Below are 54542 nucleotides of genomic sequence, written 5' to 3' on the forward strand. Positions count from 1 at the left end.
CAATCGTGCCGATGTTGACGTGCGGTTTTGTACGCTCAAACTTTTCCTTTGCCATTCCTCAGGCGCCCTTTTGCGATTTGGGGGACCCTTGGTCCCGTGGTTACATCTGCGCGCGCGAGATATTTGGTTCAAAGGGGAAAATCAAGCACATCCTGCGTTAAAACCCGTTTAGGATGCCGGATTTTGCGCGACCACGTCGGATTCCAGCGGCTGGATCAGGTCGGGGCGCCTGTCGAACCATCCGTTGTCCTTGTGTTCCTCGGCTAGCCACTCTTCGACCCGGTCAGCAACTTTGAGGGCGAGGCCGCTCATTTGTTCCTCTTTAGTACGCTCGTGACCCGACCCTTTCAGGGCGCTACCACCGGTCGTATCCTCAAGCACCTGGAATTGTTTGCCCTTGGCTAGGAATTCTTTTTCCTTCACGTCGTAGACATTGACCAGAACGATGGCCGTGCTTTTGGGATTGTAGATCACCGGGATGCCCGGAGGGGCCAGCATATAGCCTTCGAGGCTAATGCCGATGTCGTATTCCTGCGCGCCTTCATAGCGACCCAACCGGATATCGACCGCATTCTGGATAGCGGACGTCCATTCGTCTGGAGTGGCGTCCCGCGACACCGGCCCCTGAACCGCCTTGTCGGCAAAGGCATAGTTGACGCGCATTTTAAACTCACCGAGCGACTCAGGTTCTTCGTAAACCTGCGTCTGGGTGCAAGCGCCCATTAGGGCTAGTCCGGTGATCAAGGTCAAAATGCGCAACATGGTCTCTTCTCGATAGGCCTGTTTTTCTTTGATCTAGCGCACCGATGCCACTTGTGCCAAGCCGCATCGGCAGAATTCCACTCTTGAGGGCACGCGATCACGAAAATTTATAGTCGCGCGGGAAGCCGTAGGGCGGTTTTTTCCCAACGCTGGCGCGTTTGGCCAGCCACTGGGACATATCAGCCTCGTGCCGCGTTTTGTCGCCACCCATGGACCATTTCAGGCCCTCTTCCCAGTTGAACGTTGTGATGTCGGACAGGCCGCCGTCCAGTTCCAGTGTCCCCTGGCGCCCGCGCGCCATGTTGTACTTTTGCAAACGCACGCCCTTTCCGCGTGTCATCTCAGGCAAGTCTTCCGTCGGGAAGACAAGGAACTTGCCGTTTTGTGACACCACGGCCACGTGGTCACCCGAAACCGGCTTACAGATCATCGCCGTCTCGTCGCCCTTGACGTTCAGCACCTGTTTGCCATTGCGAGTCTGTGCCAGCACCTCATCCTCGGGCACCATGAAGCCGTTGCCCGCATCCGAGGCTACTAGCAGCTTGCGCCCCGGTTTGTGGATCAGGATGTCGATGATCTGCGCCTCATTCGGCAAGTCGACCATCAGACGCAGCGGTTCGCCCATGCCCCGCCCGCCGGGCAGGTTGGCGGCGCTGACGGTATAGAAACGCCCGTTCGAGGCAAACACCAACAGTCGATCCGTGGTTTCTGCGTGGAAAATGAAACGCGGGCCGTCACCGTCCTTGAACTTGAGCTCACGCTTCAGGTCGATATGACCAGTCATAGCGCGTATCCAGCCCATCTGAGAGCAAACAACCGTGATCGGTTCCTTGTCGATCATCGCTTCAAGCGGAACTTCTTCGACCTGACCTGCCTCGGCAAACTGGGTCCGGCGTGCGCCGCCTTCGTAGTCTTTGCCGAAGGTCTTCTTGGTCTCTTTCAACTGCTCGGCGATCTTGGCCCATTGCAGAGCGGGATCGGCCAGCAGGTCTTCGAGGTTGGCACGTTCTTCCATCAACGCATCGCGTTCACGGACCAGTTCCATCTCTTCGAGACGACGCAAGCTGCGCAAACGCATGTTGAGGATGGCGTCGACCTGCACCTCAGACAGCTCACCCTCACCCGGCTTGGGCGAGACATAGTCGGATTCGTCCGTGGCGCGAACGTGGTCGATGCCCCAATCCTCACGCATCAGCGCGGCTTTGGGATCGTCGTCATAGCGGATGATGTCGATCACGCGGTCGAGGTTCAGGAAGGCAACGATAAAGCCCTCCAAGACCTCCAACCGGTGGTCGATCTTCGCCATGCGGTGGCGCGAGCGGCGCAGCAGCACCTCTTGCCGGTGATCGAGGAAGGCGCGCAGCACCTCCTTCATCGAGCAGACCTTGGGCGTCACACCGTCGATCAGTACGTTCATGTTCAGACTGAACCGTATCTCGAGATCCGAGTTACGGTAGAGCATCCCCATCAGCACCTCGGGATCCACGTTCTTGGAGCGCGGCTCAAGGATCAGGCGGATGTCATCAGCGGATTCGTCGCGCACATCCGCGAGGATCGGGATTTTCTTGGTCTGGATCAGTTCCGCGATCTTTTCGATCAGCTTGGATTTCTGAACCTGATAGGGGATCTCGGTGACCACGATCTGCCACTGGCCGCGGCCCAGATCCTCGACCTCAAACTTACAACGCAAGCGGAACGAGCCGCGCCCGGTGCGATAGGCCTGAGCGATATTCTCGGGCGGTTCAACGATCACGCCACCGGTCGGGAAATCCGGACCGGGGACATAATTCAAAAGCGTGTCGTCGCGCGCATCCGGTGTCTTGATCAGATGCAAACAGGCGTCGCAGAGTTCCGAGATGTTATGCGGCGGGATGTTTGTCGCCATGCCCACCGCAATACCACTGGCGCCGTTGGCCAGCAGGTTCGGGAACTGCGCGGGCAGCACCACAGGCTCGGTCAGCGTGCCGTCGTAGTTATCCCGGAAATCTACGGCGTCTTCGTTCAGCCCCTCAAGCAGCGCCTCGGCCACGATGGTCATCCGCGCCTCGGTGTATCGCGAGGCCGCCGGGTTATCGCCGTCGATATTGCCGAAGTTCCCTTGCCCGTCGACCAGCGGATAGCGGACGTTGAAGTCCTGCGCCAGACGCGCCATCGCGTCGTAAATCGCTGCGTCACCATGCGGGTGATAGTTACCCATCACGTCGCCAGAGATCTTCGCAGATTTCCTGAAACCTCCGGTTGCACTGAGTCGCAGCTCTCTCATCGCATAGAGGATTCGCCGGTGAACCGGTTTCAGACCATCCCTCGCATCCGGCAAAGCCCGGTGCATGATGGTCGACAGCGCATAGGTCAGATAGCGCTCACCAATCGCTCGGCGCAGCGGTTCGGCTACCTCGCCCCCATTTTCGGAGGCCTCCATATTGGGGTCGTCGATCGTATCGTTCATATATGATGTGATACGCCGCAAGAGCGCCTTGGTAAAGCAAGCAGCGCATATTTTGCTGGGGACAAGTGGCGCTTTTTGCAACAGGGGGAGGCAACCTCCCGATTTCCCCCATTTTTCGACTCAGGGTAGAAAGTATGTTACCCTGAACGAATTAGACTGCTGACTATTTGTTGTTTCTTACGATTACCGGGGGATGCGCCATGACGCGCCTAATTGTTATGACTTTCGCTGCACTTGGTTGGTGCTTTTATGTAATCAGCGGCGGGCCGGATTTCGAACCGCGCGGCCTGCGTGCCGAGCAGCCTGTTCGCATTGCTTCTTTACCAACTCCATCTGTCGCCCCTGCCCGAGCCGAAGAGCTTGTGACCAATGTCGCAGCCCGCATTCCGACCGTGCGCATTCAGCCGGAATCAGCAGTGGAAGAGGTGGTCGAGTTTGTAGCGGATGACGCCACCCTCGAATCTTTCTCGACTCTGTCAGTGTTCGAGGATCAAAGCGCCAACATCACGTTGGCCTCGCTTGAGGACGGCGTAGTCGGTCTGACCCAGATCACCGAAGACGTGCAAGACGATGCATCAGAAACTTCCGTCCTGCCCGAGCCCGAAAAGGACATTCGCGAAATCTCGGGCACTCGCGTGAACATGCGCGATGGGCCAGGTACGATCTACCCGATCATCGGTAAGGCCACCATTGGCCAGAAGGTCGAGGTACTGAGCGAGTCCGGTACGGGTTGGCTGCGTCTGCGCGTGTTGCCACAGCAACAGGTTGGATGGATTTCTGCCTCGCTGGTACGAAAAACCCAGAACTGACGCCCTCTCGTCATTGTCCTGCCCCGAACCTCGCAATAGCTATTGTTCAGGTTCTGTGTCAGGAAAATCATGAAAAAGACCATTCTCATCACCGGCTGCTCCTCGGGCATTGGTTTGGATGCGGCCCATGGGATGCGCGCGCGCGGGTGGCGGGTGTTTGCCTCGTGTCGCCAACAGCGGGATTGCGACCGGCTGCGGGCGCAGGGGTTCGAAAGCCCGCGCATCGATTACACTGATGCAGATAGCATTGCATCGGGTCTGTCCGAGGTGCTTGAGGCCACGGGCGGAACGCTGGACGCACTGTTCAACAACGGCGCGCATGGCCTGCCCGGCTTGGTCGAGGATCTGCCAACAGACGGTCTGCGCGCGATTTTCGAGGCCAACTTCTTTGGCTGGCACGAACTGACCCGGCAGGTGATTCCAGTCATGCGAGCGCAGGGGCATGGACGAATCGTTCAGAACTCCTCGGTTTTGGGTTTGGTTGCCATTCCGTGGCGCGGCGCGTACGTGGCGACAAAATACGCTATCGAAGGGTTAACAGACACACTGCGCTTGGAACTGGCCGACACCGACATCAAGGTCATCCTTATCGAACCCGGCCCGATCACCTCGAAAATCCGGGAAAACTCGATCCCGTTTTTCGAGCGCTTCATCAACTGGGAAAACTCGGCCCTCCGGGAACGGTACGAGGCATCCCTGTTGAAAAGACTGTACGAATCGTCGGGGCCCGACCGATTCGAGTTGCCCGCCTCGGCGGTGACCGACAAGCTTGCCCATGCGGTCGGATCGAAACGCCCCCGGGCGCGGTACTATGTGACAACGCCCACCTATATCGCCGGATACCTGCGGCGTCTCCTACCAACCCGCACCATCGACCGCATCCTCTCGGACGTCTGAGGCGAAATTAACCGTTCGCTTTTCGGCCTTGTGGGTCTAGATGATAGACCAATGAAACAAGAAACGCGGACGGTGCACCCATGGACCTTTTGATGGTCATTTTGCTGTTGGCAATGGCGGCGGTGGTCGTTGTGCTGGCGATTGGCATCTCGAACTTCGGCAAAAGCGGCAAAAGTGCCGCAATGAAAAGCAACAGAATGATGCAGTTGCGCATCCTGTTTCAGTTCATTGCCGTGGTGCTGATCGTGCTCTACGTCTGGCTGCGTGGACAAGGAGCACAGTAAATGGTCGTTCTGAACAAGATTTACACCCGCACAGGCGATGACGGGAAGACAGCGCTTGGCAATGGTGAACGGGTTGCCAAATACTCGGGCCGCGTGGCCGCCTATGGCACAGTGGACGAGCTGAACGCCTTTGTCGGCGTGGCCCGCACCGAGGCCGAGGGCGAAGTTGACGCCGCCCTGTCGCGCATTCAGAACGACCTGTTCGATCTGGGTGCCGACTTCTGCCGCCCCGAGATGGAAAAGGACGCCGAGGCAGACTATCCGCCTCTGCGCGTAGTTGCCTCTCAGATCGACCGGCTTGAGGCTGAAATCGACGCCATGAACGAATCACTGGAACCGCTGCGCAGCTTCATCCTGCCCGGTGGGTCGAAGCTGGCAGCGCAACTGCACGTGTGCCGGACTGTCTCGCGTCGGGCTGAGCGGCTGGCGGTGGAACTGACCAACATGGAACCGGTAAACGAAGCTGCGGTGAAATACCTCAACCGCCTTAGCGACTGGTTCTTTGTGGCCGCGCGCTGCGCCAACGAAAACGGCACGCAGGACGTGCTCTGGATCCCCGGCGCGAACCGTTAAGTTTCGGGCCGCAACGTCAAAAAACACGAAACGCGACGTCCCAAGCCCATGACGTGACGATTTTGCTCTGTTGCGCGGCGAATTCAGACGTTATTCAAACGTCCGAGAGCATTGGTGGAGTCGCAACGCGGCTTACCGTTTTTTGTGAGGAGCAAGCGCAAAATGAAGGTACTCGTGCCTGTCAAACGCGTGATTGACTATAACGTTAAAGTTCGCGTGAAAGCGGACGGTAGCGGTGTTGATCTCGCCAATGTCAAAATGTCGATGAACCCGTTCGACGAGATTGCGGTGGAAGAAGCGATCCGCCTGAAAGAAGCAGGCAAGGCTGACGAAGTTGTTGCCGTTTCGATCGGCGTCAAGCAGGCGCAGGAAACGCTGCGGACTGCGCTGGCCATGGGCGCCGACCGCGCAATTCTGGTTGTTGCTGCGGATGACGTGCACACTGATATCGAACCTCTGGCCGTTGCCAAGATCCTGGCCAAAGTGGTCGAGGAAGAGCAGCCGGGCATCGTTCTGGCGGGCAAGCAGGCGATCGACAACGACATGAACGCCACCGGTCAGATGCTGTCGGCCCTGCTGGGCTGGAGCCAAGGCACCTTCGCGTCCGAGCTGGACATCGAAGGCGACAGTGCCAAGATCACCCGTGAGGTCGACGGCGGCCTGCAGACCATCAGCGTCAAGATGCCGACCATCGTGACCGTTGACCTGCGCCTGAACGAGCCGCGCTATGCGTCGCTGCCGAACATTATGAAGGCGAAGAAAAAGCCGCTGGATGAGAAGACCGCCGCCGATTACGGCGTCGACGTCACTCCGCGTCTGGAGATTGTCAAAACCGAAGAGCCGCCGGCACGTGCCGCTGGTATCGTCGTGGGCTCGGTCGACGAGCTGGTCGAGAAACTCAAAGAAGCGGGGGCTGTGTAATGGCTGTTCTTCTTCTCGCTGAAGTCAACAATGGTGAGCTGTCGCTGGACGCCACCGCCAAGGCTGTCAACGCCGCAAAAGCTCTGGGTGATGTGACCGTTCTGGCCGCAGGTGGCTCCGCCGCTGCTGCCGGTGAGGCCGCTGCCAAGATCGACGGCGTATCCAAGGTTCTGGTTGCAGAAGACGCCTCGCTGGGTCACCGCCTAGCGGAATCGACCGCAGCCCTGATCGTGTCGCTGGCCGATGGCTTTGAGCATATCGTTGCCCCTGCGACCACCGACGCCAAGAACGTGATGCCGCGCGTTGCCGCGCTGCTGGACGTGATGGTGATCTCGGATGCGTCCGGCGTGGTTGACGGCTCGACCTTCGAGCGTCCGATCTATGCGGGCAACGCGATCCAGACCGTAAAGTCGAACGACGCCAAGAAGGTTGTCACCCTGCGGACCGCCAGCTTTGACGCGGCGGGCGAAGGCGGCTCGGCCCCGGTTGAAACCGTTTCGGTTCCGGGCTCCGAAGGTCTGTCGTCGTGGGTCGAGGACAAGGTTGCCGAAAGCGACCGTCCGGAACTGACCTCGGCTGGCGTTGTTGTCTCGGGCGGCCGTGGTGTCGGCTCGGAAGAGGACTTCAAACTGATCGAAACTCTGGCAGACAAGCTGGGCGCCGCTGTTGGCGCGTCGCGTGCTGCGGTTGACTCGGGCTATGCGCCGAACGACTGGCAGGTGGGTCAGACCGGTAAGGTAGTTGCGCCTGACCTGTATGTCGCTGTCGGCATCTCGGGCGCGATTCAGCATCTGGCCGGCATGAAGGACTCGAAGGTCATCGTCGCGATCAACAAAGACGAAGAAGCGCCGATCTTCCAGGTCGCCGACTTCGGTCTGGTTGCCGACCTGTTCCAGGCCGTGCCGGAACTCACCGAGAAACTCGGCTGAGCCTAGTCGCTTACTTGAAGAACCTTATAAGGCCCGCCAACTGGTGGGCCTTTTTCACTTCAGGTTCCGTATGGGACCAACCAGCGCAGCGGCAATGGCCTTATGCGCAGCCGGACCGATAATATGCTCGGCCATCGGCTGTTGCAGGGTACCGAACAGCATATCCTCAAGCTCATCAGATTGACCGGACACATTGGCCGCAACCTCGACAAAATCGGCGGTGTACGGCCGGACGGCCTCTATCATTTCGGCCGTAACTGTGACCGGCACCCTCTGACTGTCGTTGTCCTGCATGACGCAAAGGCCCAGAAGAACGACCGGTGTCTCAAGCCTGCCCAGCAGATCGCTGACTTTTCGAACCCAGTTACGGCGCAACTCTTCGGCCACAACCTCGAAACGCGCGTCCGGATAACCCTGCAGAAGGTGCATCAGGTGGCAAACGAAATGGACATCAGCAAAATCCACCTCGGGGTACAGATCGATTAGATCCGGCGTTGGGGCCAGAACCCGGTCATTACGCCGGGGGTGGACGCGATAGAAGTGATTCGACTGGCTCAGGACACCCGGGGCCTGCAGAATACACAGCTCTGCCCCGTTCAGCAGTGAGAGCAGCCCCGCGTCGCCGCAGAGCGCGTCCAGCCCGCAGAACAGACTGCCCAGATTCAGACACCGCCGGTCCAGCCGGTCTTCGAGAATCGCCGCAAAGGGGCGTTCGACAAACCGGCCATAGGTTTCATCCCCGCCGGCGCAGACCATGTAAGCCGTGTCCAACGACCGTTCCGGCCCGCGAAACCAAAGACGCGATACTCCGTATTGGCATCCGTCATGCCCGGCCCCCGCCGAGCCTGTTTGATGATAGCTCATAACACTCACCCATTTTTCACCCGATTGCCATCTTGCAGCCCCATGTCTTTAGAAAGTGCTAATGTGCGCATTTGAAGCAAATTGGATGGGTTCGATCCCCTTGCCGCCCCTACCAATCTGCCGGTACTGTCCTCTCAATCCCGAGATACAGAGGCCTCAGAACATGGATGTAAAATCAGTCGGAGTAATCGGCGCGGGCCAGATGGGTAATGGTATCGCCCATGTTCTGGCGCTGGCGGACTATGATGTTCTGCTCACCGATGTGAACCAGGACGCGCTGGATGCCGCCGTGGCCACGATCGAAGGCAATTTGGCGCGTCAGGCCTCGCGCGGGAAAATCACGGATGACGCAATGCAGGCCGCGATGGGGCGGATCAAGACGACGCTGCAGCTTCCGGAATTGGGTCAGACGGATCTGGTGATCGAAGCCGCCACCGAGCGTGAGACGATCAAACAGGCTATTTTCGAGGACCTGCAGCCGCATCTGAAGCCGCATACGATTCTAACCTCGAACACATCGTCCATCTCGATTACACGTCTGGCCAGCCGTACGGACCGGCCGGAAAAATTCATGGGGTTCCACTTCATGAATCCGGTGCCGGTGATGCAACTGGTTGAGCTGATCCGCGGCATTGCCACGGATGAAGAGACATTTGGAACCTGCAAGGCTGTGGTGGACCGTCTGGGCAAGACCTCTGCCAGCGCCGAGGATTTCCCTGCCTTTATCGTGAACCGCATCCTGATGCCGATGATCAACGAGGCGGTCTATACTCTGTATGAAGGTGTTGGAAACGTGCAGTCCATCGACCAGTCGATGAAGCTGGGCGCAAACCACCCGATGGGGCCGCTGGAACTGGCGGATTTCATCGGGTTGGACACCTGTCTGGCGATCATGAACGTGTTGCATGACGGGTTGGCCGACACCAAGTATCGCCCTTGCCCGTTGCTAACCAAATACGTCGAAGCCGGGTGGCTGGGCCGCAAAACCGAACGCGGGTTCTATGATTACAGGGGCGAGGTTCCGGTTCCAACGCGCTGAGGCAGAGGGGGCCAGCCCCCTCGCCCGGACGCCATCCGGGCTCAACCCCAAGAATATTTTTAGCCAGATGAAGGCGCGGATCAGCGTTTGAGCGACTGCCCCAATGACATCGTGTGCTTTCTGAGCCATGCCATGAACCCGCGCGGGTCGCGTTCCAACAGCTGCATATCCTCGTCCGAAATCGGCTCACCGATCACCGGGGATTGCGGTTTGTTGCAGGAGCGCACGATTTCATGCAGCAAAAGCCCCTGCCGCAGGATCGGAGACAGTTTGTTGGCGATCTGATAGGCACGCGAGTTACTGCCGGGGAAGAAGATCGGCACCACTCGGGCTCCGGACCGGCGGATCATCTTGGCGGTGAACACGTTCCATTCGCGTTCCTGCGCCGGGCCGAACCAGTCGTCCGAAGACATCACTACACCCGATGGGAAAAGGGCCACAACGCCGCCCTCTTTCAGGTGATCCATCGCCTTGCCGCGCATTTCCAGCATCTTGGACTGCGCCTCGGGGTCATGCGGGAACGGCACCGGGATCATGAAAGAGGTGGCCGCTTCGTCCAACCCCGTCAAAACCGAGCGGGTCAGGATGCGATAATCGCTGCGCACCTGACCGATCAACTCGGCCAAAATCATGCCGTCGACCATCCCGTGGGGATGGTTGGCGACCACGACCACGGGGCCTTCTTTCGGGATGTGTGCAAACTGGTCTTGCGGCGTCGTCAGGTTAATCCCCATGACCTTTAGCGCGCCGCCCCAGAACCGCTGGCCGCGATAGTATTCGTTTTGTTTCTCGAACTTGTTGACCATGCGCAGGATGGTCAGCTTGCCGGTGCACCATTCGATGGCACGAATAATGGTCGAGGTCCAGGCATCGTCGAACGAGTTGGCGTAGGTCAGGGTTCTACGATCGTAGATTTCGCCCTGGTCCGCTGTCCCATCCACCATCGGGCCTGTCTTGGTCTCGTGCGTCGTTTCCGCCAATTCCTGGTCTTCCCGTTTTTCGTATCGCGGCTGGTCTGGTCAGAACCCTTCCCCGAACTTGTCGTTCACCAGGGTTTCCAATGCATCAGCCAACGCCTCAGCATCCGGTCCGGACGTCTCGACGTCAATAGTCGTTCCGCGCGAGGCTGCCAACATCAAAAGGCCCATAATACTGTCGCCCGATGCAGAAAAGCCGTCCTTGGAAACCTCGGCTTGCGCGTCAAAGCCCTCGACCACCTCAACCAGCTTGGCCGAGGCACGGGCGTGCAAACCTTTTTCGTTAATGATTTTCAAGCTTCGATTGGTCATTCTTAATCAATCCGGTCTTCTTGTAATGTCACATTTTGCGCATTGATATATTTGCGTCCAGCCTCCATCGCCTGCCGCACGGCATCGGCGATAGGCAGGTGGCGGGTTTTAGCCAGTTTAATCAACATAGGCAGATTTGCACCGTAAAGGATACGTCGATCCTGCGGCGCGCAGGCCCGCAGGCTCAGATTCGATGGGCTGCCTCCGAACAGGTCGGTCACGACAACCACGCCATCCCCGGCATCAACACTGTCGGCGGCAGCGCAAATCTCGGCCTGCTTGGCCTCGCGGTCGTGATCGGGCTCGATCGAAATCGCGGCCAGGCCGGGTTGCTTTCCGACCACATGCTGCATGGCGGCCAGATATTCCTGAGCCAGCCCACCATGTGCTACGAGTACAATCCCGATCAATCCGGCCTCACATTCAATGATCGTCGTTCCATTTCGCGGTGCCTAATTGCCACTTGCTGCCCCTCTTCTGCAAGGGCCTTTGCGACCGCTTCGGCGATAGCGACCGATCTGTGTTGCCCTCCGGTACATCCAAAGGCCACGGACAGGTGCGCTTTGCCTTCGGCCCGGAAGGTCGGCAGCAATAGTTTCAGCAGGTCTACTACCCGGTCGAAAAACGGCGCGTAGTTTGTATCCGACTGAACATAGTGCGCCACGTCAGGGTTTCGACCGTCTTCTGCCCGCAACTCAGGTCGCCAGTAGGGATTGGCCAGAAACCGGCAGTCGAAAACCATGTCCAGCCCGCGCGGCAGACCGCGTTTATAGGAAAATGACTCGATGGATACCGCCAGGTGCCGTCCGTCCTTCGGAGCGAACCAGCGCTCGACCTCTTCGCGCAGTTGGTGGACGTTCAAGGGGCTGGTGTCGATCAGGATGTCGGCGATTTCGCGGATCGGGGCCAACAGCTCTTTTTCCTGTCGCACACCTGTTTCCGGGCTGGCATCGGTCGCAACCGGGTGTCGACGACGCGTTTCCGAAAACCGCCGCAGCAATACTTCGTCGCTGCAATCCAGGTAAAGAGTCGTTAGATCGACTTGCTCCATCCGGCGCAGCCTGACGGCCAGTTCGATAAAGCCGGTGGTCGAGAAGTCTCGGTTACGGGCGTCGATGCCCAGCGCCATCGGGCGATCACTTTGCGGGCCTTCAAGCAAGCGCATCAAAAGACCCATCGGCAGATTGTCGATCGCCTCAAAGCCCAAATCCTCAAGGACACGGATCGCCGTCGAGCGGCCCGCGCCCGAAGGGCCAGTCACAAGGACGATGCGGCGTTGCGTTGTCATGTGTTGGGCCATTCCGGGTCCACGCGCCCTATTTTCAACAATTGCACTAGTGCTGCAGCCAAATTGGGTGTGTCCGCCGCGCGAAGCAAGGGAACAGTTTGCCTCAGAACCACAGCTGTGATCGGCTCGGGCAGTCGCTCCGGTTCGCTCTGGTCAAGATCCACCACGTAGCAAACTGGCGTCGCCCCCACAGTCTGCGCGCGAAGCAAACCGATGCCGCGCGCCTCGATCAAACCGCGAAGGTTCGGGGCAGCAGCAGCCATAGCCCTTTCGCCGACCATTCGCAGAGCTACCCGGTCATCACCAACCAACTCCGCTCCCAGCGCTAGCATCTGCAACGCCAGCGCCGACTTCCCTGCCCCTGAACGCCCCAAGATCAACGCGCCACGTCCTTCGACGGCAACACATGTCGCGTGCAGAATGGCGGCGTCCTGTTTCTGAATGTCCAAGAGGGTCCGGCCGCTCATGTGCTTATACAGGTAGCCCCACGACGAAACGCGCACCTTGCGGGTCCGACGTGATATCCGCCTCGGTCGGGCGGATATTCTCGGCCCAGATCACACCGCCATGCGCCTCGACGATCTGCTTCGAAATCGCCAGGCCGAGACCCGAGTTATTTCCGAAGTGTTCGGCTGGGCGTTGCGAGTAAAACCGTTTGAAGATTTTAGTCAGTGCCTGCTCTGGAATCCCCGGGCCGGTGTCCTCAACGACGATCAAGACACGGTTTTCGCGCCGCCGTACCCAGAGCCGGATGGCATCGCTTTCCTCGCAGAAAGAGATCGCGTTGGTGATCAGGTTGACGAAAACCTGTGCCAGACGCGCCTCCAGCCCGTTGATTGTGATCGGTTGATCGGGCAGGTCAGTAATATAATCGATGCCTTTTGAACGCGCATCTTCACCCAGAAACTGGCTGATGTTGTCCAACAGTTTGAGCAGATCGAAAGGCTGCTCCTCTTCCTTGACCAGTTCCGCATCAAGACGGGACGCGTTGGAAATATCGCTGACCAAACGGTCCAGCCGACGCACATCATGTTCGATGACGCCCAACAGCTTTTCTCGCTGATCGTCGCGCTTGACCATTCGCAGAGTACCCACCGCCGATTGCAGACTGGCCAAGGGGTTTTTAATCTCATGCGCCACATCCGCAGCAAACTGTTCGTTGGCGTCTATGCGGCTGTACAGAGCTGTCACCATGCCCCGCAACGCACGGCTGAGGCCTCCGATCTCGTCCGGGCGCGCACTAAGGTCAGGAATGCGAATGCGACCCGGATTGACCCCTGCGCCGCGATCCTTGCCCATTTCAGCGGCTGCAGCCAGGTCGGCCAAGGGGTTGGCGATGGTCGAGGCCAGAACAAGGCTAAGCCCGATGGACACCAGCAGGGCCACGACAAACATCTGAAGAATGCGTTCCTGCTCACGCCGGGCCAGGGCGTCGATCTCTCCGGCTGGGCCAGCCATGGCCACTGCACCAACTGTCTCTCCAGCCAGCAAGATTGGGACCGCGCTAACGATAACGGTCAGCCCCTGATCATCCTGCACCGCCTGCACCTGCATTTGGCCCTGAAGTGCATAGGGAATGATCTCCTGCACTCTTTGCGCAAGGGTCGGCGCATCATTAAGTTCGCGCCCGGCAAAGACCCGGGACAACCCGGTCCAGACCGCGTTGAGCGCGTCACTTATAAGCGTACTGCCAGTCTCAACTTCAGCCTCAGATTCAAGGAGAACTGACATCTCGGACGATGACGGTGCGCCCCGCGTCCAACCGATCAGGGTTCCACCGCCGTCGTAAACAAAAACCTCACCCCCGTCAGGAAGGCTGAGGCCTGCAAGCGTATCCTTCACGTCCAACGCAGCAGTGTCCTGAGAGCCCGCAGCCTGTTTTTGACGCAGCTGGGCCTCGAACACGTTGCTGACCAGTTGGGCGTCACCGATCAAGTTCCGCGCGGTCTGCTGAACCTGCTCTTCCCTGGAATCGTCAAGATACAGCAACCCAGTGACAAGGATGGTTAACGCGATCAGGTTGAAGGTAATGATCCTGCGCGCCAGTGGCGAGCCACGCAGTGAAAACAGGTTGCGGTGGCGGCGCGAGGCCCGCAACTCGGCAGAATCCGAGTCTTGCGGGATGACCCAATCATCCCCCAAGACGACATCGCCGTCCCGCAACTCGATCACTTGTTCCGTATCGCGCACCAGAACCGGTTACCCTTTTTCAGCGGTCACGCTTATTCTTCGTTATACCTGTATCCGATGCCGTACAACGTCTCGATTGCCGAAAACTCGGAATCTGCCGCGCGCATCTTTTTACGCAGGCGCTTGATGTGGCTATCGATGGTTCGGTCATCCACATAGACCTGATCGTCATAGGCGACGTCCATCAACTGGTCGCGGCTTTTGACGAAACCCGGTCGCTGCGCCAGAGCTTGAAGTAGCAAAAACTCTGTCACTGTCAACGAGACGTCGGCGCCCTTCCAACTAACGGCATGGCGCAAAGGATCCATCCGCAGGTCGCCCCGCTCCATCACCTTGGTGTCGCCCGTATTGGCATTTGTGATATCGCCCGAGGTCGCCTCTTGCCGACGCAGCAGCGCACGGATGCGTTCAACCAGCAATCGCTGAGAGAAGGGCTTTTTTACATAGTCATCCGCGCCCATGCGCAGACCCAACACCTCATCGATCTCATCATCTTTTGAGGTTAGGAAAATCACCGGCATTTGAGTTTTCTGCCGCAAACGCTGCAGTAAATCCATGCCATCCATGCGTGGCATCTTGATATCCAGCACGGCCATATCGGGCAGTTTTTTATTGAATGCATCCAGGGCAGCCTGCCCGTCGTTGTAAGTTTCAACCTCGAAACCTTCGGCTTCGAGCGTCATGGATACGGACGTCAAAATGTTTCTGTCGTCATCCACAAGTGCAATCTTTGACATCGGGTTCACCCCTATTCCTGCTCACCTACGCAATAATACGCTTTTTTGTAAGACATTGTTGGCGGTTTTGATGCGCCGAATCAATCCGTAACTGCGAATCGTGCCATTGTTGCGGCAGGGATGCGGCAAAATTGCCTTGCTGCCCGCAAATTGTTGCCCGTATTTCCAACAGGAAATCCTTGGTGGCGCTAAACTTGTACTTGGTTGCGCTAACTGCGTTAAACCGTCCTGTTCATGCCCTAAATGACCGTGATAAGACGCGCCCAGCCGCCGGACTTTCCCGGCACACTGCCCCAAGAGCGCACGTGGCCCAACCGCCGCCGCGCCGCCACAGGAGAAGATACACATGACATCTGGACGGGTTAACCCGCAATTCCGCCTCGAAGATCAGGGCATCGAGGGTCTGGGAAATGTCTATTACAACTTCATGGAACCAGCGCTGATCGAAGAGGCGCTGAAGCGCGGCGAAGGCACACTTGGCAATGGCGGGGCCTTTCTGGTCACCACCGGCAAGTTCACCGGTCGCTCGCCCAAGGACAAGCACGTCGTCAAAACCGACAGCGTCGCCGACACCATCTGGTGGGAAAACAACGCCGCGATGAGCCCCGAGGGCTTTGACGCGCTGTACGAAGACATGCTGGCCCATATGAAAGGCCGCGACTATTTCGTACAGGACCTCGTCGGCGGCGCGGACCCGGCCTATTCGATCAACGTGCGCATGGTCACCGAGCTGGCCTGGCACAACCTGTTCATCCGCCACCTGCTGCGCCGTCCGGATCGCGAGGACCTGAACGAGTTCATCGCGGACTTCACCATCATCAATTGCCCCAGCTTCAAAGCCGACCCGGCCAAGCACAACTGCCGCAGTGAAACCGTGATCGCGCTGAACTTTGACCGCAAGATGATCCTGATCGGTGGCACCGAATACGCGGGCGAGAACAAGAAATCCGTGTTCACACTGCTGAACTACATGCTGCCGGAAAAGGGCGTGATGCCGATGCACTGCTCGGCCAACCACGCCGTTGGCAACCCGGTCGATACCGCCGTATTCTTTGGCCTGTCGGGCACCGGCAAGACCACCCTTTCAGCCGATCCGTCGCGCATCCTGATCGGTGATGACGAACATGGCTGGTCGGATCGCGGCACCTTCAACTTCGAAGGCGGCTGCTACGCCAAGACGATCAACCTGAACGCCGAAGCCGAGCCGGAGATCTATGCGACGACCAGCAAGTTCGGCACAGTGATCGAGAACATGGTCTTCGATCCCGAAACCAAGGAACTGGATTTCGACGACGACTCGCTGACGGCGAACATGCGCTGCGCCTACCCGCTCGAGTATATCTCGAACGCCTCCAGCAGCGCTTTGGGCGGTCACCCCAAGAACATCATCATGCTGACCTGCGACGCGTTCGGTGTTCTGCCTCCGATCGCGCGGCTGACCCCGGCGCAGGCGATGTACCACTTCCTGTCCGGCTTCACCTCGAAAGTGGCCGGGACCGAGCGTGGCATCACCGAGCCGCAGCCGACCTTCTCGACCTGCTTCGGCGCGCCGTTCATGCCGCGTCGCCCCGAGGCGTATGGCAACCTGCTGCGGGACAAGATCGCCCAGCACGGCGCAACCTGCTGGCTGGTAAACACCGGTTGGACCGGCGGCGCCTATGGCGTTGGCTCGCGGATGCCGATCAAGGCCACCCGTGCCTTGCTGACCGCAGCGCTGGACGGTTCGCTACGTGACGCCGAGTTCCGCAAGGACGCCAATTTCGGCTTTGACGTGCCGGTTTCAGTGCCCGGCGTGGCCGAGGTTCTGCTGGACCCGCGCCGCACCTGGGACGATCAGGTCGCCTTCGACAAACAGGCCGAAAAGCTGGTGCAGATGTTCGCCGAGAACTTCGAACAGTACCTGCCCTTCATCGACGAAGACATCAAAGCCGTCGCTATCGGCTAAGCGGAAAAAAAGGGGGCGGTTTCGCCCCCTTTTCTTTTCGGGTGCCTCACCGCGATAGGATCACCTCAAGGTTGTATTGCGCACAGCTCGGTTACAAATGCGTTGCCCGAGGCCGATTCATGGGGTATTTGATGACGTCATTATGACAAAAAGTCCGGCGCAATTCTGCACCGGACTGAACTTGAAAAGACCTTGGGGCAGCTCGAGCAGACGATCACATCAGCAGAATGAGCAACCTAATCAAATATGTACTGTATTACAAAGGGAACAAGTGTCAAGATGAGACATACTGAAATCACTCCACTCAGTATGTCGATTTCCGTCGCGGACATGCGGCTGACGGCACTGAAAGCGATGGGTAGACTATGACCGAAATCTCGAAACTGACCGAATTGCGCAAGCTGATGCAAAGCATGGAGCGGACACTGGGGCTTGAACAACTATCTCCGGTTGAACGCGATATTTACTATGCGGCCGAAGAGCTGTCCAAATCCGACGAAGAAGTGCGCACTTTTGGCTTGATCGAGCACACACTTGTTCAAAGCGTTTCGCGCCCGACCTTTTTCCGTGCGCTGAAATCGCTGGTGCAGAAAGGTTACCTGTCGCAAAGCGGCAGCGCCAACCGGGGCCGGTATATCGTTCATGCCCCCAAGTGACGCCTTGAATCTGCGCACAGGTAGCTGATGATCGACGTGCACAGGTGGGCGACTGAGACATTCTGGGCCTCATTGGCATACGTTGTGGCATCGTACCTTACATTTCAGGTGTTGATGCCGCTTCAGAATGTGTTCTTTCCGGAATATCCAAGCAAGGCCAGCTTGCTGTTCCTGCCGCATGGGGTGCGGGTTCTGTCGGCGTGGCTCTTGGGCTGGCGGGCGATTTTCGCGTTGCTACCGGGGGTCTTTATTGTGTTTGCCGTCCTCGGTGGCAGTGATGTGTTCCTGCCAAGCCGGTTACTAGCGATCTTCATTGCCGTCACCACAGTGCCGGCCGTTTTCTACATTTGCAAATGGATCGGTTGGGACCTGTTCCCCCGACCAGATCGCAAACCCTGCTGGTCTTGTGTCATGGGGGTCGGGATCATCACGTCTTTCCTTGTCTCAGGCCTGACCAATCTGGCATTCGGAAGCGCGCGTGTGGAATACGTCGCCTTTCTGATCGGCGACATCTCAGGACTCTTTTTCCTGATGCTGGGGCTTTATTACACCTTTCGGCTTGCCGACAGGCGCAGTTAACCGAGCAGCCCACGCCGCAACAGGTTCACGCCCGCAACCAGCAGCACCAGCAGTGTAACCTTGCGAAACACCGCCTGATCGATACGCGACTGCAACCCCAGCCCGATCCGCATCCCCACCAGCGCCGGCAGGACCAGGATAGCGGAAAACGGCACCGTCTCGGCCCGTAGGATGCCCGATCCCAGATGCGCCAGCATCAACGCCACCGCCCCCAAACCGTAAATCACACCTTGCACACGCATCTGCACTGCTTTGGGCGTGTTCAGCGCAGTCAGGTAGGCAACAGTCGGCGGTCCCCAGATACCCGACATCCCGCCGACAAACCCGGCAACCGCGCCGATCCCGACCTCGATCCGTGCAGACGGTTTACCAAGCGACGGTTGCACCCCCAGCACCTGTATAAGCGCGAAAAACGTGACCGGAATGCCGATCATAAGCAAAAAGGTTCGGGCAGGCACGGAGCTAACCAGCTGAGCACCCAGCAGCAGGAACACAAGCCCCACCACCAGAAAGATCCGGAACTGCTTGATCGCCGAGATCGCGGCAGGCACCCCTTCACGCAGGGCCTGAAAGCCATTGGTCGCCAGCGTCGGTAGGATGAGCCCCGCAATCGCCAGATTGGGCGGCAGGAACATGCTGAGCCCGGACACCAGAACCATCGGCATGGCAAACCCAACCATGCCTTTGACCCACCCCGCCACAAAGGCAACGACGAGGGCTAGTAACAGGTCTTGCGGAGTAAACAGAGAAAACAGCGTCATACGCCCCTGATATCACTCTTGACCGGCGCTGCACTGCAAAATCGTCAAAGCAATTTTCGAACTTTTTAGCCGCAGTTCACGTATTTTTGTTGCGCTGCACGTGCAGCATGATATGACCGGACGACACCAGAGAAGGACCTGATTCATGGCCCATGACGGACAGGATATGACCCAGATGACAACATCCGCTGTTTTGCCCGAGCTTCTGACGCTGACCCGTGCCGCGCTGCCTGCGGTCGAAACCGTGTTTGAACGCGCCCGCGAAGCGGTTCGTGAGATGGTCACCGCAGATGGCCGGGTCTCTGGCGCGCTGATCGAAGCGAACCAGACCGCCGCGCATGGCCTGGCTTGGCTGGCGACATACAATCAGTCTCTGCAACAGATGCAACGCTGGGCCGACGCGCTGGAGGCAGATGGCAAGTTCGGCGAAATGGAACAATTGCTGCACCAGATCGCCTTTGGTGAATACCTGCATCAGGTCGCGGGTGGCATCCCGATGAACCAGGGCGAGGTCGTGCGCCTGCAGGACATGGGCCTTGGCTGGGAAGCGCTATCAGGATTCCAATCAACCGAAATTCAAACCCTGATGGCGCAGGCGAACTCTCAGGCAGCCCGTACGCGTCTGGTGGCCCTGATGGAGGATCAGGCCGGTGCGACCATGTTCGGCGCCTCGGGGCTGGATGAAGAGCTGGAAATGATCCGCGACCAGTTCCGCCGCTATGCGCAAGAAAAGGTCGAACCGAACGCGCATGACTGGCACCTCAAAGACGAACTGATCCCGATCGAGATCATCGAGGAACTGGCCGAGATGGGCGTATTCGGCCTGACCATCCCTGAGGAATTCGGCGGCTTTGGCCTGTCCAAAGCCTCAATGTGTGTGGTGTCCGAAGAGTTGTCGCGCGGCTATATCGGTGTCGGCTCGTTGGGCACCCGCTCCGAGATCGCGGCCGAGCTGATCATCGCAGGCGGCACCGACGAGCAGAAAGCCAACTGGCTGCCGAAACTGGCCAGCGCTGAAATTCTGCCGACCGCCGTGTTCACCGAACCGAACACCGGATCGGACCTTGGCAGCCTGCGCACCCGTGCGGTCAAGAACAAAGACGGCGAATACGAAGTCACCGGCAACAAGACATGGATCACCCACGCGGCGCGGACCCATGTTATGACCCTGCTGGCGCGTACCAACCCGGACACCGCCGACCACCGCGGCCTATCCATGTTCCTGGCCGAAAAAACGCCGGGCACTGACGAGAACCCCTTCCCCACCCCCGGCATGACCGGTGGCGAGATCGAAGTTCTGGGTTATCGCGGCATGAAGGAATACGAACTGGGCTTTGACGGCTTCAAGGTCAAGGGCGAGAACCTTCTGGGCGGCGAAGAGGGCAAAGGCTTCAAACAGCTGATGGAGACCTTCGAATCCGCCCGCATCCAGACCGCCGCCCGCGCCATCGGCGTGGCGCAAAGCGCGCTGGATATCGCGATGCAATACGCGCAGGATCGTAAGCAATTCGGCAAGTCGCTGATCAACTTCCCCCGTGTGTCCGGCAAGCTGGCCATGATGGCGGTTGAGATCATGATCGCGCGCCAGCTGACCTATTTCTCGGCCTGGGAAAAGGATCACGGCCAGCGTTGCGACCTTGAGGCCGGCATGGCCAAGCTGCTGGGCGCGCGCGTCGCATGGGCGGCTGCCGATAACGGTCTGCAGATCCACGGCGGCAACGGCTTTGCGCTGGAATACAAGATCAGCCGCGTCCTGTGCGACGCGCGCATTCTGAACATTTTCGAAGGGGCTGCCGAAATTCAGGCACAGGTTATCGCTCGGCGTCTGCTGGGCTGACCTTTCTCGGCATTCCTGTTTCCCCGACTGGCCCGGCCTTTGCGCCGGGTCTTTTTCTGTTCGGCGCCGGTTGTGATCCGCCGACGTGCGAACTTCCCCTTTGATCTCAGACGAGAACCCGGTTACAGCACCCTGCGCTTCAAAAAGAATGGCATCCAGAATGACCAGAAGACTTTTCGCACTTTGGGCGGTCCTTGCAGCTCTCGCAATCGGCGGCTGCACCAAGACACAGCCGACTGCCACGCAGAACGATATCAACGATCTGGCACAGGCCATTCAGTCCCTCGACCCAAAAGTCGACCCGGTCGAGGCGCAAAAGGCCGCGACAATCGCCTACACGTATTCGCAGCAGTTGAAACAGCAGTGGAACGTCACCGACTCGGCCATCATTCATAACGCCAAGGTTATCAACGGGTTTCGGGAAAAGGGCCTGTGCAACGACTGGGCGCAGGCCATGACCACACGGCTGCGACAGGAAAACTTCCGTACGCTGGACCTGCACTGGGCCACGTCCCCGCCGACGCAGTTCCGGATCATCCACCATTCGGCCCTCATCAGCGCCAAGGGGGATTCGATGTATGACGGGATCATCCTTGATCCGTGGCGTGCAAGCGGCGCGTTGACATGGGCCCCTGTGCGAGAGGACACCAAGTACAACTGGCGCCCCCGACTGGACGTCCGGGAAGAGTTGATCAGCGGGGAACTCCCCTACTAAAGGTTTCGTGAACACCGCCGTTGAGCTAAGACCGCCCCATGACACGCCTGATCCTGACCCTGCCTCTGCTCGCCCTGTTTCAATGTGACAGGGACGAAACAGTTGCCGCCTACGGCGCTGCAAATCAGACGTGGGCGTTGCAAGAGATTGACGGGCAACCGTTCGAGGCCAGTGCCCTGCTGCGTTTTCCCGAGGCAGGTAAAATCGAAGGCAACGCCCCCTGCAACAGCTACAGCGGCACCCTGAATGCGCCCTACCCGTGGTTTGAAATCGCGGATCTGGTCGCCACGCGTGCCGCCTGTGCCGGGCTCGAGGCCGAGGGTTTCTACTTCGCCGCCCTGATGGCCATGACCCAATCCGAAGTGTCAGGGGATGTGCTGATCCTGCGTAACGAGGATGGGCACGAGATGGTGTTCACAGCCGCCGAGTGAACTGATCCACAAACCGCGCTCGCGCCTCAGGCAGCGGATGGTGGCCCAGCGACGGCGCAACCCGGTGTTCCAGAAAATACCCGGTCGTCTTTAGGGCATCGGCAATTTCGGCATCTGGTGCCGCCCCTTCGCCACGCAAACAGGGCGGTAGCGGCAACAGCTTGTCCGCCCACTCCCCCGCGCCTTGGGCGCTGACGGCCCGGCCAGTCTTGGGCGAGACATAGATCAGCCCCTTGGTCGCCCCTGTCACCGCACAGGCCGACAGGTCCAGACCGAAGCCCAATTCCTCAAGCAGCGCCAGTTCCCAGCGCAAATAGGCCAGTGGCCAGATTTCGTCCTGCCCCAGTAGGTCCATCAGTTGCTCGGTCTGCTTGTAGATCGCCGGATGCGGTTCACGTTCGGGCAGGCAGAACGACAGCAACGACACCACCGCGTTCAACCCGGCCAGCGCCAACCGCCCCGAAAACGCCGCCGCCGCGCGGGATCGCAGGGGTTCCACCTGAAACGTCCCGATATGCTCCTCAAGCCGTGCGCGCCAGAGCACATCCAACTGCGCACCGGGCTGCAAGACCGGAGCGATCTTACGACTGGTTCCTCCGCGCACGACACCGGCATGGCGACCGTGGCCTTCGGTAAAGACCTCGATGATCGCCGCTGTCTCACCATGGCGGCGAGAGGTCAAGAGTATGCCATGATCGCGCCAGTCCAAAAATCCGCCTTATGTTGCGTCCCGGTGTCGCCGCAACAGATCGCAGGCGGCTGCATTACGCAAGCGGGAACAGGTCCAGTCAGAACCGAAGCCGAAATGCGAATCCAACCAGGGGTGCTGTATCATATTCTTGGCGGCTGAGCTCATTGCCATTGCGGTCGTCCAGCGTCAGACGCCCGTCCAGTTCAGCGCCGGCGAAAACATTCAAAGACACGCCGGGATTCGGGGCATAGCCAAAGGCCAGAACAACGGGGATGCTTTTGTCTTCACCAACCCCGTCAGGTGCCAGCCCATCCCCATCCAGGCGGAACCTTATCCGTTCAGATCGTGCGGCAAGGGACAGGCTCATTTCCTCGCTCAATGCGTAACTAAGCGTCAATCCAGGGCCCTGCGTCGCCCCAATGCCCGAGCCCGTGTTCAGGTTCCAGCGATCATTAATGTCCCAATCGACCAACAGCGCCGGGAAAACCTCGGCATCGCTATCCTCCAACCGGGAAAAGGCACCAAACGCAGGACCAATCGTCAACCGCTCATTCAACTTCCATGCGACACCTGCGAACACGCCATAGGTCCGTCCGTCCGAAGTCGAAGCCCCGCTCTGATAATCCCAGCGCACTTGCGGAGACACAAAAACGGTAGCGTTATTGCCTACGCGAAATCGAACGGGCACGGAAAAACGAATGTCGCGAATGTCTTCCCAAGGTTGATTTTCGGCTTCACTGAAATTGTAGTCGAACCTACCAAAACTGGTCGACAGCCCAACCGAGGTTCCTTCTTCCAGATTGTACAGCGCTGTCGCGCGCAAGAAGGCGCGATTGGCGGAAAACTCTCCTCCATCATCCAAGCTCGCATCGCCCTGAAAAGCTGCGAGCCCGTCAAGTTGATAGACCCATCCCTCCCTGGGCTGCGCAGAAGATACGGTCGCGGACATGCTCAAAAACAACGCGCTCACGCATAACGTTGACAGGAAAGTTCTCATCCGCTCCAACCTTTTGAAAACAGGGCACAGTCTCAAATAGCAGTTCTGCATCTTCTACAGAACGCACAGGGAAAATAGAATGTTTGACTGTCTTCGCCAGACCACAAGAAAATTATTCGAGCCCCTCTTCCCCCAGCAGATGACGCCCTTGCCGATCCTCAACCTCAATCACCCAAAGGTCCGGATCAAAGCTGCGCTGTTTGGTGATGGCAGCGTCGACATCACACTCGGGGCCGCTGGAAAGCTCGACCCATTTGCGTTCTCCGCTCATCAGATCAAAACTGCGCTGGAACGCGGCAGACTGGCCGTCCAGAGTGTTCAGCTTCACCAGAACCGCGCCGGCTGTGTCATCGCCATGGGCGACTACAAAGGCCGGTATTTCCTGAAATCTAAGCCGTGCCAGATAGGCATGCACCCAGAACTTTGCCGTCAGACGTGTCATTGAGCCGCCCTACCCACCCGGCGTAAGAATTTTCGACGAAAATTCTTCACCCGTGTCATGCGTTGCCGTCTTTGAAATCCAGACCCATTTCCGAGTACCGCTCGGACTCCTCCAGCCAGTTGGGCCGAACTTTGACTTGCAGGAACAGGTGGATCTTGCGGTCGAGGAACTCTTCCAACTCGGCCCGCGCGGCCTGACTGACGGCCTTGATCGTCTCACCGCGTTTGCCCAGAACGATGCCCTTGTGGCCGTCGCGCATGACATAGATGACCTGATCGATCTTGGCCGAGCCGTCCTTGCGCTCTTCCCAGTTCTCGGTCTCGACAGTCAGCTGGTAGGGCAGTTCCTGATGCAAACGCAAGGTCAGCTTCTCGCGCGTCATTTCGGCAGCGATCATGCGCAGGGGCAAATCGGCGATCTGATCCTCGGGGTAGAGCCACGGCCCCTCGGGCAGTTCCGCTGCAAGCCAAGCGCGCAGGTCGTCCACACCATAGCCCTTTTCGGCGGAAATCATAAACGTCTCGGCAAATGGATAGCGCGCGTTCAGGTCGCTGGTCAGGGCCAGCAGCTTCTCGCTGGGCACCTTGTCGATCTTGTTGATCGCCAGTGCGATGGTGCGGCCCTGCCCGATCTCTTCCAGACCTTCAAGGATGCGCTCAACGCCTTCGGTGATGCCGCGATGCGCTTCGACCATAAGAACCACCACATCGGCATCCGCTGCGCCACCCCACGCGGCAGCGACCATCGCGCGATCCAGTCGACGGCGCGGCTTGAACAAGCCGGGCGTGTCCACGAAGACCAATTGCGCATCGCCCTCCATCGCGACGCCGCGGATGCGGGCGCGAGTGGTCTGCACCTTATGCGTTACGATCGAGACCTTGGCCCCTACCATGCGGTTCAGAAGGGTGGATTTGCCTGCGTTGGGCTCTCCGATCAGGGCGATAAATCCGGCGCGTGTGGTCATGTGTCCTGCGATCCTGTTTGCAAGTGCGCACCCCTATAGCAGAAAGACCCTTTGGGCCAGAGGGATTTGTCGCATTGCAGCCATGCTGTTTCGATGGCAAGACCGTGCTACGCCGCGCCAACCCCAGCCAGGCAATCTTCAATCAAATGAGGCAACAATGAAACGACGTGAGTTTCTGCTGGGCAGCGGTGCCGCCGCTGGAGCGCTGGGTCTAGGTGCGTTTGGGCTCGAAGCAGGTACACAGGAACTGGCCATACAACCCGCCAGCTTCGCCCTGCGTGATCAGGTGACAAATGGCATGGTCAGCCTTTCGCCGGACGCACCGCCCCCGGTCTTGTACGGCAAACAGGGCGAAATGATGCGCCTGCCAGTGCGCAACACCTTGTCTGACTACACTGCGATGCACTGGCACGGGTTGCGTATTCCCAACGGGATGGATGGGGTTCCCTATTTGACGCAAATGCCGATCGGGCCCAATGAGGTTTTCAACTATGAGTTCACGCCTCCGGACGCGGGTACCTATTGGTATCACCCCCATTGCATGACGATGGAGCAAATGGCCCATGGCCTGACCGGTGTGATGGTGATTGCCGAAGCGGAAGATCCCGGTTTCGACAGTGAACAGGTGATCAATCTTCGCGATTTCCGGCTGGATGAGCAGGATCAGTTCCTACCTGCCTATACAGCGCGCGGAGCGGCTCGTGCAGGGACTTTTGGAAATGTGCAGACCGCCAACTGGCTGGATGCGCCGGTCTACGACCATGTCTCGGGCGGGTTGGTGCGTCTTCGGGTGGTGAACACCGACACGACACGTATCTACAAGCTGCACGTGAATGGGGCTACAGCACGGATCATTGCCTGGGATGGGCATCCGACCGGCATCGATCTTCCAATGCCAACAGCAGAAGACCCGCTATTGGTTGGTCCGGGTCAACGGGTGGACTTTGCCATACAGATGCCTTCAGGCGAAGGTCAGACTGTTGAACTTATGGCAAAGCTGCCCGGTCAGCCGCATCGAGCGATGACGCAGTTGCGGGCGGTTGGTCGCTCTGTCGGGCGTGACCTGCGCGAATTGCGTCCCCTGCCGGAAAACCCGGTGGCCAAGCCGGATTTGGCAAACGCCGAACTGCATGAATTTGTCTTCGGCTGGACACCCGAAGGAGGTGAGCCAACCAACGGTTTCTGTGGGTCTCTGGGCTATAACTTCTGGTCTATCAACCGCAAACCCTGGCCCGGAGATGCCGCGCAAGGCGTAGGACCACTGGCAACGTTGCAGATGGGAAAGAGCTATGTGCTGCGTCTACGTAATGAATCTCCGAACCTGCATCCGATCCACCTGCATGGGTTGGCTTTTGTGCCGCTAAAGTCGAACCTTCGAACTTTGGCTCCGTTGATGACCGACACAATGCTTCTTTTGAAGGACGAGGTAGTCGAGATTGCTCTGGTCGCGGACAATCCCGGCGATTGGGCCTTTCATTGTCATGTGATCGAGCATCAGAAAACGGGGCTGACCGGATTTATTCGGGTGACTTAGACCTGCGCTGTGACGTCCAGAGACAAGACATGGTTCGGATAGCATTGATCCGCGATCCGGAAATCCGTTGTGCCGACCTGCTTGAACCCTTTTGCGATGTAGAAATCAATCGCGGGTTTGTTCTCGGAATTGGTCGTGAGCCAGATCGAGTTCCGGCCTTTGCCCCGACAATAGTCGGTCGCAACGTCCAACAAGGCCGAACCGATCCCCTTCCCGTGATGGCTTGGCTGAACGTAGAACGTGACAATCTCCAGATCGGACAGCCCATCGACGGGTGCGTCTCGCCCGTCAGCCAACCGAATAAACCCGTCGATCCCATCCTGATTATCCGACACCACCAGAAGATCATGTCCTGCGTCAATAATGGCCTCAAACTTGCCCTGCGTGAATTCTGACAAAACAAATTCGCCGAAGAAGGAATTCACCCCGCGCCGCAGATAAGTGCCAACCCAGACCTCAATCGACAAAGCCGCAAGAGCGGCCGCGTCCGTTTTCGCTGCAGGTCGGATCCTCATTGCGTGAGCCCATGGCTCACTTCAACTGCTCCAAAAGGGCCTTGGCTGCGGCCTGTTCGGCCTGACGCTTTGATCCTGCTGTTGCCTGCGCCTCGGTCCCGTCCTGCAAGCGGGCGGCGATGGTGAAGACGGGTGCGTGGTCCGGGCCGCTGCGCTTGACTTCGACATAGTTGGGCGGTTTCTGCCCCCGTGCCTGCGCCCACTCCTGCAGCGAGGTTTTCGCATCGCGGGCATCAGCCTCGACCGTGTGGATGCGGTCGCCCCAGAGCGCCAGGATCACGTCACGTGCAGCTTCAAACCCGGCATCGCGATAAACAGCCGCGATCACGGCTTCCATCGCGTCGCCCAGCAGGGCCTGTTTACGACGACCACCGGACAGCATCTCGGACCGGCCCAGTTTAAGAACCGCACCCAGATCAATCTGACGGGCAACATCTGCACAGGCTTCTTTCCGAACCAGCGCGTTAAACCGTGGCGCCAGCTGACCTTCCGAAGCCTTTTTGTCTGCCTCAAGCAGCGCGGTGGCCATGACAAGGCCCAGAACCCGGTCGCCCAGAAACTCGAGCCGCTGGTTGTCGGGTCGGGTGGCCGACGAGACGGATCCATGCGTCAACGCGCGCACCAAAAGCTCGGGGTTGGTGAATTCATACCCCAAACGCTGCTGGAACGCTTTGATATCGGCCGAGAGCTTCAATTGACCGCCTTGAAGAACCGATCCCCGCGCCATGTCCAGAAAAACAGCATCGACCGACCTGCGGACGAGAACATGATCCGGTCGGCCCGACCAATCAGGTTCTCATAGGGCACATAGCCCACTCCGCCAGCAGATTGCGGCAGACGGCTGTCGCTGGAATTGTCTCGGTTATCACCCATAAAAAAGTAATGGCCTTCGGGCACGGTATAGATACCGGTGTTATCGGACGCTTGATTTCCGATATTCAACACGTCGTAAGAAACGCCATTGGGCAAGGTCTCGATCAGGCGGGATTTCTCGCACACTCCACCAATCCCGACTGGACCGTTTTCACAACGAGGGCGCAGGCCCTGCGGACCCTGCGGCGCGGCGGTTTCCGTAAAGACACCGTCGGGTTGCTGGGATACCGGAGTACCGTTCAGTATGATCTGACCCTCGCGGATCTGAATGCGGTCACCCGGCAAACCAATCAGGCGTTTGATGTAATCGCGCCCCGTGACGGGGTGGCGAAAGACGATAACGTCGCCGCGATCGGGTTCTCCGCCCAGGATGCGCGAATTGTCGTCTCCCTGCATCCAGCCGCAGATATCTTCGGCGTCGATGTTCAGACCGACGCTGGGAATAATCAGGCTGGGGCAGGACGCATAGGAATAACCGTAGGCCATTTTATTGACGAACAGGAAATCCCCGATCAGCAGGGTCTGTTTCATCGACCCCGAGGGAATCCAGAACGGCTGAAAGAACAAGGTGCGGAAAACGCCTGCGATCAGCAGGGCGTAGACGATGGTTTTGATCGTCTCCCATACGGGATTTCCGGTTTTGACGTCCTCGGCCATACTGCTCTCCGGTCCTTGCATTGTTGGGGTGCTACATGCGGGGCCGAGGGGGGCAAGTCAAGGCTACGTGGCCTAATCTTGAAGCGGTCGCGCTTCGATCACCACAAAGGCCTGCGCCCAAGGGTGGTCATCGGTCAAAGTGACGTGGATGATCGCCTCATGCCCTTCGGGTGTCATCTCTTTCAGACGTTCGGCGGCCCAGCCGGTAACGTGCATGACGGGCTGGCCGGTGCGCAGATTGGTGACCGCCATATCCTTCCACGCGATACCCATGCGCAGCCCCGTTCCCAACGCCTTGGAGCACGCCTCTTTCGCGGCCCAGCGTTTGGCATAGGTTCCCGCAGTGTCGGCGCGACGTTCAGCCTTGCTCTGCTCGGTCTCTGTGAAGACGCGATTGCGGAAGCGATCGCCGAAGCGATCAAGAGTGCCTTGGATGCGGTCGATATTTGCGAGGTCTGTGCCGATGCCGAGGATCATCTTGAAAACGCCGATTTAATCAGCCCCAGCCCCGCAACAGCAAACAAACCCGCGACAAAACCATCGATCCAGCGCCGAAACCGACGGTATCCGGCCATCATTCCACTGACCGAAAATATAATTGAATAGAGCGCATTGTTTGCAAACCCTGCCGCCATGCAAACCAGCGTTGCTGCGGCAACAGATACCACGCCATCGTCCGGGCCCAGCCCCATAGACAAGGCTGCCATCCACGCAATAACCGATTTGGGATTGGACAGGTTCAGAACCAGCCCACGCCAGAACCAGCGCCCTTTGTCTGGCAACGCCATTTCGTCTGCTTCCGATTGTGCCGCGGAGCGCCCCGACTGCAACGCCAACCAAAACAGATAAAGACCTCCGAGTACTTTCAGCGCCATCAAGACATAAACCGAGCCCTGAAGTACGGCGCCCATTCCGCTAGCCGCAACCAAACCCCAAAACACCAGCCCGCATGACAACCCGGCCCCGTATATGAGGCTGGTTTTTCGGCCAAAACTCATAGCAACAGCAGCGTTTGAGATGTTTGCAGGACCGGGCGACACGGCGACGATAAAAAATGCCATGGCCGAAACCGCAAGGGATGTGGGGTCAATCATAACCGCGCCTCATCCATCAGCCGTCGCATCTCGGCAATGGCTGGGGTCAGCCCGAGAAAGATCGACTCGCCGATCAGGAAGTGGCCGATGTTCAACTCGCGCACCTCGGGGAAGGCCGCAACAGGCTGCACCGTGTCATAGGTCAGGCCATGGCCCGCATGGACCTCAAGCCCCAGTGAGTGTGCGAAGGCAGACATTTCACGCAAGCTTTCAAGCTCACGCGCGGCCTCGTCCATGCGGCCCTCGGCTTGAGCGTCGCAATAGGCACCGGTGTGCAGTTCGATCACTTCGGCACCGATGCGGTGGGCGGCTTCGATCTGGCGCTGGTCGGCGGCGATAAAGATGGACACGCGGCAACCAGCCTCGCGCAAGGGCGCGATGTAATGGGCCAGTTTGTTTTCCTCGCGCGCGACCTCAAGCCCGCCTTCGGTGGTACGTTCCTCGCGCTTTTCGGGCACGATGCAGACCGCATGCGGTTTGTGGCGCAGGGCGATGCGCTGCATTTCGGGCGTGGCGGCCATCTCAAAATTCAGCGGCACCGACAGAACCTCCATCAACCCGTCGATATCGGCGTCCGAGATGTGGCGGCGGTCTTCGCGCAGATGAGCGGTGATGCCGTCCGCCCCAGCCTCTTCCGCCAGTTTAGCCGCGCGCAGTGGGTCCGGATAAGAGCCGCCGCGAGCGTTGCGCACAGTTGCAACGTGGTCGATATTCACACCCAGACGAAGGTGATTGTCAGACATCGCTTGTTTCCTTTTCCGGGTTTCGGTCCGAGCCTACAGGGTTAGCTACGGGAACGGTAGGTTCAGCTTCCGCCAACCGTTTGATTTCATCGAATTTTGCCTTGATCCGGGCGCGGCGGCGCTGCTGGTAGGTCCGAACCACCGGCAGGCTGAGATAATAACAGATAAACCCCGCCAGAAGCCCCGGTAAAATACCCCCGATCAGATAGGGAAAGAACACCTCGTCGTAGAACACGTCAAGGCCACGCCAGTCGGCAACGCGGTCGGTGAACATCGCCATGAAGTTGTTCTTCAGGTCGCTTAACGCCTTGAAAAAACTGTCCATCAGGCCGTGGGTTTCACCTTCGTCAAAATCGTCGCCCAGCAGGAAATTCCCGGTTTGCAGACAGATGACGCCGATGGGCACATAGGTCAGCGGGTTTCCGAAAAACGTTCCGCTGAGCGAGGCCAGCAAGTTGCCGTTAATCAGACGGCTAAGCAGGGCCGCGATAACGAAGTGGAATCCGTAAAACGGCGTGAAGGCGGTGAACACACCCGCTCCGACACCACGCGCGATGCGCTCAGGTGAATCCGGCAGACGCCGGATGCGGTGTTTGACGTAATGAAAGGCCCGGGTCCAGCCACCGCGCGGATAGACAAACTCCGAAGCGATCCGAATGGGTGAGCGTCGGTCTCGGCGCTTGAAAACCACTCCTGATCACCCCTTCTCAGCCAGCCGCAACTGCGGTTTTTTCCCTGTCCCGATGCCGTTCGACCGCGGCAACGTCGCTTTCGGCCTCAAGCATCAGCATCAGCGAATGCAGCTGTTCAAGGTCGCGCAGCTCGACACTGATCAGCAGACGGTAAAAATCCGGTTTGCGATCAACGAATTCCAGGTTCGAGATATTGGCCTTTTTTTCGCCGATCAATGTGCAAATACGCCCCAGTACCCCAGCGTCATTGCCGATGGTCAAATCCAACGTAACGCCATATGCGGCCGGGTGCGTGCCCGAATGCCAGTGCAGATCAACCCAGCGGTCAGGTTCGCTTTCGTATTCGGACAGGCGGTCACAGTCGATCGCGTGCACGACCACCCCCCTGCCGCGATAAGTGATACCTACGATCCGTTCCCCTGGAAGCGGCTGACAGCAGGGCGCACGCTCGAATTTTTGTCCAGGCTCAAGACCGATCACTGCGCGACGCGGCGAAATGGCATCGCCGTCATCCTGCGTCAGTTCTGGATAGACCGCGCTGACCACATCATGCGCCGTCAATTCAGCACTGCCGAGGCGGGCCAGCAATTCGTGCCGGTCTTTCAGACGCAAGTGTTTGGCCGCCGTATCCAGAGCCTTGTCGGTGGCCTTGCGGCCAACATGTTCGAACCCTGAGCGCGCCAGCTCTTTGCCCAGTTTGATGAACCGTTCGCGGTCTACTTCACGCAAGGCGCGACGGATAGAGGTTCGCGCCTTACCAGTCACCGCGATTTCAAGCCACGTAACCTGAGGGGTTTGACCGTCCGCTGTGATGATGTCCACCGACTGCCCGTTCTTGATCCGGGTCCACAGCGGCACGCGGACGCCATCGACTTTGGCGCCAACGCAGGCATGGCCGATGCGAGTGTGAATGGCGTAGGCAAAGTCAATCGGCGTCGCACCACGCGGCAGCTTCACCACGTCGCCTTTGGGTGTGAAGCAGAACACCTGGTCCGAGTACATTTCGAGCTTCACAGCCTCAAGGAAATCCTCGTGATCATCCTCGCTGTCGAATTGCTCGGTCAGGTTTGCGATCCACTTGGCCGGATCGACAGCGAACGGGTTTTCCGAGCGGACACCGTCACGATAGGACCAATGCGCCGCGACACCGGTTTCGGCAACGTCATGCATTTGTCGGGTGCGAATCTGCACCTCTACCCGCTTACCGTCACGGCCCGAGACCGTGGTATGGATCGAGCGGTAACCATTTGATTTCGGCTGACTAATATAGTCCTTGAACCGCCCCGGCACCGCGCGCCAACGCTGGTGAATTGCACCGAGTGTCCGGTAACAGTCTTCTTCCGATTGCGTGATAATACGGAACCCGTAGATGTCGGACAAACGCGAGAAGCCCTGGTCCTTTTCCTGCATCTTGCGCCAGATTGAATAGGGTTTCTTGGCGCGACCGAACACTTCAGCCTCGATTCCGGTTTTTTCCAGCTCGTACCGCATGTCACCAGTGATGCGGTGGATTACGTCGCCAGTTTCGCGTTGCAGAGTGATGAAACGGCGAATGATCGACTGGCGACCTTCGGGGTTCAGAACACGGAACGCGAGGTCTTCCAGTTCTTCGCGCATCCACTGCATACCCATCCGGCCTGCAAGCGGCGCGTAGATATCCATCGTCTCGCGGGCTTTGACGATCTGCTTTTCAGGCCGCATTGCCTTGATCGTGCGCATGTTGTGCAGGCGGTCAGCCAGCTTAACCAGAATAACCCGAAGGTCCTTGGACATAGCCATGAACAGCTTGCGGAAGTTCTCGGCCTGCTTCGTCTCACGGCTGGAGAGTTGAAGATTGGTCAGCTTGGTCACGCCATCGACCAGCTTGGCAACCTCATCGCCAAACAACTCGGCCACCTTGCCGTAATTGGCTTTGGTATCTTCGATCGTGTCGTGCAGCAGCGCCGTGATAATGGTCGCATCATCCAGACGCTGTTCGGTCAAGATGGCGGCAACGGCAACGGGATGAGTGAAATAGGGCTCGCCAGAATGGCGGAACTGACCCTCGTGCATCTCTTTTCCGAACTCATAGGCCCGGGTGATACGGTCAGCATTTGTCTTGGGGTTGTAGTTGCGGACCAGCGCAATCAGGTCGTCAGCAGAAATCATCCGGTCCGCACCTTCGTCTTTGGGGATTACCCCTGGCCTTGAGCCTCCATCAGAGCGCGCAGCAGCTTCTCTTCCGACATGTCGTCATCGGCAGGTTTGTCCGACTCGGCACCCATGAGCAGAGCCATCTGATCTTCTTCCGGCTCATCCACCTCAATCTGGGTCTGATTGGCCTCGATCAGGCGCTCACGCAGCTCGTCAGCGCTCTGAGTTTCGTCGGCAATCTCGCGCAGGGACACGACAGGATTCTTGTCGTTGTCACGATCAACGGTGATCGACGCACCGGCGGAAATCTCGCGCGCACGATGGGCGGCAAGCATCACCAGCTCAAACCGGTTTGGAACCTTGTCTACGCAATCTTCAACCGTCACGCGGGCCATTGGGCGCTCTCCGTTACTGAATCCATGTCAGGAAGACGTTTATCTAAGCGCGAATCCCCGCCTTGACAAGCAAGAAATGCCGCAAATGCATCATTCACAGGGGGGTCACCGCCGCAATATCTTCCGCAGGCAGCGCTGCAAGCATCTCGGTAACGGTCCGCCCGAGCACGGGATGGTGCCAGTCGGGGGCCACATCCGCCATCGGGACCAGAACGAACGCCCGATCCTGCACGCGCGGATGCGGCAGGATCAGTTGATCCGGAGCCTGTTGCGTCTGCGCCTCTGGCGGCAAAGCCAGCCATTTATCATATTCGGTGCGATCCGGCAGAACCAGATCGTCAAAACAAACCAAGTCAAGATCCAGCGTCCGCATCCCCCACCTCTGAATCCTCTCACGACAGAATTCATGCTCGACTTCATGCAACACCTGCAACAGTTCGCCCGGGGTCTTGTCCGTCTCGACCAGAACGGCCGCATTCACGTAGTCCGGTCCTGCGCCAGGCGGAAAACAGGGGGTTTCAAAAAAGCGGCTGACAGAACGAATCATCACCCCATGACGCAAAATCGCGTCAATTCCCCTTTCAAGTGTCACCTTGGGTCCTGACTCTCTCAAACTGAGATTTCCACCCAGCGCAATCACCGCTTCTGACGTACAATTGCTCATTAGACTCCCTTTATTCGGCGAATTGCATACTTGCGATACACACTAAATGCCTTAATTATAGGCGCATCAGCGCGTCGATTTTTATACCTAGCTCACTCACCTACCACCCGGCGCTGCTGGTTTGTACCGGAAGGATCTATTTATGTTTTATAAAGACGAACGGCTAGCGCTGTTCATCGACGGCTCGAATCTTTATGCGGCCGCAAAAGCACTGGGGTTTGACATCGACTACAAATTGCTGCGCCAGGAGTTCATGCGCCGCGGCAAAATGCTTCGTGCCTTCTACTACACAGCGCTGCTTGAAAATGACGAGTATTCGCCGATCCGTCCCTTGGTTGACTGGCTGCATTACAACGGCTTCACCATGGTGACGAAACCGGCAAAAGAGTACACCGACAGCATGGGGCGTCGGAAAGTCAAAGGAAACATGGACATCGAACTGACCGTTGATGCCATGGAACTGGCGCCGCGCGTCGATCATATCGTGCTGTTCTCGGGCGATGGGGATTTCCGCCCGCTGATTGCAAGCTTGCAGCGTCAGGGCGTGCGCGTGTCGGTCGTCTCGACCATCCGCAGCCAGCCGCCGATGATCTCGGACGAGTTGCGCCGTCAGGCCGACAACTTCATCGAACTGGAAGACCTGCGCGACGTGATCGGACGGCCTCCGCGTGAAATGCCAATGGAGCCGCGCAGCGTTGCCGCTGCCGGCGGACAGTAAAACCCCGACCACTCACCAAACCGGGGGAAGAAATAGGCGCGGACAGGTATAAAAACCTGACCGCGCTTTTTTAACTAAGAACAGGTGCTGAAAACGAACTCTGGCTAGCACCGATTCATGTCAGGTAAATGACAATGTGGCGTCTGGACCAAGGCAGGGAAAAGACTTACCTGTGGCCTATGGAGACCGCGACATGACCAAGCCCCCGTTGACCCTATACCTTGCCGCTCCGCGTGGCTTTTGCGCCGGTGTGGACCGGGCGATCAAGATCGTCGAAATGGCGCTGCAGAAATGGGGCGCGCCGGTCTATGTGCGCCACGAGATCGTGCACAACAAATTCGTCGTCGACGGACTGCGTGCGCAAGGCGCTGTGTTTGTCGAAGAACTGGACGAATGCCCCGACGACCGCCCGGTGATTTTCTCGGCCCATGGCGTGCCGAAATCCGTGCCTGCGACGGCCGCGCAGCGCGAGATGATCTATGTCGACGCCACCTGCCCGTTGGTCTCGAAGGTGCATGTCGAGGCCCAGCGCCACGCCGATGCTGGGCTGCAAATGATCATGATCGGCCACAAGGGCCATCCCGAAACGGTCGGCACCATGGGCCAACTTCCCGATGGCGAGGTTCTTCTGGTCGAAACCGTCGAAGATGTGGCCTCCGTGCAGGTGCGCAACCCGGACAAGCTGGCCTACGTCACCCAGACCACTCTGTCGGTAGATGACACCAAGGATATCGTTGCCGCGCTCGAGGCCCGGTTCCCGGCCATAGTCGGTCCGCATAAGGAAGACATCTGCTACGCCACCACCAATCGGCAGGAGGCCGTCAAGGCCGTCGCGCCGAAATCGGATGCACTACTGGTGGTCGGCGCGCCGAACTCTTCGAACTCGCGCCGTCTGGTCGAGGTCGCCTCGCGCGCCGGGTGCAACTATGCGCAGCTTGTACAACGCGCGACTGATATTGACTGGCGGGCTCTTGAGGGCATCTCTTCCGTGGCCATTACCGCAGGCGCTTCAGCCCCCGAAGTGCTGGTCAATGAGGTGATTGACGCGTTCCGGGATCATTTCGACGTGACCGTCGAGCTGGTCGAAACCGCCGTCGAGAACGTCGAATTCAAAGTCCCCCGCGTTCTGAGGCAACCCGCATGAGCGGCATTCCAAGAGCCCCGCTGTTCCTGGGGCTGGCCGGACTGATCCCGTTCGTCTGGGGGGCGCTGACCTATCTGAATGATGATTTGCACAACTGGGGTACGCAAACTTTCGGATCGCGTATGGTGGGCCCCTACGTCCAGTTGTTCTACGGCTCGGTGATCCTCAGCTTCATGTCCGGGGTACTGTGGGGGTTCGCCACCAAGACCTCGGGCGGTAAGGCGGCGACTTGCTATCTGCTGTCGGTTCTGCCTGCGCTGTGGGCTTTCTTCAAAACCGGTGGCGGCCCGGTCAGCGCTGGCACCAACCTGATGTACGGATTTGCCGGGGTGTTGGTTTTGGACGCCCTCTTTGCCTATTGGCGCCTGACCCCAACCTGGTGGTTGCGGCTGCGCGTGACGCTGACCGCCATCGTACTGGCCTGCCTTGCCGTGGGAGTTTACCTGTGACCGACAAACGAACCATCGACGCCTATACAACCCGCGTGGCGGACTACCTTCAGGTTCCCCTGCCCCCGGAGCAGATCGAAGCCCGCAGGGCCTTTACCGAGGCCGTTGGCTCGGGTCACATTCTGGATCTGGGTGCAGGCCCCGGGTCGGACAGTGGGTTTTTCATGCGTGAGGGGCTGACCGTTCGGGCGCTGGACGCAACCCCGGCCTTTGTCGAACATGCCCGTGAAAACGGCGTCGATGCGTATCTGGGCACGTTTGACGATGTGACCGAAGAGGCCGAGTATGACGGTATCTATTGCAGCTTTTCCCTGCTGCATGCACCGCGCGCGGATTTCCCCCGCCATCTGGCGGCGATTCACCGGGCGCTGAAGCCCGAAGGCGTTTTCTTCCTTGGCCTGAAACTGGGCACGGGTGAGCATCGCGACGATCTGGATCGCTACTACACCTATTTCTCGCAGACCGAGATCGAAGAGGCGCTGGATCAGGCTGGTTTCACCATCGACCGGATCACCACGGGCATGGGTACCGGTCTGGCTGGGTCCTATGACGGGTTCATTCTGGTACTGGCCCATGCCTGAGCTGTTTGCTTATACCGACGGCGCCTGTTCCGGCAATCCCGGCCCCGGAGGCTGGGGCGTACTGTTGCGCGCGGTCGACGGCGACAAAGTCCTGAAAGAGCGCGAGTTGAAGGGCGGTGAAGCTGAGACCACCAACAACCGCATGGAACTTCTGGCCGCGATCAGCGCGCTGGAAACGCTGGAACGAGCCTCGAAGATCACTGTCGTTACCGACAGCGCCTATGTAAAAAACGGCGTCACCGGCTGGATTTTCGGGTGGAAGCGGAACGGCTGGAAAACTTCGAACAAGAAACCAGTCAAGAATGTCGATCTGTGGCAGCGGCTGGATGAGGCACAGTCCCGCCATGATGTGACTTGGGAATGGGTGAAAGGCCACGCAGGCCATCCCGAAAACGAAAAAGCCGACGAGCTCGCCCGCGCAGGCATGGTCCCGTTCAAGCCGAAAAAGGCGCAGACGTGAGCGGGCTTGCCCTGCTGGACTATGCCTCGGTTCTGGTTTTTGCCCTGACCGGCGCATTGGTGGCCAGCCGGGCGCAGCTGGATCTTGTCGGGTTTGCCTTCATCGCCTGCCTGACGGCGGTGGGCGGCGGCACGGTGCGGGACTTGCTGCTGAACCGAGATCCAATCTTCTGGGTCGGTCAGCCCGATTATATCCTCATCGCGGTCGCCGCGGCAGTTCTGGTGTTCTTCACCGCGCACTTGGTCGAAAGCCGCTATAACTGGCTGGTCTGGCTGGACAGTTTCGCCCTTTCCGTCGCGGTGGCTGCCGGAACGGGCGCCGCACTCTCATTGGACCAATCGGGTGTTATCGTCGTGCTGATGGGTATCTCGACCGGTTGTCTGGGCGGGTTGATGCGCGACGTGGTTTGTAACGAGGTGCCTCTGGTCCTGAAACAGGGCGAATTGTATGTCTCCTGTGCCTTTGCAGGGGCGCTGACCGCCGTCGTGGCAGACCGACTTGGTTTCGAGGAACTCCTCGCCCTTGCCGCCTGCGCGCTGATCTGCTGGGCCTTGCGGGCCGGGTCGCTGCTGTTTGGCTGGCAACTGCCTGTCTACAAAAGCCGCCCGCCCCGGCGGTAACTGACCCAGGAAAACGCACGTTTGTGGTTTAGTGCCCTGCGTGGCACGATACGGGTGACCGTTCTCAGCAAGAGCCGTCACGGAGAGTGCCCATGGATATGAAGAAAACGCTCGAAGATTTTGACGCCGCCTACAACGAGGCGTTCAATCGCGGTGATGCAGAAGGCTGCGCCGCATTCTTTACCGAGGACATCATGCTTTTGCCACCCGGAGAGCCCATGACGTGCGGCAAGGCAGCTTTTCTAGACACCTACCGATCGCGGATCACAGAAAACACCGGTGGCACGCATAAAAACGAATTGGTCGATTTCGGGGTCGAAGGGGATATGGCATATCAGGTCGGAACTTATGCCATCGAGAACTCGGACCCTCCAGAACAGGGGAAATTCGTCAATGTCCTGCAACGCCAACCCGATGGGACGTGGAAGGTCAAGATTTCCATCTTCAACAGCGATTTGCCCTGATTTCACGACCGCGTGCGGTCGCCGGGTTCGACGGCGAGTTGCGAAACCCGCATGCGTCAGCGCGACAGCAGCCGCGCGCCGATTTCCTTGACGAATTTCGCCGCCACCATCGCGGTCATCCCGTACGGATCGCGATGCGGGTTCAACTCGACAATATCTGCACCGACCAGTTGCCCTTTGAACCGGTGGATCAGGTTGATCACCTCACGCGTGCTCAGCCCGCCGGGTTCATGATGCGAAACACCGGGCGCAAAGGCCGGGTCTAGTGCGTCCAGATCCAGCGACAGGTAGACCGGGCCGTCAAAGCTGATCTCAAGATCGGGGCGCCAGTTTTGCATGTCGATCACCTCAACCCCGAACTTGTCGGCCTGCTCCTGCTGGTGCTTGTTCATCGTGCGGATACCAACCTGAACCAAGCGGTTGATCTTGCAGGTCTCCATCACCCGCGCGAAGGGGCAGCCATGGCCCAGCGGGCCAATCTGCTGACTGTCATAAAGGTCCGGGTGCGAGTCGATATGCAGGATGTTTAGCCCCTCATAGCGCTCGGCATGTGCCTTGATCAGCGGATAGGCCACCGAGTGATCGCCGCCCAGTGACAACAACCGCGCACCGGTTGCAATGCGATCAGCGGCCCCGGCTTCAATCCGGTTGATGGGTTCCTGTCCCATCATTTCGAACACGTCCAGATCGCCTGTATCCTTGAACCGATCTGTCGCGCCTAGATCGGTGCCATCCTCTGCAGTCAGGTTGGCCGCTCCGGAATGCAGCGCCTCGCGGATGCGGCCAGGCGCGAAGGCAGGCCCTTGCAGGAAGGACGAATGCAGGTCCAGCGGCACCCCCATCAGGGCGACGTCACCAGGGTTCAGATCATAGGGCATGGCGTAACTTTCGGGTTGAGCGTTACGGCGATCTGGCCGGTAACCCACCCGGTGGTCAAGAGGTTAGCGACGCAGATAGGTTTGCCAGATCCAGATGACCAGCAACGCGCCCAACACGGCGCCGACAAAACCCGAAAGCCAACCCGCAACAGTGATCAATGCGCGCAGAAGGAAACCGCCCACCAGCGCACCCACGATGCCGATCAACATGGTTGTGGGGATGTCGGCTTCGATCCGCATCAGGCGAGTGGCCAGAAATCCGGCGGCGGCACCGATGACGATCAGGGCGATGACGGGCATGCTATTTCCTCCAATGCGTCGGCACGATGATCAGCGCCCCAATGGATGAGATCACAGCGTTCAGACCCGGTGGGCCAAAGTTGATACCGAACATTATACGGACGAAATAGAACAGGAAAGCACCACCCACGCAAATGATGATCGAAGGCAGGTAACCGTTGTGGGTGAACCCGGTTTTCTCGGACAGATACCCCACGATACCGGCAATCACGACAGTGCCCATCAGGATCATGAACATCTGGCTTACTCCGAACTCAGGCGGGTTCCGGCAGCGACCGGCCAGCCCCGCAGGAAGGTTTCTGCGTCCTGTGCACCCTTCCCAGCACGCTGTAGGCGCAACAGGTCAATCGCCCCTTCGCCACAAGCCACGCGGAGTGTGTCGTTCAGTACCTCTCCGGGCGCGCCCTGCCCGTCGGCCAGTGTCGAGGCCAGCAGTTTGACTCGGTCGCCCGCTATCTCGGTCCAGGCACCGGGAAAGGGTGAAATACCGCGAATCTGGCGGTCGATCTCGACTGCAGGGCGGGTCCAGTCTACCCGCGCCTCGGCTTTGTCGATTTTCGAAGCATAAGTCACGCCGTCCTCGGGCTGAGGCTTGGGCGTCAGGTCTGACAGGCGGGCCAACGCCTCGACGATCAGATCGGCCCCCATGGGCGCAAGTCGGTCATGCAGTTGCGCCGTGGTTTCCTGCGGACCGATATCGGTGGCCTGCCGCAACAGAACGGGGCCGGTGTCCAACCCGGCCTCCATCTGCATGATGCAGATGCCGGTCTGCGCATCTCCTGCCATGATCGCCCGGTGGATTGGAGCAGCCCCGCGCCAGCGCGGCAGCAGGCTGGCGTGGATATTCAGGCAACCATGCGTGGGCGCATCCAGAATGGGCTGCGGCAGTAGCAGACCATAGGCCACGACCACCGCCACATCGGCGTTCAGATCGGCAAACGCGGCCTGCTCCTCAGGTGATTTCAGCGAGACCGGATGGCGGACAGTCAGACCCAGCACCTCGGCCCGTGCATGAACAGGCGTCGGGCGGTCTTTCTTCCCCCGCCCCGCAGGGCGCGGAGGTTGGCAGTAGACGGCGGCAATCTCATGCCCGGCCTCAACCAGTGCATCCAGCACCGGAACCGAGAATTCTGGAGTTCCCATGAAGACTAGGCGCATGGTCACCCCTGTTTCTTGGCTTTGCGCAGCAGCATGTCGCGTTTGACCTTGCTGAGCCGGTCAAAATACATCCGACCGTTCAGATGGTCGATTTGATGCTGCACGCTTGTTGCCTCAATCCCCACAAAATCGCGGCGATCGATCATGCCCTGTTCGTTCAGGAATTTCACCGTCACCGCGCGCGGGCGCTTCACCTTGGCGGAAACGCCGGGCAGGTTCGGACTGGCTTCATCATGCTCGCGCAGTTCGATCGAACTGTGCAGGATTTCAGGGTTCGCCAGTCGCACCGCCTTGCCCCGTTCGGTCGAACCATCCACGACCGCCAGCCGCAGCATCACCCCGATCTGCGGACCGGCAAGGCCAACGCCTGGCATCGCCTCCATGGTGTCGATCATGTCGTCCCAGATTGCGCGGATTTCGTCGGTGATCTCGGCCACATCCTCGGCCTTGGTCCGCAGGCGTTTGTCGGGCCATGGCAGGCAGGTGCGAACGGTCATGCGCGGGCCTGTTCGCGTTTCAGCTTTTGCATCTTGCGCGTGATCATCTGGCGCTTGAGCGGCTTAAGGTAGTCGATGAACAACTTGCCGTTCAGATGGTCGATCTCGTGCTGCACACAGGTGGCCCAGAGGCCATCGAAAGTCTCCTGCTGCAAGTTGCCATCGCGGTCCATCCACGTGACGTCGACCACTTTGGGCCGGGTCACTTCGGCGAATTGCTCGGGGATCGACAGGCAACCTTCTTCATAGACATTGGTTTCGTCCGAGGACGCAATGACCTCAGGGTTGAACATGACCAGCGGACGTGGCGCCTCGCCCTCTTCCTTCACACAGTCCATCACGATCAGACGATCCAACACACCAATCTGCGGCGCCGCCAGCCCGATACCGGGGGCGTCATACATTGTCTCAAGCATGTCGTCAGCTAGTTTGCGCAACTCGTCCGACAGGTCAGCCACCGGGGTGCAGACCTTTTTCAGACGGGGGTCGGGATGGATCAGAATATTGCGTTTCATGGGCTTGATGTAGGCCATCCCGTCCGCCGCCGCAACGCCCCCCTTGCGCCTGCTGGAATTGTGGCTAGCTTTCGTTTCAACAGACGGAGCAGACATGACTTTCAACGACCTGATCGACCGACGCGGAACCAACAGTTCCAAATGGGACAAGATGGAAGACCTGTACGGCGTGTCGCCGCAGGATGGGCTGGCCATGTGGACGGCCGATTCCGACTATGCCACCGCACCCTGCGTGATCGAGGCGGTGCGCGAGGCGGCCGATCACGGCGCCTTTGGCTATTCCTGGACGCACCCGGATTATCTGGCCTCGGTCCAGTGGTGGATGAAGAACCGCCATGACTGGGAGATCGACACCGATTGGGCGCTGACCTCGCAGGGGCTAGGCAACGCGATCGCCTTGTGTCTGGATGTCTGGACCGAACCCGGTGACGGGGTGGTGATCTTCACGCCCGTCTACCATGAGTTTGCTTACAAGGTGAACAAAACCGGTCGCCGCGTGGTGGAATGCCCGTTGGTCCGAGAAGGCGACAGCTATAGCGTCGATCTAGAGAACGCACAGTCACGGCTGGATGGGTCGGAAAAGATGTTGCTGTGGTGTTCGCCGCAGAACCCCTCGGGGCGGGTCTGGACCCCGGACGAGCTGCGCGCCGTGGCAGCGTTTGCCGAACGGAACGGGTTGATCCTGGTCTCGGACGAAGTTCACCACGATCTGGTTTATCCCGGCCAAAAGTTTGTACCCATGGATGTGGCCGCACCCGATGCGCGGCCGTGGACGGTGACGTTGACGGCGGCCTCCAAGACGTTCAACATTGCGGGCCAACGCACCGGCAACATGATCATCCCCGACCCCGAGCTACGCGCGGCCATGCGCTATCGCCTGCATACGCTGGACTATGCGCCCAGTGCACTGGGTGTGGCCATGATCACCGCCGCTTATTCTCCGGCAGGCGCAGCCTGGGTCGATGAGCAGATCGCCCATCTGGACAGCAACCGCACACTGTTCGACGCCACCATCGCCGACATCCCCGGACTTTGGTCGATGCCACTGCAAGCAACTTATCTGGCGTGGGTCGATTTCTCGGGCACCGGCATGGATCACGACGAGCTCGTGCGCCGACTGCGCGAAGACGCCAAAATCGCCACCTCCTCCGGCCCCGGTTTTGGCACTGGAGGAGAAACTTTTGAGAGGTTCAACCTCGCCACGCAACGTGCGCGGGTTGAAGAGGCCTGTGCCCGTCTGAAACACGCGTTTGCCGATTTGCAATAAGCCCATGCGGCGGGTCGCACGCATTGTCCTGCTAATCTGCCTGATGAGCGCGGCGTGGTTTGGCTGGCATCAATTCAGCCCCCGCCCACCCGCGCTGTCAATGGCCCCTGAGGCCACGCAAATCGACTATATTCTGATCGAAAAATCTGCCCGCCGACTGACCGCGTCCTTGGACGGAGCAATTGTCATGCAAGCGGATGTCGCATTGGGGTTCGAGCCCGAAGGGGACAAACAGCAGGAAGGTGACGGCAAGACCCCGGTTGGGATTTTCCGGATCGACCGGCGCAATCCCCAGAGCGCTTTTCACCTCTCCCTCGGCATCAACTACCCTTTGCCCGAAGATATCGACCGCGCCCAAAGCCAGGGCATTAATCCGGGCGGAGACATCTTCATCCACGGGCATCCGAACAGCGTCGCAGGCCTGACCCTGCCCGGAGACTGGACTGCAGGCTGTATCGCCCTGTCAAATGCCGAGATGACGCGGCTTTGGAGCCTGACGCCCACCGGGACCGTTGTGGAAATCCGCCCCTAGTCCTCGTAACCCAGCAGCGCAATCGGAGCGTCCGGGGCGCGGTAGAAATCCAGCGGGGCCGTATCAGCGGCAGCGGTACTGCGCTTAAAGTCGTAACGCATCTCGCCAGCTTCCTCGTCATCCGCGATGATCAGACATTGGTACAGGTGACGCGCGCCGTCGTAGATATCTACAAGCCCGCGCAATTGTGGTGTGGTTTCGGCTTCGACCGTAAAACCGTCTTTCCACAATCTGAGAATTTTAAAGGCATTGTCGCCAAATTCCACGCGAAGGCGGCTGATTTTCTTCAATCCCGCGATTCGCGCCGCATCCAATTCGGCGCTTATTTCTTTAGAAACATAGGTACTCATAACGACTCTTCCCCCGTAATAGATTCTATTGTGCCGGTAAATTTGTGAAAATCCAGTGAAGCCCGTCACACAGAATGGTTCGAATTCAGCCTGTTGCGCGGAAATCTCAACCCCACCTGTGCACCCACGCAGGCCCGGTGCGCGGTGCCTGATGTGGGAAGGTCGCACGCACGGCCCTATCTTTGCTGAAATCGAAACGCGGAGGATTCACAATGGGTCTGTTGATCGACGGCGAATGGCACGACACTTGGTACGATACAGAAACAACAGGTGGCGCCTTCAAACGCAGTGCCGCTCAGTTTCGAAACTGGCTGACTGCGGATGGCAGCGCAGGGCCTTCCGGCAAGGGCGGCTTTAAGGCAGAACCCGGCCGCTATCACCTATATGTCAGCCACGCCTGCCCCTGGGCGCACCGCACGCTGATCTTTCGCGAGTTGAAGGGCCTCAGCGATCTGATCTCAGTCTCGGTTGTGCATCCGGATATGCTGGACAAGGGCTGGACATTCGAAACGGATGACCACGGCGCGACCGGGGATACGCTCTATGGTCTCGATTTCGCGCACCAGATTTATACCAAGGCCGGCCCCACTTATACGGGTCGTGTCACCGTACCGATCCTGTGGGACAAACAGCAGGAGACCATCGTTTCCAACGAAAGCTCGGAAATCATCCGCATGTTCAACTCGGCCTTTGATGGGCTCACCGGCAGTACCGAGGATTACTGGCCCGAAACGCTGCGAAGTGAAATCGAAGACGTCAACGCCCGCATCTACTCCGACGTCAATAACGGCGTCTACAAGTCGGGCTTTGCCACCACGCAAGAAGCTTACGACGCAGCCGTAACCCCGCTGTTCGACACGCTGGACTGGCTTGAAGAGCGCCTATCCCGAAACCGCTATCTGACGGGGGACCGCCTGACCGAGGCAGATTGGCGTCTGTTTACCACTCTGATCCGCTTTGACCCGGTCTATCATCTGCACTTCAAGTGCAACCGTCGTCGGCTGGTCGATTACCCCAACCTATGGGCCTATACCCGCGAGCTCTACCAGTGGCCGGGTGTCGCTGGGACAGTGAACATGAACCATATCGTGCGCCACTATCACTATAGCCACGACACGATTAACCCAAACCGGATCATCCCTGTGAACCCTGTTCTGGACTATCTGGAGCCACACCGGCGGAATCAGCGAACCGCCGCGTAATGTTCGACCATCGCCGCCAGATCCTCTGGCGGCGTTGCGCTTTGCACATAGGCGCAGGCGTTGGGACTGTGGGCAAAAATCGACCCGTCCGAGAAGAAAGTGGTGTTGGTGACAAAGATCACACGTGCCTCGGGGCGGCGGTAGCTGGCGAAATCAGCAACAGCCAACGCGCTGCCGGTTTCCAGCACCAGATCGAGCACAATAATATCGAAGTCCTGACCATACAGCGCCAGAATCGCGGCCTCTTGACCCGGCACCAGCGTGACTTCGGCGCCCTGCCGTTCAAGATGCCTTTTCCAAACCCGACCAAGGTCGGGGTTACTCTCAACAATCAAAACATTCATTCGCAACAACCTCGGCCCATGATTGAGTGTCTGGTGCCGTCCCCCGTAAATCGTGATCACGCTTATTCCTTAACAAAGTGTTAACGACATCGGTCGGTAGCTTCGAACGAGTAGATTTGCTTGTGTAAACGGCAAAAATCCGCTTGAAACAGCCCGAAACAAGCGATTCCGGCGAGAACCCCATGGCAGGCGATAACGATAACTTGAATCCACGCGCCGCGCGTGACCATGGCGGAGGGCTGGACGGGGCCATCGCCAGCTATGGCGGAACCCGCACGGAGTGGATGGACCTCTCCACCGGTATCAACCCGCACCCCTATGAGGTCTCAGACCTGACCCAATCGGACTGGGCTGAACTGCCCGATCATGGCGCGTTCGAGCACCTGGCTGAGGCCGCGCGCCGGTTCTGGTCCGTCCCGGAAGGTGCAGCGATCCTGCCCGCGCCCGGTGCCTCAGCCGTGATCGCGCGCATTCCCGCGCTGGCAGAACAAGGCCGGGTACAGATCACGACACCCACGTACAACGAACACGCCGCGGCCTTTGCCGCGCAGGGATGGACCGTTCAGCCCAATGGCCCGGTCGAGGCCCGCGTCATCGTGCACCCGAACAACCCCGACGGTCGGATTTGGACCGAGGCGGACGCGAATGCCCCCCTGACCGTGATTGATGAGAGCTTTTGTGACGTCAGCCCCGAGGCATCGCTGATCCACCTGGCCGCCCGGCCCGGCGTGATCATGCTGAAGAGCTTCGGAAAATTCTGGGGACTGGCCGGGCTACGGCTGGGCTTTGCCATCGGTCAGCTCGACCTGATCGCGCGGCTGAACGACCTGACCGGTCCATGGGCCGTGTCCGGCCCTGCACTGCGGATCGGATCACGCGCGCTGCAGGATGTCGAATGGGCCAATGCCACGCGCCAACGGCTGGCCGCCGAGACCGCCCGTCTGGACGAACTCATGACCACTAAGGGCGCAACCCTCGTGGGCGGCACCACCCTTTTCCGCCTGTATGAAGTTGACAACGCCGCCGACTGGAGGGACCGTCTGGCCCGCGCCCATATCTGGAGCCGCATCTTCCCCTATTCCAAAACCTACCTGCGACTTGGCCTGCCCCCCGCAGACGGTTGGAGCAGGTTGGAGGCCGCATTGTGAGCACGGCCTTCCTGCTGGTCTGCGCCATGTTTCTGGACGCCACCTTGGGTGAGCCGGACTGGTTGTGGTCGCGGGTGAAACACCCGGCGGTGTTGATGGGCAACGTCATCGGCTGGCTGGATAGGCACCTGAACCATGAGGCGCAGCGGCAGCTGAAAGGGGTCGCCGTGGTGATCCTGCTGGTTTGCGGCGCGCTGATCATCGGGCAACTGCTGGCCCTGTTGGGACCGGTGGTTGAGGTCATCCTCTGCGCCATCCTGCTGGCCCAGAAATCTCTGGTGACTCATGTGCGCGACGTGGGCGACGGGCTGCGCACCTCGCTTGCCGAAGGGCGCGCTAAGGTCGCCATGATTGTCTCACGCGACACGCGCGACATGTCCGAGGCGCAGGTGGCCCGGTCCGCAATCGAAAGCGCCGCAGAAAACCTCAGCGACGGGGTCATTGCGCCTGCCTTTTGGTTTCTGGTCGCCGGGTTGCCGGGCTTGCTGATCTACAAGGCGGTCAACACCGCAGACAGCATGATCGGTTACCGCACCGAAAAATATCGCGACTTCGGCTGGGCCGCCGCCCGTCTGGACGATGTGCTGAACCTGATCCCTGCCCGCCTGACCTGCATAATGATCGTGGCGTTGTCGGGCCAATGGGCACGCTGGCCCAACATGGTGGCAGATGCGCGCCGCCATATCTCACCCAACGCCGGATGGCCCGAAGCCGCCATGGCCCGCGCCCTGAACGTCGCCCTTGCCGGCCCGCGCAGCTATGACGGGCAGATCCGCGATCTGGCGTGGGTCAACGGCGATGCTCCGCGCGAAATCGGTGCGCCAGAGGTTTTCCGCGCATGTGACATGCTGTGGAGGGTCTGGGGGCTTGCGCTTGGCCTCGTGTCAGTGTGGGTTGGGCTCAGCTTTATTCTCTGACGGAGCCTCCATGCGCTTTCTCTCCGGCCTTGTTGCCGCCGCCCTGTTCACCTCGCCCGCACTGGCCCAATGCGGCGGCGGGTTCAATGCCTTCGTCAAAGGGCTAAAGGCCGAAGCCGTCCAGCAGGGGTTCGACAAATCCACCGTCAACGCGTTTTTCAAAGGCGTGCAGCAGGACGGAGCGGTTCTGAAAGCCGACCGCGCGCAGGGCGTGTTCCAGAAACCGTTCATCGATTTTTCACGCCATCTGATCTCACAAAACCGCATCGAGCGCGGGCAGGCCATGTCGCGCAAATACGACGCGGTGTTCGACCGGATCGAGGCCGAATACGGCGTCTCGCGCGGGGTCCTTCTGGCCTTCTGGGCGTTCGAAACCGACTACGGCGCGTTTCAGGGCGATTTCAACACCCGCAACGCGCTGGTGACCTTGGCGCATGACTGCCGCCGCCCCGAACTGTTCCGCCCGCAGATCTTCGCCGCGATTGAGCTGTACCAACAGGGCGATTTCGACCCAGCCCGCACCACCGGTGCCTGGGCCGGAGAGATCGGCATGGTTCAGATGCTGCCACGTGACATTCTGGAAAACGGCGTGGACGGGGACGGCGATGGTAAGGTCTCGTTGAAAACCTCGGCGCCGGATGCGCTGATGTCGGGCGCCAAAATGCTGTCGCATCTGGGCTGGCAGCCCGGTCAGCCCTGGCTGCAAGAGGTCACCGTACCCGCGCAAATGGACTGGTCGCTGTCCGGCCCCGGCAAACCGCGCCCGGTGTCCGAATGGCAGGCCATGGGCGTGCAAGCCCGCAGCGGGTCGCTGGCTAGCCTGCCCGCCTCGCTGATCCTGCCGCAGGGGCACAACGGGCCTGCCTTTCTGGCCTATCCGAATTTCGACGTCTATTTCGAATGGAACCAGAGCTTTGTCTACGTCCTGACCGCCGCATATTTCGGCACACGGCTGGAGGGCGCGCAGATCTATGATGCGGGCAACCCGGCGCAGGGACTGTCGGGCGGGCAGATGAAGCAGCTCCAGACCAAACTGCAAGCACGCGGGCATGACGTGGGCAAGATCGACGGCATACTTGGGGCTGGGACGCGCGCGGCAGTTCAGGCGGAACAGGTGCGGTTGGGGCTTCCTGCAGATGCGTGGCCGACGGTGGAGTTGTTGGAGCGGTTGTGATGCAATGTCGGTTTTGAGCCCAATGTGACCGAACTACAAAACTGTGCTATGAATTTATCTTTTGGGTTCAAGACCTAGTCGGGGAGCGTTCGTAATGTCATCCAAAGACAAGAATTTCACCGGGTCGATCCCTGATGTTTACGACGAATATCTCGTTCCACTGATTTTTGAACCATATGCCGCCGACATCGCGAAGAGGGTTGCAAAAACGAACCCGAAGGATGTTCTCGAAACTGCTGCTGGTAGCGGTGTCGTCACTCGCGCCTTGGCACCGTTGCTGAATGAATCCACCCGCTATGTTGTCACTGATCTCAACCAACCGATGTTGGACAGAGCGGCGAACCAGCAGCCGCATTCAAATCAAATTGAGTGGCAGCAAGCTGACGCACTGCAGCTACCTTTTGAGGCGGGTTCATTCGACGTCGTTTGTTGCCAATTTGGCGTGATGTTTTTCCCTGACAAGATAGCAGGTTATCGAGAGGCTCTACGCGTCTTGAAGGAAGATGGTTACTTTATTTTCAACGTGTGGGATCGGATAGAGCAGAATGAATTTGCTCAAAGCGTAACGGCGACCGCGTCACGGTTTTTTCCTGATGATCCGCCTGTGTTTTTGGCAAGAACACCTCACGGGCACGGGAACATTACCGCCATTGTCAACGACCTTGGCGAAGCAGGATTTAGCCATGTGGATACATTCACTATTTCTGAACGGAGTCGTGCAAGTAGCTCGATGGTTCCTGCGTTGGCCTATTGCCAAGGAACTCCGCTCAGGAACGAGTTGGAAGAACGTGCGGCAGGGTTGCTAGATGAAATCACTGAAGCGGCGGCGGCTGAGATTGAGAAGTCTTTTGGCGTCGGCTCGATATCTGGCCGTATTCAAGGGCACGTTTTCGTCGCAAAGGCATAACAATATCAATGTCCGCTTTGTCCGCACAGCGGCCATTGGATGACACGAATAGCGGCGCACTTTCACTTCACTCCGGCCTGACTGGATAGCGATCCCCCTTCTCATCAATCAGGATCAACCTTTCCCCACTGTGCACATACAAATCACACCGGCTGAACCCGTTGCGATAGGCGATGCAGACGCTGCCATCCTCAGCGATCGAGTAGGTGCCAAAGGCCGCGTCTCCGCTGGCGTAGGTATAGGAATAAGCGCCTCCAGCCGAGAAAGCGGCCTGGCCGTCATCGTAGAAGGTGAAGGTCTGGCCCGCCAGAGCGTTCAGTTCCTCGGGGGACAGTGGCACATCTCCGGGTTTGGTAGGCCACTCGGCGGCGATGGCTGGGCTTGCGGTCAGCAGGGCGAAGATCAGATATCGGGTCATGCGGCCAGCTTACCCTGTGGGGTCGCCAGAGGGTGATAACGTTGCAGTGAGCGGTCAGGCGACCATCTGCTCGGCCTTTTTCAGGTCGACCGAGACCAGTTGACTGACGCCTTGTTCCTGCATGGTCACGCCGAACAGCCGGTCCATCCGCGCCATGGTCACCGCATGGTGCGTGATGATCAGGAACCGCGTGTCGGTCTGGCGGCACATCTCGTCCAGCAGGTCGCAGAAGCGGGTCACGTTGGCGTCGTCCAGCGGCGCGTCGACCTCGTCCAGCACACAGATCGGGGCCGGATTAGCGAGGAAGACGCCAAAGATCAGCGCTGTGGCAGTCAGGGTTTGCTCCCCACCCGACAACAGACTGAGGGTCGAGAGTTTTTTGCCCGGCGGTTGGCACATGATTTCAAGCCCGGCGTCCAGCGGATCATCACTTTCTACCATGACCAGATTGGCCTCGCCGCCACCAAACAGGTGCTTAAACAGCATGGCGAAGTTCGAGTTCACCTGTTCGAACGCGGTCAGCAGACGCTCGCGCCCTTCACGGTTGAGGCTGGCGATGCCGCTGCGCAGGGCTTTGATCGCCTCTTCCAGATCAGCCTTTTCAGAGTTCAACGTGTCAAACTCTTCCTGAACTTCTTTGCTGTCCTCTTCAGCCCGCAGGTTCACTGCACCCATCGCATCGCGCTGACGTTTGTGGCGATTGACTTCAGCCTCCAACGCATCCGCAGCGGGCATCTGATCCGGGTTCACATCCAGCTGGTTCAGCAATTGGTTCGGCGTCAGTTGCTGATCCTCGGCGATGCGCTCGGCCGCAGCGGTGACACTTTCTTTGGCCGCATCACACCGCGCCTCAGCCGCAGCCCGGGACTCGCGCGCTTCCGAGGCCAGACGTTCCGCATCCCGCTCGGCCAGAACGACCTCGCGCTGTTGGATTTCGGCCTCGGCCAGTTTGTCGGCTGCCTCGGTCCGGCGGGCTTCGGCGGCTTCAATCAGCTCGTTCAACTCTTCCCGCGCCTCGGCAATCTCGGCAGGGGCAGCCATGGCCTCGGACAGCTCTTCTTCCGAGCTTTCCTTGCGTTCCGCCAATTCGGAAATCCGTTTCTCAGCCGTTTCCAGACGGTGCTTCCAGCCGCTGAGGTCTTTGGTCACCTCTTGCGTGCGGCGGGTCCGCGCCTCGCCTTCGCGGCGCAGCTCGTCATGGGTCGAGCGGTGGGTCAGCATGGTGATCCGCGCCGCCTCAACCGTCTGTTTGATGTCTTCAACCTGTGCACGGGCGCTGTCGAGGTCGCCCAGCCCGGCCAGCGCTCCTTCGGCCTCACGCAGTTGCGCACGGGCAGACATAGCGTCTTCCTTGTGGCGGTCGACGGCAAGGGTCAGGGTTTCCAGCTTGCCTTGCGCCAGATTTCGGTCCGCCTCGGCCCGGCTGAGCTGACGCGCGGTTTCGGCCATGCGCTGATCAGCAGCACGGCGAGCCTCACGCGCGCGGCGGTCGGCTTCGGTCACGTCCGCCAGTTGCTGCGACAGTGCTTCGTGCGCCGCGCGGGCACCATCGGCCTGCGCCTCTGTCCGCGCCAGTTCCTGTTTCAGCGCTTCCAGCTTGTTGAGCTGCTCCAGACGCAAAGCCGCCGCACTGGGCGCATCCTCGGCCCAGGCGCGAAACCCGTCCCAACGCCATAGATCACCTGAGCGCGATACCAGCCGCTGGCCAGGCTTCAACGACGCCTGCAAACGTCCGCCCTGATCCGCGTCCACCAGACCGATCTGCGCAATACGGCGACTGAGCCGGTCTGGCCCTGAAACATGCAAGGCCAGCGGTTCGGCACCGTCCGGCAACGGCTGATCGGCGTCGTAACCCGCAACCTGCACCCAGCCCGAGGGCCCATCCCCTTCGACCAGTGGCGCACGCAGATCGTCGGCCAGAGCCGCCCCAAGTGCCTTTTCATAGCCCGGAGCCACGCGCAGCAGGTCCAGCACCTGCCCGCCTTCAGCGGTATCACGTTCAACCAGCTTGGACAGAGCCGTCGTTTCGGCCCGGATCGCACCCAGTTCACCCTCGGCTTCGGATCGCTGTGCGCGGGCTTCGGCCTCACGCGCCTGCGTGTCGTTGCGCAACTCATCAGCAGCGGCCAGCGCTTCTTCGGCTGCTTCGGCAGCTTCACGCGCCTCTTCCTCATCCTCTTGTGCCGTCTCGAATGCTTCACCGGCAAGGGTCAGCGCCTCGCGCGCCTCGTCCACGGCTCCACGCGCTTTTTCCTCTTCGCCCTCGGATCGCGCCAACGTCTTGCGGCTGTCTTCGACCAGACGTTGCGCCGACTGGTGACGGGCAACCAGACGCGCCATATCCTCGGTTTGCTGCGAGAGATGATCTTCACGGTCCTGAAGCACCGCAGCTGCTTCGCGGGCAATCTCGGCAGCCTCAGCGACCTTGTCGTCATGCCCTTCGGCGGCCTTTGCCAGCTCGCGCGCCTCCCACTCCAAACGCTCGATCATCTGGCCCGCGTCACGGTTAAGACCGGTCTCGCGTTCGATGTCGTTGCCCAGTTGCTGAATCCGGTTGGTCAGCGTTTCAATGGTCTGGCGGGCGCGGGTTTCCTGATCCGACAGTTGGTCGCGTTGCACCTGCTGGCGTTGAAGGACGGCAGCCGCAATGGCCTCTTCTTCGCGCAGCGGTGGCAGCGTCTCTTCGATCTCGGCCCGCTTGGTGGCTGCAGCACGGGCTTCTGCCTCGGCGCGGGACGCTTCGGTGATGCGCTCACGCAGTTTTTCTTCAGCCTGCTGGCGGGCCATATCAGCCTCTTTCCAACGACGATAGAGCAACATCCCTTCGGCCTGCCGCAATTGTTCACCAATCTCGCGGTAGCGCGCGGCCTGCCGGGCCTGACGCGCCAGCTGCGCCAGTTGCCCGCCCAACTGTTCCAAAACGTCATCCACACGGGTCAGGTTGGACTCGGTGCCCTTCAGCTTTAGCTCGGCTTCGTGACGGCGCTGATAAAGGCCCGAAATCCCGGCGGCCTCTTCCAGAATACGGCGACGGGCGCGGGGTTTGGCGTTGATCAACTCGGCAATGCGGTTCTGCCCCACCAGCGCGGGCGAATGCGCACCAGTGGATGCATCCGCGAATAGCATCTGCACATCGCGCGCCCGCACGTCCTTGCCGTTGGTCTTATAAGCACTGCCCACATCACGCGTGATACGCCGCACGATTTCTAGCTGATCCGAGTCATTGAACCCCGAAGGCGCCAGCCGTTCCGAATTGTCCATGGTCAGGACCACTTCGGCAAAATTGCGGGCAGGACGCGTGGCGGCGCCGGCAAAAATCACATCTTCCATCGCGCCGCCACGCATAGACTTGGGGCGGTTTTCGCCCATCACCCAGCGCAAGGCTTCCAGAAGGTTGGACTTGCCGCAGCCATTCGGCCCCACCACACCGGTCAACCCATCCGCGATGATCAGATCGGTCGGATCGACAAAGCTTTTGAAGCCGGTGAGTTTGAGTTTGCTGAAGCGCAAAGGCAATAAGTCCCGTGATTCCTATATCTGGAAGTCTGCGCAACGGATTGGGGTCGAGTCAACGGAGTTGCGCAGGATATGGGATATCAACCCGACTTATCCACAACATCTTGCCGAAATGCGCAGAAATACGCGTATCTCAGTAGGGCGTGCACTCAAAAACCTGATAGCCGTTCCCGTTGCCGATGTTCTTATAGATGCCGTAGTCGATGCATTCGTAGTTTGGGGTCGATACCGAGGTCAGCAGCAACCGTTCCCCGGCCTCGCGGTCACAACCCAGCACACCCACGGTCACCGCCGCATCGCCCAGCACATCCAGAATCGGACAGCCCGAGACCTGCGCCATCGCCAGCCCGGCACGGTCGCGGATCGGACCTAGACGCAGGGCGTATTGAGTGTTGACCCGCACCGCCTCGGCCAGCTCCCCACGCACGCGCACGTCAAAGACGCTGCCATTCACCGAGATACGGGTGGCAGGCACATCGCGAAAGTATGGCGTGCCGGCCGAACAGGCGGCCAGCACCGTGAAGGACAGATACCGGATCATGCACCCATACCTGCCGCAATATGGTTAACAGAACCTTTCCCGGATCAGGCGCGCAGAACGTTCCCCAGCCGACAGATACCCTCGCGGATCGTATCC

66 protein-coding genes (1 of these 66 running past the window's edge) are annotated in these 54542 nt (G+C 59.3%); 29 read left to right on the forward strand and 37 right to left on the reverse strand.

Going from position 1 to position 54542, the window contains the following annotated elements; translation table 11 throughout:
• Positions 1–168: 168 nt before the first annotated feature.
• Both GOW98_RS15455 and parC read right to left on the reverse strand, forming a co-directional pair.
• Positions 169–762 (reverse strand): hypothetical protein, encoded by a 594-nt coding sequence (locus tag GOW98_RS15455; protein ID WP_170333658.1) that lies wholly within the window; start codon positions 760–762, stop codon positions 169–171.
• Between the two features lie 97 nt (positions 763–859).
• Positions 860–3208 carry a DNA topoisomerase IV subunit A gene (gene parC / locus GOW98_RS15460; protein ID WP_170333660.1) on the reverse strand — a complete coding sequence of 783 codons (2349 nt, stop codon included), beginning with the start codon at positions 3206–3208 and terminating at the stop codon, positions 860–862.
• Between the two features lie 200 nt (positions 3209–3408).
• Here parC and GOW98_RS15465 point away from each other — a divergent pair, with 200 nt between their 5' ends.
• From GOW98_RS15465 to GOW98_RS15490, 6 genes are all read left to right on the forward strand, one after another.
• Positions 3409–4017, forward strand: a complete 609-nt coding sequence (locus tag GOW98_RS15465; protein ID WP_254438032.1) for an SH3 domain-containing protein — start codon at positions 3409–3411, stop codon at positions 4015–4017.
• A gap of 69 nt (positions 4018–4086) precedes the next feature.
• Positions 4087–4914 (forward strand): SDR family NAD(P)-dependent oxidoreductase, encoded by an 828-nt coding sequence (locus tag GOW98_RS15470; protein WP_170333662.1) that lies wholly within the window; start codon positions 4087–4089, stop codon positions 4912–4914.
• Positions 4915–4994: 80 nt separating this feature from the next.
• The gene (locus GOW98_RS15475; protein ID WP_170333664.1) at positions 4995–5198 is read left to right on the forward strand and encodes a twin transmembrane helix small protein; all 204 of its coding nucleotides are present in this window, start codon (positions 4995–4997) and stop codon (positions 5196–5198) included.
• Positions 5199–5771, forward strand: a complete 573-nt coding sequence (locus GOW98_RS15480; protein ID WP_170333666.1) for a cob(I)yrinic acid a,c-diamide adenosyltransferase — start codon at positions 5199–5201, stop codon at positions 5769–5771.
• Between the two features lie 162 nt (positions 5772–5933).
• Positions 5934–6692 carry an electron transfer flavoprotein subunit beta/FixA family protein gene (locus tag GOW98_RS15485; protein ID WP_170328293.1) on the forward strand — a complete coding sequence of 253 codons (759 nt, stop codon included), beginning with the start codon at positions 5934–5936 and terminating at the stop codon, positions 6690–6692.
• Positions 6692–7621 carry an electron transfer flavoprotein subunit alpha/FixB family protein gene (locus tag GOW98_RS15490; RefSeq protein WP_170333668.1) on the forward strand — a complete coding sequence of 310 codons (930 nt, stop codon included), beginning with the start codon at positions 6692–6694 and terminating at the stop codon, positions 7619–7621. Before GOW98_RS15485 ends, GOW98_RS15490 begins: the two co-directional genes overlap by 1 nt.
• Positions 7622–7675: 54 nt before the next feature.
• On the opposite strand, the gene GOW98_RS15495 is transcribed toward GOW98_RS15490, so the two are convergent.
• Positions 7676–8485, reverse strand: a complete 810-nt coding sequence (locus tag GOW98_RS15495) for a DUF6473 family protein (protein ID WP_254438033.1) — start codon at positions 8483–8485, stop codon at positions 7676–7678.
• Positions 8486–8648: 163 nt separating this feature from the next.
• On the opposite strand from GOW98_RS15495, the gene GOW98_RS15500 reads away from it, so the two are divergent.
• Positions 8649–9524, forward strand: a complete 876-nt coding sequence (locus tag GOW98_RS15500) for a 3-hydroxybutyryl-CoA dehydrogenase (protein WP_170333673.1) — start codon at positions 8649–8651, stop codon at positions 9522–9524.
• A gap of 80 nt (positions 9525–9604) precedes the next feature.
• Here GOW98_RS15500 and GOW98_RS15505 read toward each other — a convergent pair whose 3' ends face one another.
• The 7 genes from GOW98_RS15505 to GOW98_RS15535 form a co-directional block, all read right to left on the reverse strand.
• Complete coding sequence (locus GOW98_RS15505) at positions 9605–10468, reverse strand: lysophospholipid acyltransferase family protein (RefSeq protein ID WP_437436862.1); 864 nt, start codon at positions 10466–10468, stop codon at positions 9605–9607.
• Between the two features lie 75 nt (positions 10469–10543).
• Positions 10544–10813: an HPr family phosphocarrier protein gene (locus GOW98_RS15510; protein WP_170328297.1), complete on the reverse strand. Its 270-nt coding sequence runs from the start codon at positions 10811–10813 to the stop codon at positions 10544–10546.
• 2 nt (positions 10814–10815) lie between these two features.
• Positions 10816–11223: a PTS sugar transporter subunit IIA gene (locus tag GOW98_RS15515; protein ID WP_170333676.1), complete on the reverse strand. Its 408-nt coding sequence runs from the start codon at positions 11221–11223 to the stop codon at positions 10816–10818.
• Positions 11220–12101, reverse strand: coding sequence for an RNase adapter RapZ (gene rapZ / locus GOW98_RS15520; protein WP_170333679.1), 882 nt, complete (start codon positions 12099–12101; stop codon positions 11220–11222). Before rapZ ends, GOW98_RS15515 begins: the two co-directional genes overlap by 4 nt.
• On the reverse strand, positions 12098–12568 hold the full coding sequence (locus tag GOW98_RS15525; protein WP_170333681.1) for an HPr kinase/phosphorylase: 471 nt from the start codon (positions 12566–12568) through the stop codon (positions 12098–12100). Before GOW98_RS15525 ends, rapZ begins: the two co-directional genes overlap by 4 nt.
• Positions 12569–12572: 4 nt before the next feature.
• A complete protein-coding gene (locus GOW98_RS15530; protein WP_170333683.1) occupies positions 12573–14291 on the reverse strand; it encodes an ATP-binding protein in 1719 nt (572 codons plus the stop codon).
• 32 nt (positions 14292–14323) lie between these two features.
• Complete coding sequence (locus GOW98_RS15535; protein ID WP_170333685.1) at positions 14324–15028, reverse strand: response regulator transcription factor; 705 nt, start codon at positions 15026–15028, stop codon at positions 14324–14326.
• A gap of 243 nt (positions 15029–15271) precedes the next feature.
• On the opposite strand from GOW98_RS15535, the gene GOW98_RS26095 reads away from it, so the two are divergent.
• The 4 genes from GOW98_RS26095 to GOW98_RS15550 all read left to right on the forward strand — a co-directional run bounded on the left by GOW98_RS26095 (position 15272) and on the right by GOW98_RS15550 (position 18208).
• Entirely contained in the window at positions 15272–15394 is a 123-nt protein-coding gene (locus GOW98_RS26095; protein ID WP_302479279.1) for a hypothetical protein, read from the forward strand.
• Positions 15375–16973 carry a phosphoenolpyruvate carboxykinase gene (locus tag GOW98_RS15540; RefSeq protein ID WP_170333686.1) on the forward strand — a complete coding sequence of 533 codons (1599 nt, stop codon included), beginning with the start codon at positions 15375–15377 and terminating at the stop codon, positions 16971–16973. Before GOW98_RS26095 ends, GOW98_RS15540 begins: the two co-directional genes overlap by 20 nt.
• A gap of 365 nt (positions 16974–17338) precedes the next feature.
• Positions 17339–17629: a hypothetical protein gene (locus GOW98_RS15545; protein ID WP_170328304.1), complete on the forward strand. Its 291-nt coding sequence runs from the start codon at positions 17339–17341 to the stop codon at positions 17627–17629.
• A gap of 27 nt (positions 17630–17656) precedes the next feature.
• Complete coding sequence (locus GOW98_RS15550) at positions 17657–18208, forward strand: hypothetical protein (RefSeq protein ID WP_254438034.1); 552 nt, start codon at positions 17657–17659, stop codon at positions 18206–18208.
• On the opposite strand, the gene GOW98_RS15555 is transcribed toward GOW98_RS15550, so the two are convergent.
• Entirely contained in the window at positions 18205–18969 is a 765-nt protein-coding gene (locus GOW98_RS15555; protein ID WP_170333688.1) for a sulfite exporter TauE/SafE family protein, read from the reverse strand. The two genes, GOW98_RS15550 and GOW98_RS15555, sit on opposite strands and share 4 nt — an antisense overlap.
• A 145-nt stretch (positions 18970–19114) precedes the next feature.
• Between GOW98_RS15555 and GOW98_RS15560 the strand changes: the two genes are divergently transcribed.
• The 3 genes from GOW98_RS15560 to GOW98_RS15570 all read left to right on the forward strand — a co-directional run bounded on the left by GOW98_RS15560 (position 19115) and on the right by GOW98_RS15570 (position 21952).
• The gene (locus GOW98_RS15560) at positions 19115–20806 is read left to right on the forward strand and encodes an acyl-CoA dehydrogenase family protein (RefSeq protein ID WP_170333690.1); all 1692 of its coding nucleotides are present in this window, start codon (positions 19115–19117) and stop codon (positions 20804–20806) included.
• A gap of 160 nt (positions 20807–20966) precedes the next feature.
• On the forward strand, positions 20967–21521 hold the full coding sequence (locus GOW98_RS15565) for a hypothetical protein (RefSeq protein WP_170333692.1): 555 nt from the start codon (positions 20967–20969) through the stop codon (positions 21519–21521).
• Between the two features lie 38 nt (positions 21522–21559).
• Positions 21560–21952: an META domain-containing protein gene (locus tag GOW98_RS15570; protein WP_170333694.1), complete on the forward strand. Its 393-nt coding sequence runs from the start codon at positions 21560–21562 to the stop codon at positions 21950–21952.
• Here the strand turns inward: GOW98_RS15570 and recO are convergent.
• The 4 genes from recO to era all read right to left on the reverse strand — a co-directional run bounded on the left by recO (position 21936) and on the right by era (position 25046).
• Entirely contained in the window at positions 21936–22661 is a 726-nt protein-coding gene (gene recO / locus GOW98_RS15575; protein WP_170333698.1) for a DNA repair protein RecO, read from the reverse strand. The two genes, GOW98_RS15570 and recO, sit on opposite strands and share 17 nt — an antisense overlap.
• A gap of 79 nt (positions 22662–22740) precedes the next feature.
• Entirely contained in the window at positions 22741–23592 is an 852-nt protein-coding gene (locus GOW98_RS15580) for a hypothetical protein (RefSeq protein ID WP_254438035.1), read from the reverse strand.
• 160 nt (positions 23593–23752) lie between these two features.
• Positions 23753–24082, reverse strand: coding sequence for a DUF1491 family protein (locus tag GOW98_RS15585; RefSeq protein ID WP_170333703.1), 330 nt, complete (start codon positions 24080–24082; stop codon positions 23753–23755).
• A 55-nt stretch (positions 24083–24137) separates the two neighbouring features.
• Positions 24138–25046, reverse strand: a complete 909-nt coding sequence (gene era / locus GOW98_RS15590) for a GTPase Era (RefSeq protein WP_170333705.1) — start codon at positions 25044–25046, stop codon at positions 24138–24140.
• Positions 25047–25203: 157 nt separating this feature from the next.
• Between era and GOW98_RS15595 the strand changes: the two genes are divergently transcribed.
• On the forward strand, positions 25204–26580 hold the full coding sequence (locus GOW98_RS15595; RefSeq protein WP_170333707.1) for a multicopper oxidase family protein: 1377 nt from the start codon (positions 25204–25206) through the stop codon (positions 26578–26580).
• Here GOW98_RS15595 and GOW98_RS15600 read toward each other — a convergent pair.
• From GOW98_RS15600 to folK, 10 genes are all read right to left on the reverse strand, one after another.
• On the reverse strand, positions 26577–27095 hold the full coding sequence (locus tag GOW98_RS15600) for a GNAT family N-acetyltransferase (protein ID WP_170333709.1): 519 nt from the start codon (positions 27093–27095) through the stop codon (positions 26577–26579). The two genes, GOW98_RS15595 and GOW98_RS15600, sit on opposite strands and share 4 nt — an antisense overlap.
• Before the next feature lie 16 nt (positions 27096–27111).
• Positions 27112–27789, reverse strand: a complete 678-nt coding sequence (gene rnc / locus GOW98_RS15605) for a ribonuclease III (protein WP_170333711.1) — start codon at positions 27787–27789, stop codon at positions 27112–27114.
• Complete coding sequence (lepB, locus tag GOW98_RS15610; RefSeq protein ID WP_170333714.1) at positions 27786–28625, reverse strand: signal peptidase I; 840 nt, start codon at positions 28623–28625, stop codon at positions 27786–27788. Before lepB ends, rnc begins: the two co-directional genes overlap by 4 nt.
• Before the next feature lie 72 nt (positions 28626–28697).
• Positions 28698–29102: a holo-ACP synthase gene (gene acpS, locus GOW98_RS15615; RefSeq protein ID WP_170333715.1), complete on the reverse strand. Its 405-nt coding sequence runs from the start codon at positions 29100–29102 to the stop codon at positions 28698–28700.
• Positions 29099–29719: a LysE family translocator gene (locus GOW98_RS15620; RefSeq protein WP_170333718.1), complete on the reverse strand. Its 621-nt coding sequence runs from the start codon at positions 29717–29719 to the stop codon at positions 29099–29101. Before GOW98_RS15620 ends, acpS begins: the two co-directional genes overlap by 4 nt.
• Entirely contained in the window at positions 29716–30462 is a 747-nt protein-coding gene (locus GOW98_RS15625; protein ID WP_170333719.1) for a pyridoxine 5'-phosphate synthase, read from the reverse strand. The genes GOW98_RS15620 and GOW98_RS15625 overlap by 4 nt, the downstream gene beginning before the upstream one ends.
• Positions 30455–31153, reverse strand: coding sequence for a DUF2062 domain-containing protein (locus GOW98_RS15630; protein ID WP_170333721.1), 699 nt, complete (start codon positions 31151–31153; stop codon positions 30455–30457). The genes GOW98_RS15625 and GOW98_RS15630 overlap by 8 nt, the downstream gene beginning before the upstream one ends.
• A 16-nt stretch (positions 31154–31169) precedes the next feature.
• Positions 31170–33302 carry a RelA/SpoT family protein gene (locus GOW98_RS15635; RefSeq protein ID WP_170333723.1) on the reverse strand — a complete coding sequence of 711 codons (2133 nt, stop codon included), beginning with the start codon at positions 33300–33302 and terminating at the stop codon, positions 31170–31172.
• 26 nt (positions 33303–33328) lie between these two features.
• The gene (gene rpoZ / locus GOW98_RS15640) at positions 33329–33682 is read right to left on the reverse strand and encodes a DNA-directed RNA polymerase subunit omega (RefSeq protein WP_170333724.1); all 354 of its coding nucleotides are present in this window, start codon (positions 33680–33682) and stop codon (positions 33329–33331) included.
• 94 nt (positions 33683–33776) lie between these two features.
• Positions 33777–34346: a 2-amino-4-hydroxy-6-hydroxymethyldihydropteridine diphosphokinase gene (folK, locus tag GOW98_RS15645; RefSeq protein WP_170333727.1), complete on the reverse strand. Its 570-nt coding sequence runs from the start codon at positions 34344–34346 to the stop codon at positions 33777–33779.
• 142 nt (positions 34347–34488) lie between these two features.
• Between folK and GOW98_RS15650 the strand changes: the two genes are divergently transcribed.
• The 7 genes from GOW98_RS15650 (at position 34489) to GOW98_RS15680 (ending at position 38782) form a co-directional block, all read left to right on the forward strand.
• A complete protein-coding gene (locus GOW98_RS15650; RefSeq protein ID WP_058283597.1) occupies positions 34489–35064 on the forward strand; it encodes a LabA-like NYN domain-containing protein in 576 nt (191 codons plus the stop codon).
• Positions 35065–35257: 193 nt separating this feature from the next.
• Positions 35258–36208, forward strand: coding sequence for a 4-hydroxy-3-methylbut-2-enyl diphosphate reductase (gene ispH, locus GOW98_RS15655; RefSeq protein WP_170333729.1), 951 nt, complete (start codon positions 35258–35260; stop codon positions 36206–36208).
• Positions 36205–36657 (forward strand): DUF3429 domain-containing protein, encoded by a 453-nt coding sequence (locus GOW98_RS15660; RefSeq protein ID WP_170333731.1) that lies wholly within the window; start codon positions 36205–36207, stop codon positions 36655–36657. The genes ispH and GOW98_RS15660 overlap by 4 nt, the downstream gene beginning before the upstream one ends.
• Entirely contained in the window at positions 36654–37238 is a 585-nt protein-coding gene (locus tag GOW98_RS15665; protein WP_170333733.1) for a class I SAM-dependent methyltransferase, read from the forward strand. The genes GOW98_RS15660 and GOW98_RS15665 overlap by 4 nt, the downstream gene beginning before the upstream one ends.
• On the forward strand, positions 37231–37698 hold the full coding sequence (gene rnhA / locus GOW98_RS15670; RefSeq protein ID WP_170333736.1) for a ribonuclease HI: 468 nt from the start codon (positions 37231–37233) through the stop codon (positions 37696–37698). Before GOW98_RS15665 ends, rnhA begins: the two co-directional genes overlap by 8 nt.
• Positions 37695–38318: a trimeric intracellular cation channel family protein gene (locus tag GOW98_RS15675; protein ID WP_170333738.1), complete on the forward strand. Its 624-nt coding sequence runs from the start codon at positions 37695–37697 to the stop codon at positions 38316–38318. Before rnhA ends, GOW98_RS15675 begins: the two co-directional genes overlap by 4 nt.
• A gap of 92 nt (positions 38319–38410) precedes the next feature.
• Positions 38411–38782, forward strand: coding sequence for a YybH family protein (locus GOW98_RS15680; RefSeq protein WP_170333740.1), 372 nt, complete (start codon positions 38411–38413; stop codon positions 38780–38782).
• A 56-nt stretch (positions 38783–38838) separates the two neighbouring features.
• Here GOW98_RS15680 and speB read toward each other — a convergent pair whose 3' ends face one another.
• The 6 genes from speB to def (GOW98_RS15710) all read right to left on the reverse strand — a co-directional run bounded on the left by speB (position 38839) and on the right by def (GOW98_RS15710) (position 42130).
• Positions 38839–39660, reverse strand: coding sequence for an agmatinase (gene speB / locus GOW98_RS15685; RefSeq protein WP_170333742.1), 822 nt, complete (start codon positions 39658–39660; stop codon positions 38839–38841).
• 63 nt (positions 39661–39723) lie between these two features.
• Positions 39724–39960, reverse strand: a complete 237-nt coding sequence (locus tag GOW98_RS15690) for a GlsB/YeaQ/YmgE family stress response membrane protein (RefSeq protein WP_170333744.1) — start codon at positions 39958–39960, stop codon at positions 39724–39726.
• Position 39961: 1 nt separating this feature from the next.
• Entirely contained in the window at positions 39962–40198 is a 237-nt protein-coding gene (locus GOW98_RS15695) for a hypothetical protein (RefSeq protein WP_170333746.1), read from the reverse strand.
• A gap of 5 nt (positions 40199–40203) precedes the next feature.
• Positions 40204–41118, reverse strand: a complete 915-nt coding sequence (fmt, locus tag GOW98_RS15700; protein ID WP_170333748.1) for a methionyl-tRNA formyltransferase — start codon at positions 41116–41118, stop codon at positions 40204–40206.
• A 2-nt stretch (positions 41119–41120) separates the two neighbouring features.
• A complete protein-coding gene (gene def, locus GOW98_RS15705) occupies positions 41121–41615 on the reverse strand; it encodes a peptide deformylase (RefSeq protein ID WP_170333750.1) in 495 nt (164 codons plus the stop codon).
• Positions 41612–42130 (reverse strand): peptide deformylase, encoded by a 519-nt coding sequence (gene def / locus GOW98_RS15710; RefSeq protein ID WP_170333751.1) that lies wholly within the window; start codon positions 42128–42130, stop codon positions 41612–41614. Before def (GOW98_RS15710) ends, def (GOW98_RS15705) begins: the two co-directional genes overlap by 4 nt.
• 94 nt (positions 42131–42224) lie before the next feature.
• On the opposite strand from def (GOW98_RS15710), the gene GOW98_RS15715 reads away from it, so the two are divergent.
• On the forward strand, positions 42225–43397 hold the full coding sequence (locus GOW98_RS15715; protein WP_170333753.1) for a MalY/PatB family protein: 1173 nt from the start codon (positions 42225–42227) through the stop codon (positions 43395–43397).
• Between the two features lie 4 nt (positions 43398–43401).
• Complete coding sequence (locus GOW98_RS15720; RefSeq protein ID WP_170333755.1) at positions 43402–43929, forward strand: L,D-transpeptidase family protein; 528 nt, start codon at positions 43402–43404, stop codon at positions 43927–43929.
• Here the strand turns inward: GOW98_RS15720 and GOW98_RS15725 are convergent.
• Positions 43926–44279 (reverse strand): hypothetical protein, encoded by a 354-nt coding sequence (locus tag GOW98_RS15725; protein ID WP_170333757.1) that lies wholly within the window; start codon positions 44277–44279, stop codon positions 43926–43928. The genes GOW98_RS15720 and GOW98_RS15725 overlap by 4 nt on opposite strands.
• 212 nt (positions 44280–44491) lie before the next feature.
• On the opposite strand from GOW98_RS15725, the gene GOW98_RS15730 reads away from it, so the two are divergent.
• Positions 44492–45481 carry a glutathione S-transferase family protein gene (locus GOW98_RS15730; RefSeq protein WP_170333759.1) on the forward strand — a complete coding sequence of 330 codons (990 nt, stop codon included), beginning with the start codon at positions 44492–44494 and terminating at the stop codon, positions 45479–45481.
• On the opposite strand, the gene GOW98_RS15735 is transcribed toward GOW98_RS15730, so the two are convergent.
• Positions 45463–45825, reverse strand: coding sequence for a response regulator transcription factor (locus GOW98_RS15735; protein WP_170333760.1), 363 nt, complete (start codon positions 45823–45825; stop codon positions 45463–45465). The genes GOW98_RS15730 and GOW98_RS15735 overlap by 19 nt on opposite strands.
• A gap of 182 nt (positions 45826–46007) precedes the next feature.
• Between GOW98_RS15735 and GOW98_RS15740 the strand changes: the two genes are divergently transcribed.
• The 4 genes from GOW98_RS15740 to GOW98_RS15755 all read left to right on the forward strand — a co-directional run bounded on the left by GOW98_RS15740 (position 46008) and on the right by GOW98_RS15755 (position 49971).
• Positions 46008–46973: a threonine-phosphate decarboxylase gene (locus tag GOW98_RS15740; RefSeq protein WP_170333762.1), complete on the forward strand. Its 966-nt coding sequence runs from the start codon at positions 46008–46010 to the stop codon at positions 46971–46973.
• Positions 46970–47890: an adenosylcobinamide-phosphate synthase CbiB gene (gene cbiB / locus GOW98_RS15745; RefSeq protein ID WP_170333764.1), complete on the forward strand. Its 921-nt coding sequence runs from the start codon at positions 46970–46972 to the stop codon at positions 47888–47890. Before GOW98_RS15740 ends, cbiB begins: the two co-directional genes overlap by 4 nt.
• Before the next feature lie 10 nt (positions 47891–47900).
• The gene (locus GOW98_RS15750) at positions 47901–49064 is read left to right on the forward strand and encodes a lytic murein transglycosylase (protein ID WP_170333766.1); all 1164 of its coding nucleotides are present in this window, start codon (positions 47901–47903) and stop codon (positions 49062–49064) included.
• A gap of 94 nt (positions 49065–49158) precedes the next feature.
• The gene (locus GOW98_RS15755; RefSeq protein ID WP_170333768.1) at positions 49159–49971 is read left to right on the forward strand and encodes a class I SAM-dependent methyltransferase; all 813 of its coding nucleotides are present in this window, start codon (positions 49159–49161) and stop codon (positions 49969–49971) included.
• A 67-nt stretch (positions 49972–50038) separates the two neighbouring features.
• Here the strand turns inward: GOW98_RS15755 and GOW98_RS15760 are convergent, their stop codons facing one another.
• The 4 genes from GOW98_RS15760 to GOW98_RS15775 all read right to left on the reverse strand — a co-directional run.
• A complete protein-coding gene (locus GOW98_RS15760; protein WP_170333770.1) occupies positions 50039–50389 on the reverse strand; it encodes a hypothetical protein in 351 nt (116 codons plus the stop codon).
• A 54-nt stretch (positions 50390–50443) separates the two neighbouring features.
• On the reverse strand, positions 50444–53899 hold the full coding sequence (locus tag GOW98_RS15765; protein WP_170333772.1) for a chromosome segregation SMC family protein: 3456 nt from the start codon (positions 53897–53899) through the stop codon (positions 50444–50446).
• A gap of 139 nt (positions 53900–54038) precedes the next feature.
• Positions 54039–54446: a hypothetical protein gene (locus GOW98_RS15770; RefSeq protein ID WP_170333774.1), complete on the reverse strand. Its 408-nt coding sequence runs from the start codon at positions 54444–54446 to the stop codon at positions 54039–54041.
• 44 nt (positions 54447–54490) lie between these two features.
• A protein-coding gene (locus tag GOW98_RS15775) for a PLP-dependent aminotransferase family protein (RefSeq protein WP_170333776.1) crosses the window boundary here: on the reverse strand, positions 54491–54542 show its end. It continues 1148 nt past the right edge of the window; 52 of the gene's 1200 nt are visible here — the last part of the coding sequence; the start codon falls outside the window, past its right edge; it ends in the stop codon at positions 54491–54493.

The organism is Ruegeria arenilitoris (assembly GCF_013032445.1).
Taxonomy (GTDB): domain Bacteria; phylum Pseudomonadota; class Alphaproteobacteria; order Rhodobacterales; family Rhodobacteraceae; genus Ruegeria; species Ruegeria arenilitoris_F.

Bases quoted from the DNA above. Each gene is read 5' to 3' on its own strand.
- lepB (WP_170333714.1), bottom strand. From the start codon at position 28,625: ATGGCCGAGGACGTCAAAACCGGAAATCCCGTATGGGAGACGATCAAA.
- def (WP_170333750.1), bottom strand. From the start codon at position 41,615: ATGACCGTTCGCACCTGCCTGCCATGGCCCGACAAACGCCTGCGGACC.
- GOW98_RS15545 (WP_170328304.1), top strand. From the start codon at position 17,339: ATGACCGAAATCTCGAAACTGACCGAATTGCGCAAGCTGATGCAAAGC.
- GOW98_RS15725 (WP_170333757.1), bottom strand. From the start codon at position 44,279: ATGAGTACCTATGTTTCTAAAGAAATAAGCGCCGAATTGGATGCGGCG.
- GOW98_RS15470 (WP_170333662.1), top strand. From the start codon at position 4,087: ATGAAAAAGACCATTCTCATCACCGGCTGCTCCTCGGGCATTGGTTTG.
- speB (WP_170333742.1), bottom strand. From the start codon at position 39,660: ATGCCCTATGATCTGAACCCTGGTGACGTCGCCCTGATGGGGGTGCCG.
- GOW98_RS15735 (WP_170333760.1), bottom strand. From the start codon at position 45,825: ATGAATGTTTTGATTGTTGAGAGTAACCCCGACCTTGGTCGGGTTTGG.
- fmt (WP_170333748.1), bottom strand. From the start codon at position 41,118: ATGCGCCTAGTCTTCATGGGAACTCCAGAATTCTCGGTTCCGGTGCTG.
- GOW98_RS15660 (WP_170333731.1), top strand. From the start codon at position 36,205: ATGAGCGGCATTCCAAGAGCCCCGCTGTTCCTGGGGCTGGCCGGACTG.
- rapZ (WP_170333679.1), bottom strand. From the start codon at position 12,101: ATGACAACGCAACGCCGCATCGTCCTTGTGACTGGCCCTTCGGGCGCG.
- GOW98_RS15505 (WP_437436862.1), bottom strand. From the start codon at position 10,468: ATGGTGGATGGGACAGCGGACCAGGGCGAAATCTACGATCGTAGAACC.
- GOW98_RS15650 (WP_058283597.1), top strand. From the start codon at position 34,489: ATGTTTTATAAAGACGAACGGCTAGCGCTGTTCATCGACGGCTCGAAT.
- GOW98_RS15455 (WP_170333658.1), bottom strand. From the start codon at position 762: ATGTTGCGCATTTTGACCTTGATCACCGGACTAGCCCTAATGGGCGCT.
- GOW98_RS15560 (WP_170333690.1), top strand. From the start codon at position 19,115: ATGGCCCATGACGGACAGGATATGACCCAGATGACAACATCCGCTGTT.
- GOW98_RS15595 (WP_170333707.1), top strand. From the start codon at position 25,204: ATGAAACGACGTGAGTTTCTGCTGGGCAGCGGTGCCGCCGCTGGAGCG.
- era (WP_170333705.1), bottom strand. From the start codon at position 25,046: ATGACCACACGCGCCGGATTTATCGCCCTGATCGGAGAGCCCAACGCA.
- GOW98_RS15755 (WP_170333768.1), top strand. From the start codon at position 49,159: ATGTCATCCAAAGACAAGAATTTCACCGGGTCGATCCCTGATGTTTAC.
- rnhA (WP_170333736.1), top strand. From the start codon at position 37,231: ATGCCTGAGCTGTTTGCTTATACCGACGGCGCCTGTTCCGGCAATCCC.
- GOW98_RS15585 (WP_170333703.1), bottom strand. From the start codon at position 24,082: ATGACACGTCTGACGGCAAAGTTCTGGGTGCATGCCTATCTGGCACGG.
- GOW98_RS15730 (WP_170333759.1), top strand. From the start codon at position 44,492: ATGGGTCTGTTGATCGACGGCGAATGGCACGACACTTGGTACGATACA.
- GOW98_RS15555 (WP_170333688.1), bottom strand. From the start codon at position 18,969: ATGACGCTGTTTTCTCTGTTTACTCCGCAAGACCTGTTACTAGCCCTC.
- GOW98_RS15475 (WP_170333664.1), top strand. From the start codon at position 4,995: ATGGACCTTTTGATGGTCATTTTGCTGTTGGCAATGGCGGCGGTGGTC.
- GOW98_RS15600 (WP_170333709.1), bottom strand. From the start codon at position 27,095: ATGAGGATCCGACCTGCAGCGAAAACGGACGCGGCCGCTCTTGCGGCT.
- parC (WP_170333660.1), bottom strand. From the start codon at position 3,208: ATGAACGATACGATCGACGACCCCAATATGGAGGCCTCCGAAAATGGG.
- GOW98_RS15495 (WP_254438033.1), bottom strand. From the start codon at position 8,485: ATGAGCTATCATCAAACAGGCTCGGCGGGGGCCGGGCATGACGGATGC.
- folK (WP_170333727.1), bottom strand. From the start codon at position 34,346: ATGAGCAATTGTACGTCAGAAGCGGTGATTGCGCTGGGTGGAAATCTC.
- GOW98_RS15500 (WP_170333673.1), top strand. From the start codon at position 8,649: ATGGATGTAAAATCAGTCGGAGTAATCGGCGCGGGCCAGATGGGTAAT.
- GOW98_RS15465 (WP_254438032.1), top strand. From the start codon at position 3,409: ATGACGCGCCTAATTGTTATGACTTTCGCTGCACTTGGTTGGTGCTTT.
- GOW98_RS15690 (WP_170333744.1), bottom strand. From the start codon at position 39,960: ATGCCCGTCATCGCCCTGATCGTCATCGGTGCCGCCGCCGGATTTCTG.
- GOW98_RS15565 (WP_170333692.1), top strand. From the start codon at position 20,967: ATGACCAGAAGACTTTTCGCACTTTGGGCGGTCCTTGCAGCTCTCGCA.
- GOW98_RS15525 (WP_170333681.1), bottom strand. From the start codon at position 12,568: ATGAGCGGCCGGACCCTCTTGGACATTCAGAAACAGGACGCCGCCATT.
- GOW98_RS15635 (WP_170333723.1), bottom strand. From the start codon at position 33,302: ATGATTTCTGCTGACGACCTGATTGCGCTGGTCCGCAACTACAACCCC.
- acpS (WP_170333715.1), bottom strand. From the start codon at position 29,102: ATGATCCTCGGCATCGGCACAGACCTCGCAAATATCGACCGCATCCAA.
- GOW98_RS15720 (WP_170333755.1), top strand. From the start codon at position 43,402: ATGCGGCGGGTCGCACGCATTGTCCTGCTAATCTGCCTGATGAGCGCG.
- GOW98_RS15485 (WP_170328293.1), top strand. From the start codon at position 5,934: ATGAAGGTACTCGTGCCTGTCAAACGCGTGATTGACTATAACGTTAAA.
- GOW98_RS15695 (WP_170333746.1), bottom strand. From the start codon at position 40,198: ATGTTCATGATCCTGATGGGCACTGTCGTGATTGCCGGTATCGTGGGG.
- GOW98_RS15770 (WP_170333774.1), bottom strand. From the start codon at position 54,446: ATGATCCGGTATCTGTCCTTCACGGTGCTGGCCGCCTGTTCGGCCGGC.
- GOW98_RS15620 (WP_170333718.1), bottom strand. From the start codon at position 29,719: ATGATTGACCCCACATCCCTTGCGGTTTCGGCCATGGCATTTTTTATC.
- ispH (WP_170333729.1), top strand. From the start codon at position 35,258: ATGACCAAGCCCCCGTTGACCCTATACCTTGCCGCTCCGCGTGGCTTT.
- GOW98_RS15760 (WP_170333770.1), bottom strand. From the start codon at position 50,389: ATGACCCGATATCTGATCTTCGCCCTGCTGACCGCAAGCCCAGCCATC.
- GOW98_RS15580 (WP_254438035.1), bottom strand. From the start codon at position 23,592: ATGTCCGCGACCGTATCTTCTGCGCAGCCCAGGGAGGGATGGGTCTAT.
- GOW98_RS15680 (WP_170333740.1), top strand. From the start codon at position 38,411: ATGGATATGAAGAAAACGCTCGAAGATTTTGACGCCGCCTACAACGAG.
- GOW98_RS15570 (WP_170333694.1), top strand. From the start codon at position 21,560: ATGACACGCCTGATCCTGACCCTGCCTCTGCTCGCCCTGTTTCAATGT.
- GOW98_RS15510 (WP_170328297.1), bottom strand. From the start codon at position 10,813: ATGACCAATCGAAGCTTGAAAATCATTAACGAAAAAGGTTTGCACGCC.
- rpoZ (WP_170333724.1), bottom strand. From the start codon at position 33,682: ATGGCCCGCGTGACGGTTGAAGATTGCGTAGACAAGGTTCCAAACCGG.
- GOW98_RS15740 (WP_170333762.1), top strand. From the start codon at position 46,008: ATGGCAGGCGATAACGATAACTTGAATCCACGCGCCGCGCGTGACCAT.
- GOW98_RS15540 (WP_170333686.1), top strand. From the start codon at position 15,375: ATGACATCTGGACGGGTTAACCCGCAATTCCGCCTCGAAGATCAGGGC.
- GOW98_RS15480 (WP_170333666.1), top strand. From the start codon at position 5,199: ATGGTCGTTCTGAACAAGATTTACACCCGCACAGGCGATGACGGGAAG.
- GOW98_RS15490 (WP_170333668.1), top strand. From the start codon at position 6,692: ATGGCTGTTCTTCTTCTCGCTGAAGTCAACAATGGTGAGCTGTCGCTG.
- def (WP_170333751.1), bottom strand. From the start codon at position 42,130: ATGAAACGCAATATTCTGATCCATCCCGACCCCCGTCTGAAAAAGGTC.
- GOW98_RS15550 (WP_254438034.1), top strand. From the start codon at position 17,657: ATGATCGACGTGCACAGGTGGGCGACTGAGACATTCTGGGCCTCATTG.
- GOW98_RS15750 (WP_170333766.1), top strand. From the start codon at position 47,901: ATGCGCTTTCTCTCCGGCCTTGTTGCCGCCGCCCTGTTCACCTCGCCC.
- GOW98_RS15625 (WP_170333719.1), bottom strand. From the start codon at position 30,462: ATGTCTGACAATCACCTTCGTCTGGGTGTGAATATCGACCACGTTGCA.
- GOW98_RS15535 (WP_170333685.1), bottom strand. From the start codon at position 15,028: ATGTCAAAGATTGCACTTGTGGATGACGACAGAAACATTTTGACGTCC.
- GOW98_RS15715 (WP_170333753.1), top strand. From the start codon at position 42,225: ATGACTTTCAACGACCTGATCGACCGACGCGGAACCAACAGTTCCAAA.
- GOW98_RS26095 (WP_302479279.1), top strand. From the start codon at position 15,272: ATGACCGTGATAAGACGCGCCCAGCCGCCGGACTTTCCCGGCACACTG.